We start from the raw sequence: 57,671 nt of genomic DNA on the forward strand, positions 1-57,671 counted from the left end.
GATTATGGAAGATAAAAAAGCTCAAGTTTTATATAAGCAAGTTATTAATTCCTTAGACCCTTCTCTTGTTTCAGAAAACATTTTAAATATTTTAAACAATGCCAAAGCATTTAATGTTTCAGATGGTATTTTAAAAGTTTTGTTAAATGATAAAATCAGCAAAATTGCTTTAAACAAAGCATTAGTTGAAACCAAACTTGTTACTAAAAAACTAATTGATTTATTTTCTAAAAACAACTATGAAATTTTAAATGTTGTTTTTATCACAGAAAACGAATCCCAAATTGAACAAGTTGGTTTTAAAGTTATTAATCAGTTCTCTGATAATCGAATCAACTTCTCTGATGAGAATAAACGAATGACGTTTGATAATTTTATTATTTCAAATTTCAATGAAAAAGCCCAAAGTATCATTCAAGCTTTATTAAAAAATGATGATCAATATAATGATTATAACCCAGTTTTTTTATTTGGAAGTGTAGGGATTGGTAAAACCCATTTAGTATTAGCAGCAGGTAATGCTTATGCACTATCTAACCCATCTAAAAAAGTTTATTATACAGAAGCTAATGATTTTTATAGTCGATATATTTCAGCATCTGGTTTAGGCAGTTCACAAGTTGAAAAAATCAAAAACGAAATGAAAGAAGCTGATTTACTAATTATTGATGATATTCAAAACTTAGCTTCAAGAGATAGTGCTTTAGATGTGATCTTTACTATTTTTAATAGTGTTAAAGGCAAAAAAGAAGCTAAGATCATTATTACAAGTGATAAACCAAGTAAAGATTTAAAAGGATTCCCTGAACGATTAATTTCTCGTTTTGGTGGAGGGATTCAATGTAAGATTACCATTCCTACTGTCTTAGATGTTAAAGAGATCATCAAACATTGATTTGCTCAAAACAATATTTTTAATTACGATAGTGAAGTAATTACATATATTGCTGAAAACTATTTAAATGATATTAGACAACTAATTGGCTTACTTAAACAAATTAAGTTTTGATCACATGAATTAGGAATTGAAGGCATCATTGATAAAGACTTTATTGATATCCATTTATCTGAATCAGGCGCTACTTTTGGAATCAAAGCTAAAAAACAATTTAGTTTAGAAGATGTTATTGATTTAGTTTGTAGAGAATATAACCTTAAAAAAGAAGTTATTAAATCAGATAGTAGAGTTGCTCAAATCATCTTAGTAAGAAAAATCATTTACTACTTAGCTGTTAGTGAACTGAAAATGAGTTTTAGTGATATAGGACGATATTTTGGTAAAGTCCATACTACAATATCTCATTCATATCATGAAATAAATACTAAACTAGAAACTGATGAACAATTAAGTGGACAAATAAAAATTTTATTAGATAAAATGAAATAAAAGCAAAAAAATGGAATTTTTAGCTTAATTTATTATATATTTATATATAGTGTGTTTTAGTATTAAAACCAAGAATAACGGTTACTAATTTTTGTTACGTTAGGATTTTATATATTATAAAGGAGTAGTTATGAAAAACATTCATCCATCAACATCGTCATGTACTTATAAGTGTGTGACATGCCAAAAAGAATTTGTTATTGAAACTGTAGGTAGCACTAAAGAAGTCCCAGTTGAAGTATGTTCAAATTGTCACTCATTCTACATTGGTAAACAATCAACTGGAACAACTTTACGTGGACGTGCTGAAAAACTAAGTAGCAAGTTTGAAACAGGTCTAAACAACATTAATAAAAAACCAGAGAAAAAAGAAGTTGTTCGTAAGTCTAAACCACGTCCAGGTTTAAGTGCTTTATAGTTAGTTAATCTTGCTATTTACTATTAATGATCTAATAGGAATTTGCCAGGATTAATACTGCTAACTAAACAGGAATTAGTATTCAAATAACAGGCAAATCCGTCTGTTATTTTTATCTTTTAAAGGATTATTAAACATGGAATATAATAAGAAATTATTTGATGCTGTTAAAAAGGTAACACTTAAAGACACTGAACTAAAACAAGAATTAGAAACTTGTGCTTCTGATTTTAAACGTGTAAAAGAAATTAATATCCAACTTAAAAAAACATCAAAGGTTGCTGAAGTTTTTAGTGTCTATGAAAAAACGATCCAAAGTGGATTAGATGCTGAACAAATGCTTGCTAATGAAAAGGATGATGAACTTTTAGAATTAGCTCAACTTGAATTAAATGATGCTAAAGAAAAAATTCCAACCCTTGAAAACGATCTTAAGATCTTATTATTACCAACTGATAGTAATGATGATAAGAATGTGATTGTTGAAATGCGACCAGCTGCAGGGGGAGATGAGTCTTCAATCTTTGTTGGAAACTTATTTGATACATATCGAGCATATGCAGAATCACGTAATTGAAAAATGAAAATTATTGAACTAGTTCCTTCATCTGTTGGTTATAGTTTTATAAGTTTTATGATTTCAGGAGAAGAAGTTTATTCGCGAATGAAATTTGAATCAGGAGTACACCGTGTGCAACGAGTTCCAGCTACTGAATCAAAAGGAAGAGTTCATACTTCAACAATTACAGTTGCTGTTTTACCTGAACAAGATGAAGTTGATATTGTGATCAACCCATCTGATTTAAGAATTGATACATATCGAGCTTCAGGAGCTGGGGGTCAGCACGTTAATCGAACTGAATCAGCTGTGCGAATTACGCATATACCAACTGGAGTTGTTGCTGCTTGTCAAGAAGGTAAATCACAAATTGAAAACCGAGAAACAGCTATGAAAATGCTTCGTTCTAAACTTTGAGAAGCTGAACAAGAACGTGCTAATAGTGAGTTTGCTAACATGCGTAAAAACCAAGTTGGAACAGGGGATCGTAGTGAGAAAATAAGAACTTACAACTATCCCCAAAACCGTGTAACAGATCACCGCATCGGTTTAACTTTAAACAAGCTTGATCAAATCATGTTAGGTGATATTGATGAAATCATTCAAGCCTTAATTACCGAAGAGCAAGCAAGTTTAATGACAAACTTAGGGATTTAATATGACTTATGAACAATTAATAGCATATGGTTACAAAAGGCTTAATGATTCTAATTTAGATCCTAATTTAGCATATAAAACATTATTTACTATGGATTTTCATATTAATGATTATGATCAATATATGAAATTAAGAAATAATGATGTTAGTGAACAAATAATTGCTAAATTTCAACAAACTATAGAAGCTTTTAGTATTAATAACCAACCATTTGCTAGAGTTTTTGGTTTTGATTATTTTCTAAAAACTAAATTCTTTGTTCTACCAAGTGTCTTTATTTTTCGATCTGAAACTGAACTACTTGTTCAAGAAGCACTAACTTATCTTACTAAATATAATAGTATTAAAAAGGTTGCTGATTTTTGTGCAGGGACAGGAGCTGTTGGTTTAAGCTTAAAAAAAGCACACCCAGATATTGATTTAACTTGTTTAGAGTATGATCATACAGCGACTGAAAACATCAAACTCAATGCTTTATATCACAATCTAAATATCAATTTAATCCATACTGATTTAAAACAATATTTAAAACAAAATAAAACAACTAAATATGATTTGATTGTATGTAATCCTCCATACATTACTCAATCATATCAACTTGAAGAATCACTAACTAAAAATGATCCAATCCAAGCCTTAGTTGATTTTGATAGTGAAAATGGTTTAAGCTTTTATGAGTTGATTATTGATCATATTGATCAAATAGTAAATCCTGATTTTGTAATCATCTTTGAAATTGGTTTTGATCAAAAACCACTTCTTATTCAACTACTTAAACAAAAAAATGTTTCTTATTATTACTACTTTATAAAGGATTATAATAACATTGATAGAATATTAGTATTAACAAACCTTAAATAATTATGAAAATATATAAATTATCTGATTTAAATGCCATCTATGATGCTTTAGTTAAAAACCATTGTGTACTTATCCCCACTGATACTGTTATCGGCTTATTAGCTAAAAACAAAGAAGTTATCTATAATATTAAAAAAAGAGATGCTAACAAAAAACTAGTAAGGTTTGTAGCTAATTATGATTTATTAGGAGATCTAACTGTTGAACAAGAACAATTCTTAGATTTAGTTTGACCAGGAACAGTTACGATCATTAAAGATAATGAAAGCTATCGAATGCCTAATGTTCCAACGATCATTAAACTTGTTGAAAAATTAGGTCCATTATATTGTAGTAGTGCTAATATCTCAGGCGAAGAACCAGTTAAAAACCATAAAGAAGCAATCTTTGTATTTGGAGCAAATAGTCGATTAATGTATGTTGAAGGGCAACAAACATTATCAAGTCCAAGTACAATCATTGATATTGATAAATGAGAATATGTACGCAAAGGTGCTAATATTGAACTTGTTGAATCATTCCTTAAAGAACTAAAAGAAAATAAAGAAGGAAATAATAATGGATAAGAAATATATTTATTTTGCTAATGATCATGCTGGATATGAATATAAAGATCAAATTATTAACCATCTTAAAAATAAAGGTTATGAAGTAGTTGATCTTGGAGCTAATCAAGAAGATGGATCTGTTAATTATCCAGATTATGCATTTGCAGTTTCTAAAAAAGTAGTTGAAAAAGAAACTAACCAAAATCAACCAGTTGGCATTTTAGTTTGTGGAACAGGTATTGGGATGAGTATGGCTGCAAGTAAAGTAGCTAATAGTCGGGTTGCTTTAGTTTATGATGATATTAGTGCAACTCTTGCTAAAGAACATAATAATGCTAATGTTATCTCACTAGGAGCTAGAACTAAGTCATTAGATCAAATTCTTTCTATGTTAGATCATTTCTTAGAAGCTAAGTTTGCTGGTGATCGTCACCAAAAACGAATTGATCTAATTAGTGAATACGAACAAAAACACAAAAAGTAAATAAAAACTTGTATAAATAGATTTTATTTATTCACAAATCTACCAAATATAAATAAATCAGATTATGAAACTAATGTGCCAATAAAATAAGCACATTTTTTTATTTTTTTGTTGGTTTTTTGCAAAATTTCTCTCTTTTTTGTTGTATCATTTAATTGCAATATATGTCTTATAATTAAATATCAATATGAAAAGAGATTAAACATTATGTCATCATTAGGTTACGTAGTGTCTGAATTGTTTAATGGGGCAGCTGCTTCTGACAAAGTCGCTTTAGAAGGTAAATGAGGCGAATTAACAGAAATCAGTCAATCAGATGTATCTGCAAGCGGAATTAGTATTGCCATTGCTGTTTTCTCAGTAATTGGTACTCTAGTTATTGGGTTTAGTACCTTACCACAAACAATCAAGACTTTAAAAGATAGAGATACAGTTACTGTTAACTTTGCTTTATTCTTCATTACAGGGGTTGCGACAGTATTCTTAACAATTTATGGTATTGGATTAGTTGCTGTTAATCCAAACTCTGCAGCATTCTTAATTCAAAACGGAGAAAGCTACTTAATGACTAAGAGTGGAGAATACGTTCTAAACAATTCTGAATGAGTAGCTGGATACTTAATTCCTGGTATCTTCTTAATCTTCTGTGAATTCTTATGTGCTACAACTTCATTCATTGTTGCATTCTTAAAATTATCAAACATGAAAAAAGCAAAACAAAATGGAATGAGCGAAGCTGATTACTACGAAAAAATCGTTAAGCCTTCATTAAACTTAAAAACAAAGGGGGCTAACTAGTTATGTTAAGTGAATTACAAGCTTTTACATTAGCTAAAGCAGCAGATGTAGATGGTTTAGATGGTGCTAAACTTGCTGAATCTGCTAGTCGTTATGGATGACCAACTTCTGAATGAGGGGTTGCTTTCCAAGTTATGGGTGCGGTATTAGTATTCGTTGCATTCATTCCAGTTGTAATCCAAATTCTTCGTTCAAAAAGAACTGAAAGTTTATCTGTATTAATGTGAATTATTACTGTTATCGGGCTAGGATTATTAGGTGTCTTCGCTTGATTAGGGGTATCTGTTAACGTTGGTGGTTTCATCCTTGTTGCGTTATCAGAAACATTATCATGTTTCTTAAGTACAATCGTACTTATCTTCAAACTTGTGAACCGTTCACGTGCAAGAAAAGCAAACATGAGTGAAGTTGAATACAACAACATCAACTACCCAATTAAGTAATCACAATACAAATTAAACACATATAAAATCAAGAATAAAATAACAGGCAATTAGTTGCTTGTTATTTTTATTTATCTTTGATAAAACAATATAAATAAGATATTTTTACTAAACTTTCTTATAATTTAAGTTAGTGAGTAAAAACACTTATATATTAAGGATTAGCATATTTATGATATTTCTAAAAAAGTTTGAAGGAGTTGGGTTTAAATCGTTTGGTGAGCCAATTAGTGTTGAGTTTAAACATCCAATGACTGGTATCATCGGACCCAATGGAACTGGTAAATCAAATGTTGTTGACGCACTAAAATGAGTGATTGGAGAACAATCATCTAAAACGTTGCGTGGACATAAAAACGATTTATTGTATGCAGGAAGTAGATACACACCTAAAGCAACTGTAGCTAAGGTTAGTTTATATTTTAATAATGTTAATCAGATTCTTAAATCTGAAGAACAAGAAATTAAAGTTACTAGAATTGTTAATACTAAAACTGATGAAAGTAGCTATTTTATTAATGATCAAGTTGTCCGTTTAAAAGATGTTATTGAAATGTTTTTAGATAGCGGACTATCTAAGGGTTCATTAGGAATTATTAACCAAGGAGCTGTTGCTTGATTTGCTGAAGCTAAACCAGCTGAACGTCGGAAAGTTTTTGAAGAAGCAGCAGGAATTGGGCGATATACAAAAAAGAAACATGAAGCAAACAACGCACTTGATAAAGCAAACGAAAACTTAAACCGAATTGCAGATACACTTGCAATTACACAAAAAGAATTAGCTAAACTAAAACACCAAGCACAACGATTTGAAGAATACAAACGAATTAAAAACGAATTAACTGAACTAGAGTTAACTATCTTAACAAGAAATATCACCCACTGACAAAAAGTGGTATCACAAATCAAAGACCAACTAGCTAATAATGATAAAGAATTAGAATTAATTAGACCACAAGTTGAAGTTGAAAAAAATTCAATTCAAGAAATTAGAGATCAATATGATCATTTCAATAATATGTGAAATGATTTATATAATCAAAAAAGTAATCTTGAAAATGAAAGCAAACATGCAGCTGATCAATTACATGCTCTTGTTAGTGATATTGAGAATGCAGCTGTTAATGCTAAAACTGCTCAAGAACGTTTAGATGCATATCAACAATTAATTGCTAAAAATGATTTTGATTTAAACGATTTAGATCAACAACAAACAAAACATAAACAAGAAGTAGCTAATCTACAAACTACTCACACTAAAAACTATGAACAAATTAGCTCATTAACAAAATCTGTTCAAAACTTAAGTAGTGAATTAAACAAACTAAAAACAGCTAAAGAATATTTAGAAGCTGAAATTAATAGTCGAAGTAGTTATGATCGTGGAGTTAAAGCAATAGTTGATACTAAAAATGCTTTACCTGGAGTTTATGGTACTGTACTTGATAACATTAAAACTCATAAAGATCACGAACTAGCAATTACAACTGCACTTGGTAAAGCAATTAATAATATTATTGTACGTAATAATAATGTAGCTATTAATTGCGTAGAATTCTTAAAGAAAAATAATGCTGGATCAGCTACTTTTTTACCTGTTGAAAACTTAGTAGCTAAAACAATTAAACCAGAATTTATTGATGCTCTTAAAACACTAAAAGGTTATGTTGGAGTTGCTAGTAGTTTAGTTAAAATCAAAAATGAATATAATATTTGTATTCAAAACCTATTAGGAAACATCATTATTGCAGAAGATATAAATGCTGCAGCAGTTTTAAGTGAATACACTTATAAAAACTATAAAGTAGTAACTTTAGAAGGTGAAATCGTTTTTGCTGGGGGAGCTATTCAGGGTGGTTCTTCTAATCATAAAAAAATTATTATTAACTTAGAAGAAGAATTAGCTAATATCTCTTCTAAATATGATCAAGTTAATAATAATTTAATCAGTCAACAAAGCCAACTTAATACTATTCAAACTAATAATATCTCTATTCAAAACCAAATCAATATTCACCAAACTCAACTTGCTTCAATTGAAGGTAAGATCATAAGTACTAAAGAATTAAGAAACAACAATATTGCTAACTATAACTCTTTATCAACTAAGGCTTTTGATCCAGATTCAGCAAAAGTTAAAATTGATGATTTAAACTTAGTTGTTGCTAATAAGAATCAACAAATTAAAGATTTAGAACAACAAATGTTAGTGGCAAGAAATAATGCTAATGACTTCTTAAAATTACAAAGAAGTAAAGAAGAAGCTTTTGAAACACTAAAAACAAAGTTTGATAAACTTAATAATGATTCAACAATTAATAAAATGAATTTAGAAAAACTAGATTTAAGCATTAATAATGCAGCTTCACGAATTGTTGAAAACTATGAAATGACTGTTGAATATGCAACAGAACTTTATGCTAATAAAGAATTAGAATTATCAGAAGCTCAAGCTAACTTTAGAATTGAAAATCTAAAAACAGACTTAGCTCAGTTCAAAAACATTAATTTAAATGCCTTAGCTGAATATGAAGAAAAACAAAAAGAGTTTGATCTAAAACAAGCTGAATTTGATCAAGCTACACAAGCTGTTGAAGCAATTAGATCAACAATTGCTGAACTTGATAAAAAAGCAAGAGCTGATTTTATGCATATTATCAATGAAACAAACAAACTATTACCTGAGATTTTCCAATATCTATTTAATGGTGGTTCATGTGCTGTTGCTTTAGAAGATAGTAATAATATTTTAGAATCAGGAATTGAAATCTTTGCTAATCCACCTTCTAAGAAAAATGTTAAATTAAATGCTTTATCAGGGGGAGAAAAAACACTTGTTGTTTTAGCAGTACTATTCTCAATCTTAAAAATTGCTAACTTCCCATTAGTAATCTTAGATGAAGCTGAAGCTGCACTTGATGTAAGCAATGTTGATAAGTTCTCAAAGATTATTGAAAAATATAGTGATAATACTCAATTCTTAATTATTACACACCGTGAAGGGACAATGAAAGCTTGTGGTCGTTTAGTTGGTACGACAATGATGAACAATGGTATTACATCATTGCTTGAAATTGATCTTAAGGATGCAAAAATTAAATACGAAAGCGAAATCAATTAGTTATGGGTTTTTTTAAAAAATTATGAAACAAAATTCGCGGTAAAAAAGATGTTGAAGAAAAAGTTGAACAGATTGCAACCAAGCTTGAAGAACAACGGATCTTAAAACTTGAAAGTGATTCTAGTCAAAAGTTTGATGCAGGATTACGTAAATCATCATCAACCCTTGCTAATGCTATTAATGAATTAGCTCATAATTTCATTGAAATTAATGATCAATGATATGAATCGCTTGAAGAATCATTAATTGGTTATGATGTTGGATATGTAGCTACAACTAAAATCATTGATGCAATTAAAAATGAAATGCTTTATCAAAAAGTTGATAATCCAGAATTAATCAAACAAATTATTATTGATAAAATCTTTTTATATTACATCCAAGATACAACTATTAGTACTGATATCAACTTAGAAACTAACCGTACTAATGTAGTTTTAGTAGTTGGGGTAAATGGTGTTGGTAAAACTACATCAATTGCTAAAATTACTAAGAAATTTGTTGATGAAAACAAAAAAGTTTTATTAGTAGCTGGGGATACTTTTAGAGCAGGTGCTGTTGAACAACTTACAGTTTGAGCTAACCGACTTAATGTTGATATTGAACTTCCATCAAAAGAAGGACAAGATCCAGCTTCAGTAATTTATGCTGGGGTTAAAAAGGGTTATGAACAAAAATATGATTTAGTAATTTGTGATACTTCTGGAAGATTACAAAATAAAACTAATCTAATGAATGAACTAAAGAAAATTCATGATGTAATTCATAAATTTGATCCAACTGCACCTCATGAAACTTTATTAGTATTAGATGCAACCCTTGGTCAATCTGGTATTAACCAAGCTAAAGCATTTAATGAAGCTGCTCAGATCTCAGGAATTGTTTTAACTAAAATGGATTCAACAAGCCGGGGTGGGATTGTATTAGCAATTAAAGATGCATTTAATATCCCTGTTAAATTAATTGGTTTAGGTGAATCAATTAATGATTTAAGTGTTTTTGACTTAGAGTTATTTGTTGATGGAATGATCAAAGGTATCAACACAGATGCAAACACTAGATAATCTACTATATTGAATCGAACTATTTGATTCATATTTCAACTTATTAACAAAAAGACAAGTAGAATACTTCCGTTTACACTTCTTTGATGATCTCTCTTTTACTGAAATAGCTGAACATCTTAATGTATCAAAAGCTGCAGCTTTTGATGGTGTTGAAAAAGTTAAAAAACTATTATTAAAGTATGAAGCTGCTTTAAATCTAACTATTAAAAGAATGAAACGAGAACAACTATATTTAACAATAGAAGATCAAGAACTAGTAGCTAAACTAAAAGAGCTTGATTAATAGAAATAATGGTTTTATAGATAAAGAAAAAATAACACATTGCTGTGTTATTTTTTAAATATCTTAATGGTGCACTCGAAGAGACTTGAACTCTTATGCGATTAAGCACTAGATCCTTAGTCTAGCGTGTCTACCATTCCACCACGAGTGCTTTTTATATTTAATAATTTTACTCTTTTTAGTAAACTAAATCAATACTAATTGATAAAATGTACTAATTATTTAAACATAACGTAATTAGATAGGATAAGTATTTTGTAAATTTATATGTTAAATGAGTTAAAATAATGAGTACATTGTAAATATTATAAATATTTTAATATTATTTATCGAACATAAACATTTAATGAAAACTATATCTTAATTTAACTATTAACTTTAAACATTATTACACTTCAAATTATAAGTGTTTATTTGTTTTTATATATTCATAAATGGTTTTATTAAAATATATGAAATTATCCGTTGGAGTTGTTAATACAACAAAAAGGAGATGTTAATATGAAAATAAATAAGAAAAAGAGTGTTATTATCAAAGCTACTACAAGTGCAGGATTAATTTCTTCAGTTGCTCTTGGAGTAGGACTTGGCATCGGACTTAATAACAGATCTCAAATTTATAATTCTAAACAACATAGCTTAGAACAATCAAACCAGTACTTAGCAACTGGGAGTAAATTGATATATGTTCAACTAGACAAAAAGCAATATGCAAACAAGCGTGTAATTGCTGTTTTTTTAGACAAGTCACAAAAAGAAGTTAAGAATTATCAAATCATCTCATTTACAAATGCTAACGGATTAGCTAGTATAAGTACAGCTGATTTACCAAACCCTGGTATATATCAATTAGATCATATTATTGATCCAATTACTAATCAAAAAATAATCACAGCTAAAGATTTAACTGATCAACAAAAACAAGAAATAGTTAAACCTATTTTTGTTCAACTAATACCAAATGAACTAAACAAAGGATTGGGAACACTTATAATTGGTAGTAATGATCACAATTTCATTAATCATCAAATAAGAGTTAGTTTAGTTAGTGCACTTGATGGAAAACAAGTAGATATTAAAGGAATTGTTGATCAAAAAGGTAATATTGTTGCTAATGCTTCAAGTTTAATTAAAACAATTGAATATCAAATTATTCGTGTTACTTTAGATGAAAAAATTCCAACTGCAATAGTTAACCCTTATGATTTAGTTAACGATGGAAGAATTAATGTTCAAGGTAATTCAAGATCTGAAGTAGAAAAGGATTCTGTTGATCGACCAATCCTTTTAAAATATGAACCTAAAAGTAGACAAAATCAACAAACTAGTGTTATTCAAGATAAATCTTCATCATTAGAATTAGATTCACCAGAAGTTGGTTCATCTAATTCTCAAGCAATTAATGATCATAGTGGTTCAAATGTAAATTCTGAGCTTTTAGTTGGTAAAACCAATATTACTCAGGATACTTTTTCAGCTGAGCTTCCATCAAAAGTTAAAGATCGGGATTTTGTTGAAACTGAAAAAGTTGAAACTGTTAAACCTGAAAAAGAATCAGACCAAGAAATAGCTGATCGAATTAAACTAGAAAAAGAACTAGAAGAAGCTAGAAAGAAACAACAAGAAAAACCAGAACCAAAATCATCAAAACCAGAAGAAAAAGAAAAAGCTCCTGAACCTAAAACTGCTGATAAAACGCAAGAACAAAGTGATGAAGCAATCAAGTTAAAAATCGAAGAAGATGGTAAGTCAATAATTGAAGCTGAAATTCGTCGACTTGAAGAAGAAAAACAACGATTGATTCAAGAAGTTATTGATCGCGAAAATGCAGAAAAAGAAGCTAAACGAAAAGCTGAAGAAGAAGCAAAACGTCTTGAAGAAAAACGTCTAAAAGCTGAAGAAGAGAAAAGATTAGCTGAGCAAGAACGGATCAAAAAAGAACAAGAAGAAAAAGAACGACTTGAAAAAATCAAGAAGTTGCAAGAAGAAGCTAAAAGACAAGAATTAGAACTTAAACAAAAAATTCAAGAACGAGAAGAATTACAAGCACTTGAAAAAGAAAAAGAACGACTTAGAAAAGAAGCTGAAGCCCTTGCTGAACTCTTAAGAAAAAAAGAAGCTGAAGAATTAGCTAAAAAGCGTGAACAAGAAGAGCTAAAGAAAAAAGAACAAGAAGCAATACTACAAGCTGAAGAGAGAAAACGACAAGAAGAATTAAGAAAAGCTGAAGAAGCTGCACGTCAAAAAGCTCAAGAAGAATTAATTGCTAAACAAGAACGAATCAGAATCGAAACTGAGCGTAAAAAAGTTGAAGAACAAAAACGTGCTGAAGAAGAGAGACAACGAAAAGAAACAGAAGCTGCTGCAGCTAGAGTTGCTTTAGAAAGAGCAGCTAAAGATAAAGAAGCACAAGAAGCTATCTTAAGACAACAACGTGCTGCCAAGGAAAAAGAAGCACTGCTTAAAAAACAACAATTAGAGCGTGAGCAAAAACTAAGAGAGCAAAAAGAACAAGAAGAAAAACGACGTCAGATAGCTTTACGTGAACAACAAGAAAAAGAAAAGAAAACTAACGAATTAAAAAAGAAGAAACAAGCAATTTCTGATGCTATATCTAAATTATCAGAACTGTCAAAAGAAGAACAAGATAAATTTAAAATATTAATTAATCAATATAAGGATATAAATAATCCTGAAAAATTAAATGAATTACTAGTTCAAGCAGAAGAACAAAATAATAAAAAACTGCAAGCAAGAAGAAGAAGAGAAGAATTAATTACTAGACAAAAAAGAGAAGAAGAGGATGAAAGAAAACGAAGAGAAGCTGAACTTGCTCGACAAAGACAAATTGCTGAAGAGAAAAAACGACAAGAAGAATTAAGACGTAAGTTAGCTGAAGAAAAACGAATCCTTGAAGAAAAAGAAAGAATTAAACGTTTAGAAGAAGAGCGAAGACAAAGAGAACGAGAAGAAGCTGATGAAAAAGCAAGAATACAAGCTATTATTCAAAGAATTAATCAAGCAAAAGAAGCTACTAAAAATTATTTAAAAACACAATTTCTTAGAAGTTATGAACAAGATCAATTAACTAGAGAAACTGAAGCTTTAAAAAGTGACCCTAATAAAGAAACTGAAATAAAAAAAGCTCTTGAAAAGATTAAAAATAAAGCTAATAAATTTGCTCAAGAAAACCAATATATTCTTAAAAATAAAAAATATCTTTCTAACTATAAATTAGAAAATAATAAAGTTCTTTTTACTCAACAAGAATATAGAGATTTCAAAAATAGAATAGATAAAATTATAGGTAAAACAGATGCTGATAAAGCATTTGATTCGATTGATAAGATAAATGAAGAAATAACTAATAAAAATGAACAAATAGCTAACTCAATAAGAGTTGTAGATGTTCAAACTTATGGTATTCATAAAGAAATCCCAGCCAATGATAAAAATACTGATAGTACAAAACCATTAGGTAACATAACTGGTAAAGTTGGTGGTGAACTAGAAATTGAATTATCAAGAGAAACGCAAATACCTATAATATGAGCTGATATCGAAACTCCAAAAGGTCTTCGTTTAGTCAAACTATATAGAGATAATAGAAATAGTAGAAAATTCAAAGTAAATTTATCTAAAAATATAACACCAATCGAATATATCGAACACGATAGACCAACAACATATAAGATTAAAAATATAACATTCTTTACTGATGGTAAAGATACAAAATACAAAAATGTTGATTATAACAAAAGCTTCGAAGTTCCTAGTTTATTAGCTAAATATGAAAATGTTAACGCTTATAGAATAAGCGGTGGTAAAGAAATTCAATTTAGTCTTAGATTTATTGACCCATCAAAATATATTCTTAATGAATTAGAAAATAAAAATGCTTTCTTTACTGTTTTCCTAACCGAAGATGGAAAATTAAAAACTCATATGCTAAGAAAAAATGATATTCGTAATATTGTAAATGTAATATACGAAGGGCATTATGCAAAAGTTACATTCAAAGTTAAATTAGACAACCCTAATACGAATGTTAAACTCAAAGGTTTAAATTTCCTTGCTAAATATGAAAAAGGCGTAGAAGAATATTTATCAAATTTAGTAGCTGTTCCAACTAATGCAAGAGATCGTAATATATTAGATTTCCTTATTGATAAATTATTTGACAAACGTGTTGTTTATACTGACGAAGATCATAAATATATCTATAACACTCTTCCATACCTACCAGTTTAACAAACAAAAACCACTCCGTTATCGAAGTGGTTTTTAATTATATAAATTTATTTGTTAATGAATTATTTCTTCATTACGCTGTTAACTAATTTAACAAATTCATCGTGGTTGTTGATTGCTAATTCAGATAACATTTTACGGTTTAAACCTTGACCGTCTTTAGTAACTACATTAGCTTTTACTAAAGCGTTCATAAATTGTGAGTAAGTATATCCTAATTCACGAACTGCTGCATTGATACGAGCAATTCATAATTTTCTGAAATCACGTTTTTTGTTACGACGGTCTCTGTAAGCATATTCAGCAGCACGAATTACTGTTTGACGAGCAATTCTAAAAGATGTATGTCGTGTTCCTCATGAACCTTCAGCTTTATCTAATCAACGTTTGTGTCGTCTACGTGTTACAGTTCCACCTTTTACTCTCATATAAATCTCCTCTTGTTTAAATTAAAAATTCTTAAATTAAAGGCATTGCTTGAATCTTTTTACATCAGATGCATGCACAAGTGTATCTTTACGAAGTTGACGTTTAGCCTTTGTACTTCTTCCTAAAGCTAGGTGTGAACGGTAGGCGTGTTTACGTTTTAATAAACCACTTTTCGTTACACTAAAACGTTTTGAAACAGCACGTTTAGTTTTTTGTTTAATTTTAGCCATAGTTCCTTATCCTTTCATTATTTATTTTTAATTGGTTCAATAATGGTTTCGTATCTATAAACACTTACACGCTTGTTAGCTTGTGTAACATGACCATAGTCTTTAATCAAATCAATGAATTTTTCATAAGCTTGAGCAATGAACTCATCCTTAGTGCTCATACGACCTCTAGCTTCAATTACAAACTTAACATTATCTTTATCAGCTAATCAACGTTTTGCGTTTTCAGCACGAACTTGTAAATCATGATCACCAATTGTTGGTTTGATCTTGATTTCTTTTACTTTGATAATAGTTTGGTTTTTCTTTGATTCTTTTTGTTTACGCTTTTGCTCATATTTAAATTTGCCATAGTCAAGGATCTTAGTAACAGGTACTTTACCTTTTTTGGCAATTAAAACAAGATCTAAGTTTTTTGAAGCTGCTAGCTCTAAAGCTTTTGCTCGGTCCATTTCACCTAAATTAGCACCCTTATCGTCGATTACCACAACCGTTCTAAACTTAATGTTTTCATTAATTAAAGGTTGTTGGTTTTTACGAGCGTCATTGGTTTGATTTTGGTTTTTTGGTGTGTACATTAAATGCTCCTATATTGAACTTATAATTGTATAAAGAAACATATTAACAAAATATAAACAACCGCTAAGGTTGTTTTTCAATCTTAAAGCTAAAACCCATTACTACATTCAAGAGCAATCGGGTGAGTTAAAAACTACTTTCTTTATACGGGTATTATTATACTAAATTTTATTATAAAAAGCTAGTGCTATTTACTTTCATAACACTAAGTAATAATTTCTTTTTCCTTTTTTGATTAATGTATATTGTTGTTCATATGCATCAATCTTTTTAACAACAAACTCATTATCAACAATCTTTTGATTATTAATCATAATTGATCCATTACTGATTAATTCTCGACTAATTCGATTACTTGTTGAAATATTAGCAGCTATTAATAATTCTAATAAACTAATAGATTCACCTTCAATTGGTGTTGTTTCTAAATTCTTAAGAGCTAAGATAAAATCATCATGGTTTAGTTCATCTAATTTACCACTAAATAATGCTTGAGAAATAAGAACTGCTTGATTGTATTTTTCTTGTCCATGAATATTAACTACAACAGTTTCAGCTAATCTTTTTTGAGCATAACGTAATCCTTTATTAGTTTCATGCTCAAGCATTATTTGTTCAATTTCTTCTAATGGTAATCTTGTTGTAAATAAAAGTAGTTTTTTAACATCAGCATCTGGTTGGTTTAATAAGAATTGATACATTTCATAAACTGATGTTAATTCTTCATCCAAGAAAACAGCTCCTTTTTCAGACTTACCAAACTTTTTCCCTTCTGAATTAGTTAATAAGTTGATGGTAATTCCACAAGCAGTGTTATCATCCCCATTACTTTTTCTTATCATTTCAATTCCAGTTGTAATGTTTCCCCATTGATCAGAGCCACCAACTTGAATACTTACATCATAGTTATTATATAATTGTAAAAAGTCATATCCTTGGATTAAGTTATAGCTAAATTCAGTAAATGAAATCCCGCTTTCAAGACGAGAAGCTATCACTTCTTTTTCAAGTAAATAATTAACATTAATTAATTTCCCAGCTACTCTTAAAAAGTGCATAAAATTCATATCTTTATAAAAGTCATAATTATTAATAATTGTTGACTGAGTTAAAGCAGTTAGTTGTTTACTAATACCTTCAACATTTTTTAAAAGAGTAGCTTCATCTAATAGGTTTCGTTCAGATGATCGACCACCAGGATCACCAATCATCCCTGTTGCTCCCCCTAAAATGACATAGGTTTTAATACCATAAGCCTTAAAGTATTGCAAAACATTAATTGCAACATAATTACCTAAGTGTAAACTAATTGCACTTGGATCAAAACCAATATAAATTGCTTTATCATTAGCTAGTGCTTGTTCTAGTTTTTGTTCATTTGTAATATTATTAATTAAGCCACGCTCTTTTAATTCTTTAATTAGTTTATGCATATTGTTTCCTTTAATCATTGTTAATTATTAATTATAAACATTTTTAAATGGTTAAGTTAAAGCAATAATGGTTATAATTTAATTTAACATTTAACATTAACCGGTTGAGGTGAAATTATGAAGGATAATAAACCACAAGATAACCAACCAGAAATTGTATCTAATCCTAAAAAACTCGAAAAGTCTAATTTCAAAAAACTTTCAAAAGAAGAACAAAAACAAATTAAACAACGGATCAAAGAAGTTGATAAACTTAACCAACAACACAAGGGTGAAATCAATATGCCTTTGCGTGATCCAAACAATATTATTGAGTTACGTGGGGTTAAGAAGATCTTTACAAACGGATATTTAATCAATGATATTTTAAAGGGTGTTGATCTAGATATTAAACGTGGTGAGTTTGTTATTATACTAGGACCATCAGGATCTGGAAAAACGACTTTAATGAATATTATGTCTGGTTTAGATCGAGCTACTGAAGGTGATGTTCGGGTTTGTGATCAACAATTAATTAATATGTCTCATACCAAACTAACTGAATTCAGAAAAAAGAACATTGGTTTTGTTTTCCAACAATATGGATTATTACCAACATTAACTGTTGAAGAAAATGTAGAAATTGGGGCAGACTTACAAGTTGATAAAAGTCGTCGAATTAACCCTGCAAAAGCACTTGATGCGGTTGGAATGTTAGATTATGCTAAAAAGTTCCCACATGAACTTTCTGGGGGACAACAACAACGTGTTTCAATTGCAAGAGCATTAGCTAAAAACCCGATTATTTTATTTGGGGATGAGCCAACTGGTGCTGTTGATGAAACAATGTCTAAAGTAATTTTAAAAGAGTTTGTTAAAGTTAATAAAGAACTAAAAACAACAGTTATCATTGTTACGCATAACCCTATCTTTGCTGAGTTAGGAACTTTAGTAATTAAGGTTCGTAATGGTGAGATTGCTGAACTGTATAAAAACGAACATCCAAAGGGTGTTGATGACTTAAAGTGAGATCAATAATAAAAGGATTTAAACATGAATATTTTTTCGCAAGTATCTCCTAAAAACAGAATCCTAATGCGTGCTAAAAACTTAGCTGATGAAGTAATTGCATTAGAAGAAGAATATGGTGCTTTATCTGATCAAGAATTAGTTAATCGTTCTGATGCTATTGTTGAATATGTCGCAAATAATAATCCTTTAGATGATAAATTAATTGAAGCTCTTGCTATCATTCGTGAAGTAGTTTATCGAGTCCACAACAAAAAAGCTTATCGTGTCCAATTAATTGGAGCGATCATTGTTTATTTTGGTGACTTCGCTGAAATGATGACAGGAGAAGGAAAAACTCTAACATTAGTTTTAGTTGCTTATTTAAACGCCCTTTATAAAAAGGGTGTTCATATGGTTACTGTTAATGAATACTTAGTTAAAGTAGGAGCAGATTTTGCTGAACCTGCTTTAAGCTTTTTAAATATGTCTGTTGGACAAATTAAAGCAAGTATGAGTGAGTATGAGAAACGAGCTAATTATAATTGTGATGTTACTTATACAACTAACTCTGAACTTGGTTTTGATTATTTACGTGATAACATGGTTACTAACTATGATAGTAAAGTCCAAAGGGGTTTATATTTTGCAATCGTTGATGAGGGTGATTCAGTTTTAATTGATGAAGCTAGAACACCATTAATTATTTCTGGTGAACCCCAAGAAGAAATTGGTAACTACATTAAAGCTGATCGGTTTGTTAAAACTTTAGATAGTGAAGACTATACATTAGATCCTGAATCACAAGCTGTAGCTTTAACTGAAAGTGGTGTAGCTAAAGCTCAAGAATACTTTAAAACAGATAATTACTATAACTTAGAAAACTCTGATTTAATTCATAAAACAACTAATGCTTTACGAGCTAATTTCACTTTTATGAATGGGCGTGAGTACATTGTTAAAGAAAATGATGAAGGTGAAGAAGTAATAGCATTAGTTGATCAGTCAACTGGTCGGATCATGGAAGGACGTAGCTATAGTGCTGGTCTTCAACAAGCGATTCAAGCTAAAGAATCAATTAAGATTGAACCTGAAAACTTAACAGTTGCTACTATTACATATCAATCATTATTTAGATTATATAAAAAACTAGCTGCAGTTTCAGGAACAGCGGTTACTGAATCTGAAGAATTCTTAAACATCTATAACATGGTTGTAGTTACAATTCCAACCAATAAACCAATTGCACGGATCGATCACCCTGATTATGTATTTGATAACAAAAGAACTAAATGAAAATATGTAATTGCTGAAGTGATAAGAAGAAATGAAGTTGGTCAACCAATTTTAATTGGTACATCATCAGTTGCAGACTCTGAAACCCTTCACCAACTATTAGATAAAGTTGGAATTAGACACGAAGTTCTAAATGCTAAAAACCACGCACGAGAAGCTGATATTATTGCTAAAGCTGGTGAATTTAAAGCTGTTACAATTGCTACTAATATGGCAGGGCGAGGAACTGATATTAAAGTATCTCCAGAAGCTTTAGCTGTTGGTGGGTTATGTGTTATTGGAACCGAACGTGCTGATTCAAGAAGAATTGATAACCAACTACGTGGTCGGGCTGGACGACAGGGGGATGTTGGTGAATCACGATTCTTCATTTCAATGGAAGATACTTTATTTACTAGATTTGCTACAGATAACTTAGCTAAAGCTGATGATAAACTAAGTGAAGATGTAATCTCAACTAACTTCTTTACTAGATTATTAAATAACACTCAAAAAAAAGTAGAATCACTTAACTACGATACTAGAAAAAACTTAATTGATTATGATTATGTACTAAGTAGTCAAAGAGAATTGATTTATATGCAACGAGATACAATCTTGTTAGCTCAAAACAATAAAGCTGTTTTTTATCGAATGTTAGATACAGTGATTGATGATATTTTATTTCAAGCACATAATCAACCAAACACTGATATTGTTGATAAATACAAATTAATTGAAATTGCTAATAGTACAATCTTCCATAGTGATTATTTATTAATAGATAACTATTTAAAAATTGATAATAAAGATTTAAAACAACAACTAAAAACTGATGCAACTACTTTCTTTGATGAAAAAGAGTCTTTAATGACAACTGAAATCTTTAATCAATTTTTAACAGAAATAATGATTAATAACATTGATAGTCAATGAACTAAACACTTAGATATTACTCAAAAGATCCGAGAAAGCGTTAGCTTAAGAGCTTATGAACAAAAAGCTCCATTAAATATTTATGTAGAAGATTCAGATAAATTATTTGAAGAACTAAAACATAATGTAGCTTGACTAACAACAAGTGCAGTTGGAAGAATTGCATACTCACCACAAAACCAAATCACTCAAAGCTTAGTTGATGAAGAACAAATGCTTGATGGATTTAATATCTTTGATTTAGCTAATGAAAGTGATCAAGTTAATGATCAAGTTGATCAAGTTGATCTTGATGATCCTTTAGCTTTATTTGATCAACAATTTGCTACTAATGAACAAGTTGATCAACTAGAAGATCAAGTTAATGAATATAATCAAGATAATGATCAAAAAATAGATGATGATCAAAATATTAATAAACAACTTGAACAATTAGTTAATGAACAACTAGCTTATGAACAATCTTTTGATCAAATGGCTAATAGTAATGAAACAGCTAATCCTTGAAAAGATAGTGATAGTTATATTGATCGAAATACTGGTCTGATCGTTAAAAAGAAACAACAAGAAGATTAGTTATGAGTCAAAAAGAAAGATATCCTTTTGAATTAGTTAGTAATCATCAACCTGCAGGTGATCAAATCAAAGCAATTGATCAAATGGTTACTAATATTAAAAACAATGTTAAACGCCAAGTGTTATTAGGAGCAACCGGAACTGGTAAAACTTTTAGTGTTGCTAATGTAATTGCAAAAACCCAGCTTAAAACGATTGTGCTTGTGCACAATAAAACCTTAGCTGGACAACTTTATGCTGAACTTAAAGAATTATTTCCTAACAACCGGGTTGAATATTTTATTTCTTTCTTTGATTACTATCAACCTGAAGCTTATAAACCAACAACAGATACTTATATTGAAAAAGATTCAGTAACTAACTCTGAAATTGAAATGATGCGTTTATCAACGATCAATTCACTTGCAACAAGATCTGATGTGATTGTTGTAGCTTCAGTTGCTTGTATTTATGCATCAGTTTCACCTTTTGAATTCATTGATAACAACCTTTATTTATGTGTTAATCAAACAATTAACTTTAGCGAACTTAAAGCTAGATTAGTAGCTTTAGGGTATGAACGTAAAGATAATGATTTAGTACCAGGAACTTTTAGGATTCGTGGTGAGTATTTTGAAATCATGTACGGATTTAGTCAAGAGTATAAGGTGCGAATTGTTTTCTTTGGTGATCTAATTGAATCAATTAGTAATGTTGATCCAGTTACTAATGAAGTAATTAGTCATGAATCAAGAATCATTTTAAGAAGTGCTAATGAATATGTGTTTGATAAAAGCAAATTAGAAATTGCTATTAATAACATTGAAATAGAACTAAAAGAGCGAGTTCATTTTTTTGAAAAAGAAAATAAACTAATTGAAGCTCAAAGAATTTATCAACGAACTAAACAAGATATTGAATCAATTGTTGAGTTTGGTTTTTGTAGTGGAATTGAAAACTATTATAGACATCTAGAACACAGACAACCACACCAAACTCCTTGAACAATCTTTGATTTTATGAGTTATGGTGATGAACCATGGTTGATGATTGTTGATGAATCACATATCTCCTTACCCCAAGTTAAAGGGATGCACAACACTGATAGAAGTCGAAAACAAACTTTAGTTGAATATGGTTTTAGACTTCCTAGTGCTTTAGATAACCGTCCTTTAAACTATGATGAATTTAATCATTTATTAGATAATGTGATTTATGTATCAGCTACACCAAACCAAGAAGAAATTGAATTATCTAATAATGTTGTAGTTGATCAAATTGTAAGACCAACAGGTCTACTTGATCCTGAAATTGAGATCCGTAAAACTGAATATCAATTTGATGATTTAGTTAATAGTTTAATTGAACTTAAAAACAAAAATGAACGAGCATTTGTTGTTGTAATGACCATTAGAATGGCTGAAGAATTATCAAAACATTTAAATGACACACCCATTAAATCAGCTTATTTACACAACGAACTAAAAACATTAGAACGAGCATCAATCATTAACAAATTAAGATTAGGTGTTTATGATTGTGTTGTTGGAATCAACTTATTAAGAGAAGGGTTAGATGTTCCTGAAGTAAGTACTGTCTTTATTTTTGATGCTGATAAAACCGGTTTCTTTAGAAGTGATAAAGCTTTAATTCAGATCATTGGTCGAGCTGCTCGAAACATTAATGGAAAAGTAATCATGTATGCAGATCAAATCTCACAAGCTATGGAAATTGCTATCAATGAAACCAAACGAAGACGTGATATCCAAATCGCTTATAATAAGAAACACAACATCACACCCAAAACCATCATCAAACCAATTAATGAACATCTAATTAACTCAGAAGCTAAACAACAAGCTAATATATTTACTAATAAATCAACTAAATCAGAAATTGATCAAAAAATCAAATCACTTAAAAAAGCAATGCTAGATGCTGCTAAAGAACGAAACTATGAACTAGCTATGGTTTTAAGAGATCAAGTATATGAACTTGAAGCTTTAAAAGCTCAAAAAGATAAATAGCTATACACAACAAAAGACCGCTTATGAAGCTAAGCTTCGAGCGGTCTTTTGTTGATATTTCTTAAATTCCAAACTTTTATTAACATAAAAAAGGCTGCACAGGTCATTTAGTGCAACCTTTTAAATATTAATGGCAGGGGTAGCAGGACTCGAACCCACAACACGCGGATTTGAAGTCCGCAGTTCTACCATTGAACTATACCCCTAGCTATTACTTTCAAGGCTTTTTATTGTTTAAAAATAATGCTTGAAAGATGGATATTTGTGTTGCATAGAGTAATTATAAAATAAAATTTTTAAAATTTACAAGAAAAAAACAAAATTAAGTTTTTTTAGCAACACTTTGTAAATATAGGAATATTTTAACAAAAAACAGCATACTTATAAAAGTTATTGACAAATAAATACTATATTTAATCATTTTATTAAGCTTAGCTAATTGGTCTTGATCTATTTTATTAGTATATACTCTTTCTTGTTCAAACCATTCTAATAAAATATCTTGAATTCTAGCTAGTATTACAAACATTCTTAGATATAAAATAATAAATGGAATTAAACTAATACTTAGTAATAAAGCAAATAAAGCTATTTTATAACTATGGCTTCAATCGTTAATTATTATATATTTAGCTGTTGCTATTAAACAGATACAACATATAATAATTGCAAACAAAACAAATAAAGCAATTAAAGATTTTAAATAAACTAACTTTTGTTTGTCAAATTTATCAAAAAGTGAATGATTAATTTGTTCATTACTATTTTCTGGTTTATTTTGTTCATTAACAAATTCAAATCCTGACATTTTTAAATCTTTCTATATGTGCTAATTTTTGTTTACTTAGTTTTGTTGTAATATTATTATTAAGGTTTATATAATTTTTTAAGTATCTAATATTAGATAATTAATAATTAAATTAAGTAGATTTTAACAAATATTTACTTTCTATAGCTAGTTAAATGATTTTTTAAATAAAGAATTAAGGTGACTTTTATTAATGAAACAAAGAAGATTTAAAAAGCTAGTGATAGCTTTAGGAGCAGTTGGAGTAATTACTACTACATCTGTTGGTTTTTTAATTGCTAGTTGTACAACTCAGAAAAAACAAGAACCTTATAAAGTGATGCCAACTTATACTTCACAAGCTGATACATTACTTGCATTAGGAATTACTCCTGATTACTATCCACGACTATTAAATAGTAAAGACAACCGTCCATTTGCTTTTTTAGACCCGAATAGTAATGAGTTTAAAAACAACCAAGTTTTTGATAAACCTGAATTTAAAGCTGGGTTGGGAAATAGATTATTAGATCTAGAAAGCAAAATTAAAACTTATAATACAACTTGATGAAGTTTTAGTGGTAATCAACTTGGAGAGAATGTTAACGAAGAACACTGAAGAAAACATAATGGAAACTTAGTTTATTATGACCGTTATTTATTTGATAACAGTCACTTTGAACCACAAGTTGTACGACGTTTAAGCCCTGATCTAAACAATGGACCATTTGCTAAAGAAACATATCCAGTCCCTGTTGATTTTAAAGCAAGTAGAGATTTATTCTTTTCTTTAAGTCCAGAAATGATTAAAACTTTTACAGATGAAAATAACAAAGATCCACTTGCAGTTGGTTTAAGAGCGGGATTGAAGTATAAAGATGAAAGTAAAGGATTATTAAATCCGCTTTTTAACTATTCATATTATGCTAAAAGAATCCAAGAAAATTACTTAAATGGTGAAACAATTGATGGTATTAATTTCAAGAATTCTAACTTCAGAAAAAGAGTGATAGAGGGTAATGATGTACCATTGTTTTATATTGAAAAAGATTGACAAACTAAGAATTCATTAAACACTATCATCTACAAACAAATTGAACAACTATTATTAATTAAAGACATCAAAAAAGCTGGTTTAACTAAATTAAATTATGATCCACTAAACCAAAAACAAAAAGTATCATCAGAACTTCAACACCACCCTATTTATGAACAAAACTTAAGAAAAGATGGCGGAACACAACTTTATTTAGGAACAATGCGTGATGGAATGTTCCATTTATATGATATCGCTTATGCTACTGCTAAATTTGCTCATACAAAAGAAGCAGAAGAATTGTTTAAAAACGAACCAGAACGTCTAGAAATGATGAAAAAAGCATTAACTCATGCTAATGAAATAGCTGGTAATTATAATGCTCGAATTAAAGCAATGCGTGAATTCTTACAAGCTGTTGGTGTAGTTGATAAAAACTACAACCCTGAACTTAAACAATTTGATAACACTAACTCAATCAATTTAGGTTTACTAACAATTTCATCAAAAAGTGGTGTAAGTACTTTACAATCTCAATCTAAATTTGGTTTCTTATACTATGATCTAGGATTTAAAGCTCCTAAACCAAAACTAAGTGATAATCTTGTTAACCCGTTACTTGAAAAAGTTGATGGAAAACAAGAAGGTTGTCATATCCATGAAGATGGAACAAGACACTGTCCATTTGGTGAATCAACTAATGGTCTTCCTGAAAACTATACTGGTTCAATCTTTAACATGGATGATAATGGTTGATGATGAAACTTAGGTGAAAATGGTTTAAGTGAAAAGAATACAGCTAGATTCAACAACCAATTCGATGTTGTAATCAACATTGAATTCAACCCAGAAGGTGCATCATTATCTAATAAAGACAGAACGCTTGTTAATAAATTATTTAAAGAAGAACATTTAAGTAACAACAACTTAAATTCTCCATCTAAAAAATTATTTAGGGATAATTATGAACTTTGAAACGAAGGGGTTAAATCACCAATCGGTTTAAACTTAATCTTAGATAATCTTCTTAAATATATTCTTAAATATGTTGGTGATGATAAGAAACAACAATTTGCAGAACTATATCAAAAAGCTAATAGCTGAGGTAGCTATTGAGAAAAATTTGCAAAAGTTAATAAATAATATTGATACAAAAAAAGAAAACTAAGAAGAGAAAATTAATAAATGAAAACAGAGTTGCATAAACAAAAACGTAAAGCTATTGTCAACTTTGCAATGATTAAATCACTAAACTATACAACAAAGATCACTCTTAAATTCAGTGCTCTTATTTTAATTGCTGCTTGTATTGCTTTTTTAGTGTTATCAATTTATCACGATGCTTCATATGGTACAGAACTTAGTACTACAAATTTAGACTTAAAGACTCGTGGTCCTAAACTACTAATGGCATTTTTCTCAGGTGGAGCAATTGCTGTTGCTGGTTTATTATTACAAAAAGTAACCCGGAACCATCTAGCAGATGTTTCTGTACTTGGAATTGGTTCATTAAACATCATCTTAATGACTTTTTATTTAATTAGTATTAAAGATAAAGTTGAATCTGCTGCTAATATTGAAATGAGAGTATTACCAATTGTTATGTTCTTATCAAGTGTAATTGGAACAGGAATTATTTATACTCTTTCTAGGTTTGGTAGTGCTAATACTGAAAAATTTGTAATTGTTGGAATTGCTTTGAATTTCTTATTTGAAGCAATTTCAGTTGTGATCATTAACCCCCAAACAATTTCACGAACAGATCAAAACTTAATGATAGCTTTAGGACATATTAAAAATTACACCCTTGGTATTATTCCTAACTCAAACTATATTGATCTACCAACCTTAGTAACTTGTTCAGTATTAATTGCACTTTGTTTAGTACCAATCTGATTTTTACGTAAAAAAATCGATTTATATGAAACTAATGAAGCACTTGCTTCTACAACTGGTATTAATACTGAACGTTTAAGAATAAGTATTTATGTATTAGTAGCTTTATTAGCTGGGCTTGAAATTGTCTTAGTAGGTTATGTTGCTTTATTAGGAGTAATTGGAGCTAGTGTGGCTCGGTTATTGTTTGGTAATCGAACCGCTGTTGCTTTATTTGGAGCTTTCTTAATTGGAGCAATCTTAGTTAGTTTTGCTTTATTTATATCATCTAATTTAAACACTAATGTTCCTGTTGGTTTTTTATCAACAACAATCATTGTTCCTTATTTCATGTATCTAATTATTAGAGGTAAATAATATGAATGTTTCAAATGTTAATGAACATATTAATGAGCAAGTAACTGAGAATGCAATCGAAGTTAGTAATTTAAGTTTTAGATACAACAAAAATAGTAATTTAGTATTAGATGATTTAAATTTCAATATCAAAAAACAAAGCTTTACTACCATTCTTGGACCAAATGGATGTGGTAAATCAACAACTGCTAAATCAATTGTTAAATTAATTAAAAACAATAAAGCAACAATTAATATTATGGGTCATGATATTAAACAATTATCAAATAAAAAACTTGCTCGTTTAATATCATATATTCCCCAAAACATTGATGTTCCTCAAGGAACTAGAGTGATTGATTTTATTACTTTTGGACGAAACCCTTATTTAGGGATATCAGGCATTTTATCAAGTGAAGATAAAGCTATTATTAATAAAGTTGTTGAACAAATGCAATTAACTGAACTTAAAGAAAAGTTTATGCACGATCTATCTGGGGGTCAACGTCAAAAAGTTGTTTTAGCTCTTTGTATGGTTCAAGATACACCTATTATTTTATTAGATGAACCAACAACTTATTTAGATATTAAAAACCAATATGAACTATTAGAATCATTAAAACAATTACAACTAAAAGCAAATAAAACAATTATTGCTATCTTACATGATTTAAACCAAGCAATTCAATATAGTGATTATTTATATTTTCTAAAAGATGGAGCAATCTTTGCTTCTGGAACTGCTGATCAATTAATTAGTAAACAATTATTAAAAGATGTTTATGGAATTGAAGCAGAAATAATGGAAGATATTGATCCTAAAATTGTTTATAAGATTGGGGTTAAAAGTTATCTATAATTCCCTTTTTTATTTATCGATTTTTGTTTATAATAATAGATAATATTTATAATAATAGACAATAGAAGATTAAGGTTACAAAGATAAAACTATGAATTTTAAAAGTACAATTAAAGCAAAAAAAGAAGTCGATTGAAAATACACAATCGAGCTTGAAGGATTATATGTAGATCCTAAAGCATTAGAAATGCACCGAAACCGTGTCGATACTATTTTTGCAAAACAAAGTGAAGCTGAACGAGCACAACAATTACACAACATCATTGTGCGTGAAAACTTATTTAACAAAGCAATGGATCATTTAGCTGACTTTTATGAAATTGATATCAACCAAGAAGATGTTGAAGATTTAATTCCAAGAATTATGCAAGCTTTTGGTGTTGATTCAAAAGAAAAAGCAACTGATATAGCTAACAAAATCATTGCTAAGGGATTAATTTTCTTAGATTTACAAAAAGAATTTAGTATTGAAGTAACAGATCAAGAACTAGAACAAATTCTTGAACAATACTACACTGAAACAAACCAATCAATTCATGATTTCAAAAAGAATAAAGATCAATGAGAAGCTGCACGAAGAACTTTATTAGATGAAAAAACAACAGCTTTCATTATTGAACGTTTTGATCGTGACTTAACTAAACTTGAAGAAAACATCCGTAAAAAAATGGCTGAACAAATGGAATTAGACAAAAAGATGCAAGAAGTTGAACTTCCAGATGAAAAAGCTAAAAAGGAAAGTTAATACTAACTTGTGACTAATAAATCGTACATTGTTCGTTATATCATCTTAAAAATAGCAATGGGTGTTTATCCACTTGATGCACTAATCCCAAGTGAAAACAAATTAGCTAATAACTTTGATTGTGGTAGAATCACTGTCCACAATGCTTATGAAACCCTTAAGGATTTAGATATTTTACATACCATTAAGGGTAGTGGTTTTTATGTCAAAACAATGATTGATTCATACATCAATCAAACTTTTGCTAACTTATATCCTATTAGTACTAATGCAACTGTAAACACTAAAGAAATAAACTATAGTTATTGTGATATCTTATTTAAACATGCTACTTCATTTAGTTTATTAATTAGAAACAAAACAATTGCTCGTTCTTGTTTTTTAAGTACGATTCCAATTGATGTATCTAATTTTGATCCCAAAAACATTAATATCAGTAAATTAATCATTATGTCTGGAAATGATGACTTTTTTAATGTCAAAACAACAATTAGTTATGATCTGTTTAAAACTTTTGAAGGTTTATTATCATTTGATAAATTTAAAATTAATTCACCATTAATTGTTAATTATTTATACAACTCTAATAATGAACTATGTTTAATTATTATTACCCAAATTAATGATCATTATTTTAAATACACTAGTGCTTCAAAATTAATCTAGGATTGTTTATGGCTAAATTCTTACGAACTAAAATCTATAATAACTATTACTTATCAATCAAAGAGATGAACCAGTTTTATCTCTACTATGATTTAATTAAAAACAACCATGAATCATTAGTTGGAAAAATAGCTAATATTAAAAATCTTGATCTTAGTAGTTTTAAAGAAACTAATCAATATTTCAACCCTGTGGTTGAAAGAACTAAACACTATGATAATGCAATGTTAGTAATAGAACAAGTTACAAGTAGTTATGATTTAGCTCAAATCAATGCTTTATTAACTAATTTTCAAAAACTAAACCATATACCAGATCTTTTAGTTGATCAATCAGATCAAGATTTAGTTGATTATTTAAATAAGATGGAATTAGTTACTAAAAATAAATTAGAACAATCAAAGCTTAATAATAAACAAACTTTAGAAACTAAAGAAGAATTAGTACCGATTCAACTTAATCAATTTCATCAATTAACATTTAAAACAACTACTAATAAAAAGCGTTTTAATTTTAATGTATGGTTTTTTATAGTTGCTATTAGTACTATTACTTTATTACTTCTTATTTTCATTATTTTAATAGCATCAGGGGTTTTATAATGGATTCTAAAACAATTAGTATTGCAGTTGATGGACCAAGTGGGTCTGGAAAAAGTAGTGCTTCAAAAGTATTAGCCCAAAGACTTGGGTTTTTGTATGTAAATACAGGAGCAATGTATCGAGCTTATGCTTACTTTTTATTTGTAATCAAACAAATCGATCAACAAAACATTGATTTTGCTTTTTGTGTTGATTTACTAAAAGCAACTAAGTTTACTTTTAATGGGGATGATGTGTTTGTTGAAGTGAATAATCAAACAATTGATTTATCACTTGAGATCCGTTTAGATAGTACTGCTCTTTTAGCTAGTAAAATTGCTCAGAATGTGTTGATTCGTGATTTTGCTACAGCTCAACAACGAAAAATTGCTGAACAATTTAGTGTTGTAATGGATGGAAGAGATATTGGAACTGTGGTTCTAGTCGATGCCTTTGTTAAATTTTATTTAGAAACAAGTGTAGAAATAAGAGCTAATAGAAGATTTAAACAAAACCAAGAACTGGGAATAGAATCTGATTATGAAAAAATTTATAATGAGATCTTAGAACGAGATAATGCTGATAAAACCAGAGCAATTGCCCCTCTTAAACCAGCGAACGATGCACTAATTATTTATAATGATGGAATGAATGTTGAACAGTGCGTTGATGTAATGCATAAATATTACCTTGATTTACTTTCTAATAAATAAAATATCTAAAAATTGGTATAATATAAACTTAGAAAATAAACGAAAGGTGAATCCTTAATGGAAAATTTGACTAAAAAAGTTGAATCAGAAGAAGTAGTTGCTAAAAAAGAAGAAACTACAGCTTCTGCAAGTGCTAAAGTAGAACCAACAAAACCTACTACACCGGCTGATGCTATTCAGTTAAAAGTCAATGCTAATTCAACTATTAAAAACTTAAAAGCGTTAGTTTCAATTGTGAAATTAACTGAATCAGGAGCTCACATTGGACTAAATCCTAAAAAATGAAGTCCTAAAATGGCTCCATACATCCACGCAAAACGTTCTAACAACCATGTTATTGACATTCTAAAAACAATTGTTTTCTTAGATCGTGCTTACAAATTTGTTCAAGAAGTAATCAAGAACGAAGGAACAATTATGTATGTTGGAACACGTGGAAAGATGATTAAAGATCTTGTTAAAAATGAAGCAACTAGATCAAATTCATTCTATGTAACTCAACGTTGATTAGGTGGAACTTTAACTAACTTCAATATCATTGCTAATTCTTTAAAGAAATTCAATGATAATTTAGCATTAATTAATTCTGAAGAAATTAATAAATATTCTAAAAAAGAACAATTAGAAATTCAAAAACAAACTGCTAAATTAGAAAAATTCTATGGTGGAATTAAAAATATGCGTCAACTTCCTGACTTAATCGTTGTTGTTGATCCGATTAATGATTTAAATGCCATCAAAGAAGCTCGTAAACTTAATATTCCTGTAATCTCATTAGCTAATACAAATGCTGATCCAGATTTAATCGATTACATTATTCCAGTTAATAACCACTCAATTAAGTCAGTAACTTTAATTCTTGGTGTATTAACAGATGCTGTTGCTGAATTACGTAATGAACCAACTAAGATTGTTGGTAAGTCTGATGAAGAAATTGTTTTACCAGAAACAAGAAGCTGAAGACAAAACCGTAACAACAATAACAATCAACGTTACAACAATTACCGTTCTCAAAAAAACGATAAAAAATAATTTATTTATTGACAAACTACTTTCAAAAATGTATAATTATATAGTGTTTTTTTAAGGGTTTGTCCTTAATATGGCTACATAGCTCAGCGGTAGAGCAACCGGCTGTTAACCGGTTGGTCGCAGGTTCAATCCCTGCTGTAGCCGCCATTTATGGCCCGTTGGTGAAGCGATCAACACACATGCCTTTCACGCATGCATTCACGGGTTTGATTCCCGTACGGGTCACCATTAATTATTCTTAACTCTATATCTTTTATAGAGTCCTTGGAGTGTTAGCTCAGTTGGGAGAGCAATTGCCTTACAAGCAATAGGTCGGGGGTTCGAGCCCCTCACACTCCACCATCGCCGACTTAGCTCAATAGGTAGAGCAACTGACTTGTAATCAGTAGGTTGTGGGTTCAATTCCTATAGTCGGCACCAGTTAAATTAATCAAGTCCTATCTATCTGATTGAAGGTAGGTGGGGCTTTCTGCTTTGTTAGCTCAGTCGGTAGAGCAACTGACTCTTAATCAGTGGGTCGTGGGTTCGAACCCCTCACAGAGCACCATTTGCACTCGTGGTGGAATGGTAGACACGCTAGACTTAGGATCTAGTGCTTAATCGCATAAGAGTTCAAGTCTCTTCGAGTGCACCATTTATATATTTCATTAAACTACTCAAGTAATTGGGTAGTTTTTATTTTGTTCTAAAAGGGTGTTGATTGAATAGATGTTAGGTTAGGTTAGGTTAGGTTAGGTTAGGTTAGGTTAGGTTAGGAAAAGTTGGTTGATGTTAAGTTATGAACAATATATTCTTATTAGCAAGTTAATGTAGCGTTGACATTATATAAATCTTTACAATAAAAAACCAGTTGGCTTTATTTTAGCTAACTGGTTGTTTTAATTTATAGATAGATAGATAGATAGATAGATAGATAGATTAAGTGATTTCTAGACTGTCACCCTCTTCAATACTATAACCATAACCTGTTAATTGATCTCTAAGTTGTGTTTGACCATTATCAATTCTAATTGGATTAGTACCAAAGTTATCTTTTCCAGCTTGTTTTAGAACATTCAAATTAAATGCTCCGTTGCCATCAATTTTCAAATTCTTTTTATTAGTAATACGGATGTGAGTTGTTGCTGTACCGTTTGAGAATTTGATCTTAGCTGGTTGAAGTGGATTCATATCTAATACATCAAATTGAGCATTGTTTAATTCTTCAACGTCAATACTAAAATCACTACCCTCATTTTTAAGTACTAAACGTAAAAGTTTACGTTTTCCGTTTTCTGGTTTTTTAGCATCAGCGAAATAGAAACCTCAAAGACTTTTTAAATTAGTTCTAGTTAAATCTAAACCAGTTGGGTAACTACTTCCACCTTCGTTATGATCTGGTTTAAGACCTGGACCGAATGAACCTTGGAAAATCTTTTCATTATTACGTGTTCAGTATGCCATTCTAAGACCACGGTTGATTTCAAGCATTTTATCTCTATATTTTTCTTGCTTTTCATCGATATCTTCTTGATCAAAAGAAATAGAATTAAATACTACACGTGATATTTTACGAGCATTTCTCGAGAAGTCAGCAGACACATTATAATCTACATCATTTACTCATCTAACACCCTTAAGTACTAATGGGTTTATTGATCATTCTTCTAGTAATGGATTAGTTGATGTATAAAGAGCTAATTCTTTAATTTTCTTATTTTTTAACCCGTTAAGTCCTGATGTATTTTGACTTTCAAAGAAAATATGAACTTGTGGCATTTCATCTGGTAATGCTTTTAAAATATCAAGCATTCGTTGATTAGCATTCTTTTTACCAACATTCATAAAACGGTATGAAGTAATTTTCTTACCATCTTTTTGAAGTTGTCTAATTAAGTCTGCAGCTTGTTTGTATGCTTCATCATTACTGAAATCAAATGTAACAGTATAACCAAAGTTAAGATGTTTAGGATCATCGCTCGGTTTATCACGTTTCATTTCTTTAATTGTGATACCACCTTTTGCTTTTTCTGTATACTTTTTAAACTCAGCAGAATTAGTAACATCTGTTGAAGTTCATCCTGGATACTCACCTTTTTGAATTTCATCCGGACTTAAAATTCTTCAACTTGGATATCCGTACGCTCTACGGTCTTTATTGTCTCGTTCCATTCTAGTAGTTACTTTGTTGTAACCAGGTAATGGAGAATAAGCATGTGAATCTACTGAACCATCTGCATTAATGTAAACATTGGTTTCATCAGGAATCAGACCTTTTTTAAGTTGTTCTTCTGCGTTGGCTGTATATTTTTTGAATTTAGAAGTATCTAAATAAGCAAATAATTTAGCATATCTTAAATTCTTAGCATGTTTGTCAACATTTCGAATTCATTCTTTTTTTCTTTCTTCATAAGAAGAATCGCTATCATAAACACGTCGATTAGGTTGTGTTTTTAATAGTTTTTCTTTGAACGCTTCAATAGTCCATGCAGGATAAAGTTTTTGACCTTCTTCTGTTAAAAAAGGTTTAACAGCATCACCATTATCGAACAAACGAGAGAATTTATAAAAACGATCTCTTCAGATGCTTTCATATTGCTGGTTTAATAATTCAGTTAATTCTTTTTCATCATGAGTTTTGAAATCTTTTGAAAAACCAGTATGGTCCTGACCAGTAATGTATTTAAGTGCACTAGTTGTATGAGTAAAACTTTTTTGTCTGAATTCTTCAGTCACTTCAACTGATAAAACATCTGGAACAAGTTCAGAGATGTATGGATCATCATTTAATAAACGATGATCAACATCTGATTGGAATATTTGTCTTTTTGGTTGTGGTTGAACTTTTACTCTTACTTTAATACCATTAACTTCTACTTCTCTATATTCTTGATCAGGCAGTTTAAATGGTTCGATAGGAGGTTCTGGTTCATCTGGTCGATCAGTTGGCTTAAGTTCTTTAGGTTCAGGTTCTGGTTGAGGAACAGGTTCGGGAGCGGCTTCAGGAGCTTCTTGAACATCTGGCTTTGGTTCTGGTTCTTTTTTAATCTCTTCTTGCTTGTCTGGTTCTATAACTTCAGGTTGTGCAGGAGTAGGTGTTTTTTTAGGTTCAATTTTTTCAGGAATTGCTTCTTTTTTCTCAATAGGCTTTCCTTCTGCATTTTCTGTTTTGTAAATAACAGTTTTAGCAGTAATATTGTCATCTAGTCCTTTTGAACCAAACGCAACACCTAAAGCAATAGATGTAGCAGCAATACTAGTTGCTACAGATATACCGATTACAATTTTAGTCGCTAGTTTCATAAGTCTCCTTAATTATTAGCTCGTATAATATTTATTGTGGTTCTATATTTTATTATAAATATTTAAAAATAGACATATTTTTATATCAATAAGTATTATATACTTATGCATAATTAATAAATATATCATTTTTATATGAAAATATGAAGTAAATATTAATTTAATTAACAAACATCTTATTTAAATATCCATTTTTGATATCTTTTAGTTTTTGAACTTTTTTAGATTGAAGTGAGATTAAGTTGTCTAGTTGAATGAAGAAGTTGGCGATTTTTTGTTGTTCTTCTTTTGTTGGTATATAGATCTGAAATCTAAGTATATCATTAAGTAATATGGCAGGGATAGCAGAATTATTGATGAGTTCTTGTATTTCTGTATATTTACTTTTCAAATAAAAATATACAAAAGATGTGATGTGTCCACTATTTACATTCATTGAAAAGGCAGAATTTCCTGCTCAAAATTTGTTATTCTCTAAAATTACAAATCCAGCATTTATACCTCTAGAACTCATAACGATTTTACAACCATTTTGATTAAAATACTTATAAAATCCTGTATAAGTACAAGCTCCATTATAAACAGGAAAATCATAAATGTCGTTTTGATATTTAGAATGAACAAATTCTCCTGAGAAAATGTTTAAAATATCATTTAATTTTTTTAAATTTCAATTCTTTGAATAACCACTAAACCTTAATTCAGGAATATCATTTCCTAATCTAGGAAGCATCCTGTCTAATAAACCATTCTTAATATCTTTAAGCTTATCTAGTTTGTTTTGATTAGATTTAATTAATTGATCAAGGTTCTTGAAAAATTCTCCAATTTTTTGTTGTTCTTTAATAGAACTAGGTAACATCATTTCCATATCTGAAATCATTTCTAATCGTACAGAATCGACTGTAGCCTTTGCGGTCATTGTCATCGCTCTTTCATAGAAATTTTTTGAGAAAACATAATAAAAGTATATTGCTGATACATTATTAAAATTGCTCATTTTGTAGCATCGTTGGTGTAAATCAAATTTCCCTTTAATGTAATGAAAAACCTTACCTATGTTTCCATCACCTATAGTAATAACTGCTTCTTCATCAAATAAATATCGGTTGCTTCTAACAGGAGTATCTGATCTTATAAAGAATGGATATTCTCCATCATCGACTTGATCTTGTGTATTACTTTTTCCAGTGGTTATAGAACAAGCGTCTTTTATTAAAGATTTTTCATATTTTTTCTCAAACCCCTTAAACCTTAACTCCGGTCTCTCTCTATCTCTCTCTCTTAAAATAACTTTCTTATTCATAACCCCACCCTAAAAAACCAACAATCATATTGTTATATTTTACCAATTAATAATTAGTGATAGTTAATCTACTATATTAATAAATTTATTAATAGATTAGATAATTTACTACCATACCATTTACACAAACCCAAAAATTATTATCAAATAATCCACACACAAACAATATTCACTTAACAATCTTTTAGTATCAATTAATTTTTATTATTTATAAATTAATCAATTATGACAAAATTCTTATATTAATGATTGTTAATTTATTAAAAATTAACTATCTTTATATCCTGTTAACTATTCAAATTTCAATAATTGTTATAATTGAAAAGTTGAATAATAACTAATTATTAATAATTCAAAATTTGATTCATTACCTAAGGATTAAAAATGATCGATAACAATAAAGAAAAGTTATTAAGAGCTAATATCAATAATTGAAAAAGCATGCTACTTGATTTAACTCTAAAAAACAAAGCCTTAAACATTAAAACCCATTTAACTAAATCATTACCTTCAAAACTTAAAATTATTCATCCAAGTTTTGATGATCTTTGTAATACTATTGAGAATTCACAAAAAGAAACATTTCAATTTGGTAATTATGAAACTGTTCATAAATATACATTAAATCAATATGGAAATGATGTTTTATATTCACACAATATTGATGATATTTTAAAACAAGGTAGTTTAAAATCTAATACTATTTACTCTGAATTTGGTGATTCTGTATTTTTAGATGTTATTAAGAAAATAGAGAAAAATGCAAGAACATTTAAAGAAGAGTACTCAATTGATATAGCTTATTTAACTTTTGGTATTTTAAAGTGATATGAATCAATAGATTCAAATCTTCCTATATATGCTCCTTTATTGTTTTATCCTGTTGAAATCAAAAAAGATAATTCAAATAATTGAAAAATTATTCGTAAACTTGAAAATGGATTTATCTTTAATGAATCATTAGCTCGTAGAATGAAAAATGATTTTAAGGCTGATTTTGAATATATTGATATAATGATTTATCAGATAATAAATTTCAAGAATATTGCAACAAAATCTTAAGTCAAATAAGTGATAAAAGATGAACAGTTATTAAAGATATTTATTTATCAACATTTGACTTTAGTAATATTCATATTTATAAAGATATTGAACAAAATATAGACAAAATCATCAACAGTCCATTCTTTACTAGAATGGTAAGTGATACTTTTGATCCTAAAAATGATATTAGTGCTATTAATGAACAAAATATAAATGAGAAAATCACCATTAAAGATCAATTTAAAATCTTAGATGCTGATTCATCACAAGAAATAGCAATTCAGAATGCAATTGATAATAAAAGCTTTATTTTACAAGGACCACCAGGAACTGGTAAATCACAAACAATTACTAATATTATCTCTGAACTTATTTCAAGAAACAAAAAAGTACTTTTTGTAGCTGAGAAAAATGCTGCTCTTCAAGTTGTTTTTAATAACTTGCGTAAAATCGGTATTGATAAATATGCCATTCCAATTCATGATTCTAAAGTTAATAAAAAACAAATTCTAAATGAAATTCTTGAAACAATTGATGAATCAAAACTTTATGAATTAAACAATGAACTTTATTTTGATTTTATTAATAGTTATGAAAAAAGTAAATCAATTTTAGAAAAATATAAGAAATCATTATTAACTAAAAGAGATCCTGAGAATTTAAGTTTATATCAATATTTAGGTAAATACTATAAGCTATCAAACTTTCAAGATCTTTATTTTGATATCAATAATATTCTAGAAATTGATTCTGAACAATTTGATCAAATCAAAAGTTATATAAACGCTTTTGAAAATGCTCTTAAAAACATTAATTTTAATGTTAAAAATCATCCTTGATATGGATTGATTAAAGATTCATTATCTTTTGAAGAAAAAGATAGATTATTTACTTATCTTTCATTCTTAAGATCTAATTCAGCTGAATTAGTATCAAGACTTAAAAAATTTAAATATTATTGATAATGATAGTGAATTTAATTCACAATTTGTTTCAAATACATTAAGCTTACATTACATAACAGAGTTTATAACATTAAACAAGTTTAAAGATATAACGCTTTATAATGATAATGATGTTAAAAATGATTTAGAGATATTACAAAATATTCTTCAATTAATAGAACAAAAAAATCAAATAATAGCTGATCAAAAGAATATTTGAAATAATGTTGATTCAATCTTAGAACAAGATTGTATACAAGCTTATGAGATCTTAAACAAGTATAAAAATAATCCTTTTAAATTCTTTTCTAAAAAATGATGAAGTTCTAAAAAGTTATTTAATAAAAAGAATTTAATTGATTCAAAAGATAAAAAGATAAACATTGTTGATAGTGCAAAAGTATTTGCTCAAATCCAGTCAATTGATGCATCGATCAAACAACTAAATTCAGAGTTAAACATCAATCTTAATGATGTTGATCTTAATCTTGAAAATGTACAAAAATACATCCAAAAATTTATAGTTCTAGTTGAAAATATTGAAAACATTAAACCTTTATTCATTAGATTAATTAACTATTTATCTAATAGTAATGATAATCAAAACAATCTAATACAATTTGTTTCAAAGATTACTAATGCAATCACTTATCTAATAGATATTTTTGATCTTAGTATAATTAACCTTACAAAAATGCCATTTGATAAATTTGCTTCTAAATTAGTAAATTTAATTAATGAAAAAGAAGAAATAAATTCATATATAAGTTATTTAAATACTAAAAATAGATTAACTAAACTTAACCAAGGTTCTTTTGTTCAAGCAATCGTAAATAATCTAGTTGAAGATAACTTTGAAAAGATTTATTTAAAAAAGTTTTATAGAAAGCTTTGTGAAGTAATCATTGAATCAGAAATGGCTAATGAAGATTCAATATTCTTAAACCAAAATGTAAATAACTTCAAAATCAAAGACTTAAATGGTTCAGACTTAGCTAAAGAAAATATTATTTTACTAAATGATAAAAGAATAAAAGAATCATTGATTTTTCCAAATGCAAATTCGCAATATGCTTTACTTAAAAAAGAAGGGGCTAAAACTAGAGCAATTATTCCGTTCAAAAAATTCTTTGAAAAAGCACACCAGTTAGTTTTAAATGTTAAACCTTGCTTAATGTTATCTCCACTAACTGTAAGTAACTTTTTTAAAGATGTTGATTTTACTTTTGATACTGTTATTTTTGATGAGGCTTCACAAATTAGACCTGAAAGTGCTATTAGTTCACTAGCTCGTGCTCATCAAGTTATTGTAGTTGGTGATAAAGAACAAATGCCACCATCAAACTTCTTCCAATCAATAACTAGTGAAGAAACATTTTTAGAATTAGATGAACCAGAAGAGAATATTTCAGAAACTTATGAATCATTATTAAACTTAGCTGAAGCTAGTTTAAGTTCAATTAAATTAAAGTGACATTACCGTTCAAAATTCGAAGAACTAATTTATACATCTAATAAAGAAATTTATAAAGACTTAGTAACATTCCCTAATTCAAAACAACCTAAAGAGTTTGAGGGATTGAAATTCATCCATGCTAATTCTTCTGAAAGAATTTCTGAAGAAGAAAAAGTGATTAAAGAATCTAAACGAGTTTTAAAAGAAATTATTGAAAAATATCAAGATCAATATTCAATTGGTTTTGTTGTATTCAATCAAGAAATGTTAACAAAAGTTGAAAAAGAGGTGATAACTTTATCTCGACTAATCCACATTTAAAATTCTTCTTTACAGATGAGAAAAACGAACCATTCTTTGTTAAAAACATTGAACAGGTTCAAGGGGATGAACGAGACATAATAATCTTTTTAATGGAAAATAGACGAATTAATGATGGGTCAATCAGTATTAATTTTGGAGCAATTAATAGAAGTGATTCTGGATATAAAAGATTAAATGTAGCGATTTCACGTGCTAAAAAAGGTTTAATATTAATTTCTTCATTTAGAAGTAATGAAGTAGATTGATTTAGAAGTGACAAGCGTGGTATTAAAATGCTTGAAAAATTCATAAAAAATGCTGAATATGGAGTAAACGTACTAGAAGATACTAAACAATTACAAAAGCAAATGGATTCAACATTTGAACATGAAGTTTACAAAAAACTAGTTGCAGCTGGACTTGAAGTTAAATTCCAAGTGGGAACTTCAGGATTTAGAATTGATTTAGCAATTGTACATAAAAATAACCCTAATAAATATGTTTTAGGTATTGAGTGCGATGGTGCTACATTCCATTCATCTAAATCAGCAAGAGATCGTGACCGGCTTAGACAACAAGTATTAGAATCAAGGGGATGAAATATCCATAGAATCTGATCAACTGATTGATTTAAAAATCCTAATCAACAAATTGATTTGATTTTACGCAAATTAGATGATATTTATAGTAATAATAAAATTCTTGAACCAATTGATGAACAAATAGTTTCATTTGCAGATGAGATTTCACTAGATAATGATTACTTAGATCTATTTGAAGATTATTTAAACATTGAACAATTTATAGAAGAAAATAAATTATTATTTCGCTCATCACGTGAAGGTGATAAAGTTAACATAATAAAGAATTTATTACTTCAAACTGGTCCTATTAAAGAAGATAAGTTCAATGAAATTATTAAAAAGTTATTATCTGAACCTAGAATAAATAATGAAATAAAACAATTTGCAAAAAGATTAATTAGACCACTTGCAAGTTTTGATATGCACGGTTTTTATGTACCGATAAATAATGACTTCGAATTTAAGTTCAAGAAGAGTAATTCTAAAGAAACTAAACGTCTATTAAATGAAATACACCCTAATGAGCTTGAACACTTGTTTTTAAAAATGTTGAAAACATCAAAAATCTCAATTAGTTTAGATGATTTTTGTAGGGAATTATCATATTTAACACAATCACAAGTTAGTCAACTTAAAAATAAAGAATACATATTAGAGATCTTAAATAATATGGCTCAAAACAATTTAATAAATAAAATTAGCCATGATGTATTTGAAATGAAAAAAGATTCTTAGATAGTAAATCTATTTGATTAAAAGAGAAGTACAAGCGTGTTGCTTGTGCTTTTTTCTTTTTTGTGAATAACTAATTGATATGGTTTGTTTTGTACAAAATCCAGGAAATGGTATTAAATGATTGCTTAATACAAAACAAATACTAAACAAATGTAATTATAATTCCTGGATTTAATTCAAACCGGAACATCCAAGTCAAAAGTCCTTTTTTTTTTTTTTTTTTGCAAAAGAAGAAATAGTTTCTAAAATCACTTCATATTTCAAATAAATCCAAGCTTTGATAAAAGGAATTTTAGACATAATTTACTATCAAAGGATTTATAAATATGAGTAAATTCAAATACAAAAAAGCATTAACTCTAGCAGTTGGTGCTATTATGGCAGGGGTTAGTGTTATTGGAGTAGTTGCAGCTTGTGCACCAACAAAGGCAAAACCAAATAAACCTTCTCAAGGTACTCAAAATCAACCACAAACTGGTGGTTCTCAATCTACAAACCCAGGAAGTGGTTCTACAACAACTCCAAGTGGTCAAGGTTCAGGAAATAATACAACTAATCCATCAGCTGGTTCAACTAATACAAGTCCAGGAGGCACTAATCCTGGTTCACAAGCTAAACCAGAAGATAAAAAGATGCAAGACGATAATCCAAATGTAGATAAAGGTGAACAATCAGGAAAAAGTGAAACACCCGGTGCTAATGGAAAAGATGACAAGGGAAGCGGTGATCAAGAAACTAAACCAGTGGTTAGTGTAACTGATGATGCTAAATTAGCTAAAAATGATTCTAAATATTCATTAACATTAAATGTCACAAATGCAGATAATAAATATTTAGAAGTTGAATTAACTGAAGTTGTAAATAACCAACAAGAAGCAACTAAAGTTAAAGCGAAAGCTAAAGTAGAATCTAATAATGTAACTGTTAGTTTTGATGGTTTAAAAGCAGGAACTAAATATAAGGTATCAGCTCTTAAACTTTATGAGAACGAAACTACTAGTGATGGAATTAGTGTTGATTTAAGTACAACTTTAAGTGCAAAAGAATTTTCAACAGAACAAGCACAAGCTCCAAAAGTTAATACGCCTGCACCAACTCCACAAAACCCTGTATCTATTACTTTAGACGACAATGCAATGTTAACTAAAAAAGATAACAAATACGAACTATCATTAAATGTAGCAAATGCCGAAGGAAAATACTTAGAAATTGAATTAACTAAAGTAAAAGAAAACAACCAGAATGATGCAGATACTATAATTTCTGATAAAGTAAAAGTTGAAGGTGGCAAAGCTACTGTTAGCTTTAAAACACTAGAAGATGGTGCTAAATATAAAATAACTGATGCACAACTTTATCGTGATGAAAAAATTGAATCAGGAGACACTGTTCAATTAAGTGATGATTTAACTAAAAAAGAAATAACTATTAAAACATCAGACTCTAGTGATCAAAGCGTTGAAGGTAAAATGTCAGAAAATGGCAAAGTAGATGCTCCACAACCAGCTCCACAAGCTGATCAAAATGTTAAACCAACAACAGCTAGCTTAGAAGCTACTTCTAAACTTACTGAAAATAAAGGTGACTTTGCTTTAACATTTAAATTTGAAAACGCTGATAAAAAGTTTGTTGAAGTAGAGCTTGTTGATAGTAGCAATGATAAAATGGTTATTAAATCTAAAAAAGTTGAAGTAACTAACAATCAAGCTGTTGTTATGTTTGATGGTGTTAAATTGATAAGCAAATACAAAGTTAAATCTATTAATTTATTCGATGAATCAGATGCAACTAATGGTAAACAAATTAAGTTAACTGAAGAACTAACAAATAGAGTTATTGATGTTGACGCAAAAGTTATTCAATTTGTTAGTTTTAAAAGAGGAGATAAAAAACTTCCTGAAATAACTCTTAAAATGCCAAGTAAACTTTATTCACAAATTGATAATCAAGTATTCGAATTCTTATTAGAAAATAGATCTAATTATGTAGATGGTTTTACTTACTTTGTAACAATTCAAGGTGATAATAAACAAATTTATACTAAGAAATTGAATGATAATGATGGAATGGTAACATTTCAAATATTCCCAGCTTTTGAATATGCTAACGATCCAAAACAAGGAAACAACTACATTGATAACCTTTGACTAAAGAATGATGCTAAAAAGAATAACTTATTAAAAACACGAATCACATTCACATCATAACCCTACCTTCTACTACCCCTTTTTCTCTTACTTAAACACAAAAATTAAACAATATAAAAACCGATCAGATAATTGAATCTAATTCAACTATTATGATCAGTTTTTTTATTTTATCTATTTATTAATTTAAACCAGTGTAATCTTTTAAGAAATCAATGATATCAGCTACTTTAGAACTAAAGTATGGTTTATAGTCAAAATCAGTTTCTGATGTTGCTTTATAAAGTTCAATATAAACTTTAAATTTAGGTTCAGTTCCTGATAATCTAAATTTAATACTACCTAATCCATCAAGTTTTCATTCTAAGTAATTACCTACTTCATGATAGATCATGTCATGAATTTGATAATCACTAATTGCTTTGAATTCGAAGTCTTTTAGATTATTCATAATACTAATAGCTTTTTGTTTTCAATTATCCCCATCAATGATAAATTGAATAGTTCGATTATATCAATATCCATATTTAGGGAAGATTTCTTTTTCTAAGATATCAATTAAATCCATATTATGATTTGATTGATAATAGTTTACTATTTCTAATAATAAAGCAGCATATTGGTATGAGTCTTTATCATTATTAAAATCATTTCAAAGAGCACCAATTGCTTCTTCAAAACCAATTACTAAACTATTAGTTTTCTTAAGTTGAGCAATTAAATTACCATGGTTTTTAAAACCAACATCAACATATTTAACTTCACAATTAAATTCATTAGCAAATAGTTCGATATATCTTGTTGAAATATATGTTGAAATCACATATTTAGCTTTATCGTATGATTTATGTTTAAGTAAATAATAAGCAGCAATAATAGCTGTTTCATTACCAGTTAAATAAACTCATTCACCGTTTTTAAAAACAGCTGCTCCAAGGCGATCACCATCAGGGTCACTACTTAACATTAAATTAGCATTATGTTTTTGTGCATACTCTAAACTAAGTTTGAATGAGATTGGAACTTCTGGGTTTGATGTTGTATCATAACTAAAGTTAGGATCTTCTTGATTCTGTTCACTAACAGAGATCACATTCTTATAACCTAAGCTGTTTAAGAATGGAATCATATCATATGATGAAGATCCGTGATGAGCGGAGAAAACAACTTTTAGTTCTTTAGTTTGATTAGGATCAGTATTAACTAAAGCTTTTTCTATTACTTTAAAATAACTGCTAATAGTTTCATCATCAATGAATTTAATTAATTCTTGATTAGCTTCTCAACTATAATCTAGCATACTTTCAAAACTAGGAATATAGTCACTAATAATATCTGTCTCTTCTTTAAGTGGTTGTGCACCATTTGATCCATAAACTTTAAATCCACAATACTCTTTAGGGTTATGACTAGCTGTAAACATAATCCCCCCACAAGCATTTGTGTGATGAATTAAATAAGAGATGATTGGTGTTGATAACATCTTATAATCAGCTGGAACTAATACTTCATAACCAGCAGCAGAAAATAATTCTGCAGCCATTTGCATCGCTTCTTTTGATAAGAACCGATTATCCCTTCCAAAGACAACTATTTTATTTGTTTTGTTTTGATTGTTTAAATATTCAATAAAACCAACAATTAGTTGCATATAAGTAATTTTATTAAAATATTTAGTTCCAATATTACGTTGTAATCTTACCCCAGAAGTTCCAAAAGTAAATTTGAACTCAGGGTTAAATAACTCATCAATTTGTTCTTCAGATAAATTGTTAACTAATTGTTTTTGTTCATCTGATAAGTTTTTTGATTGTGATCATAGCTTTGCTAATTGATTCATAAAAATATCTTCTCTTTGATTAAAGTGATTTCTTTGCACTTCACTTATAAGGTATTAATTGGTCAATATGATAGCTTTTATAACTACCATCATAATTGAAGATATAAACTTGTGCTTGTTCATTTGCAAACTCAGAGATAACTTGTCTACAAGCGCCACATGGTGTTCCTGTATCATTTAGATCTTTAGTTAATACATAAACTGTTTTAACTTCTTTAGCTCCATTACTAATAGCTGCTCCAATTGCATTTCGTTCAGCACAAATAGTTAAACCAAATGAGCCATTTTCAACATTTACACCATTGAAATACCCTTTATCAGTTTCTATAATTGCACCTACTGGATAATTAGAATAAACACAGTAACTATTATTTAATAACTCTTTTAATTTAGCAAAAATTTCTTTAATTTCCATATCCTTAAATTACTATAATTTTTATTATAATTCTTAATAATTATAACATTTAGCACAATGATAGAATATAGCAAAAAATACCACTCGCGTGGTATTTAATAATAGAATGGCAAGGGTAAAGGGACTCGAACCCCTAACACACAGATTTGGAGTCTGTAGTTCTGCCAAATTGAACTATACCCTTAGAAATAGGGTAGTCCCTATTTTGGAGCTAATCTAGTTAATACAATTGCTTGCCCATTCTTAACAACAATTGTATCTTCGATTCTTACTCCACCAACATTTGGAATATAAATTCCTGGTTCAACAGTAACAACAGCATTTTCTGGTAATTTTTCTTTATTACCACCGCTTGTGTTAGGAAGTTCATGAACTTCAATTCCTACACCATGACCAGTTCCGTGTGTGAAATAACCTTTATATTCTGAACTATCAATAATTTGACGACAAATTTGATCTACTTCATATCCAGTAACTGCAGTTGATGTTAAATTAATCCCTGCAGTTTGAGATTCAAGCACTTTGTCATAAATCTTTTGCATTTGTGGATTTGGTTTTGTTCCAGCAATAAATGATCGTGTCATATCTGAACAATAACCTTTATATAAAGCTCCAATATCAATCGTTACCATATCTCCATCTTCAATCTTACGATCTGAAGCATGGTGGTGTGGATTTCCCCCGTTTGGACCTGAAGCAATAATTGGATCGAATGAATTCTTTTCAGCCCCTAAATCAAGCATCTTTTTAGAAATCATGTTTGAAATTTCAATTTCAGTTAAACCGATGATGTTTTGTTCACGAACTCAATTATATGCTTTTGCAGCAATATCAGCTGCTATTTGTAAATATTCAAGTTCTTGTTCAGTTTTGATTTCACGTAACTTAGCTGATTTAAATGGCACAATTTCATTTACAAATCGTTTTAAGAAAGAAGCTGTTTCAAGGGTTACATAATCAGCTTCAACTAAAGCTTTGTTAATCTTTAATTCATCCGCTGCTTCTTTTAGTAAATCAAGTGTAGTTTTATTTTGTGATGCTGCTAATAAAACTACTTTTGCATTTTTAACTTGTTCACAAGCTGCAGTGTAGTAACGTGCATCAACAAGATAGATTGCTTCTCCATCTTTGTTAATTAACACAAATCCATCACTACTTGCAAATTCTAAGAATCAATATCTATTGTGTGTTGAAAATAAAATTACTCCATCAACATTTTGATCTGAATGATCATTGATAGCTTTTAGTACTTGTTGTAGTTTGAAATTGTTTTTCATAAATAAGTCCTATCTTATTTTCTTTTGATTTCGTTATGAACAGTTACTTTACGACAAGTTGAACAAAACTTGTTTAAAGATAAACGGTCTGGGTTGTTTTTAGCATTTTTAGTTGTAATGTAGTTAATGTTTTTACTTTCACTACATTGTAAACGGATTCCTCTTTTAATTGCCATTATATTCACCTCGCTCTAATTGTTTATTGATCTGCTAGATTAGTAATACTAATATAATCTATAAATTATATAAAATTTTAATATGTTTTGTCTATGTCTAATGCTTATCTTTAATTTGATTAGTTAATAAAGCAATGAATTCTTCATATTTAACTGTAGTTGTGTTTTCTTGTCCATATTTTCGATAAGTAACCATTTTATTGTTTTTGATCTCTTCATCCCCAACTACAATTTGATATGGAACTTTTTGGATTTGAGCTTCTCTAATCTTTTTACTTAATCGTTCATTTCTTAAATCTAAATTAGCACGAATTAAATTCGCTCGTAATAAGCTATGAAGTTCAGAAGCATAAGATCCATGTGCATTTTCATTAACTGGAATAATTACAACTTGAACAGGAGCTAATCAAAGTGGTAAGATCCCCTTCGTTTGTTCTAATAAGATTGATAAGAATCGTTCATAAGTACCAATAATCCCAATATGAATCATCACTGGTGTGATTTGGTTGTTTTGTTCATCAATATATTTAAGATCAAATCTTCTTGGTAATAAGAAGTCTAATTGAATAGTTGAAATTGTGATGATTCGATTAAGTACTGTTTTAGCTTGGAAGTCAATCTTTGGACCATAGAAAGCAGCTTCACCCTTAATTTCTTTATATTCAATGTTATTTTTATTTAACATTTCACGAAGTTGAGCTTGTGATTGTTCTCACATTTGTGGATCATTAAAGTACTTTTCTTTATCATCTGGATCATTAAGTGATAAATGAACTTCAAAAGTTTTAATCCCTAATCCTTCTTGAGCAGCCTTAATCATTGCATAAGCATTTAATACTTCTTGTTCAATTTGATCGATTCGACAGAAAACATGGCAGTCTTCTAAGATCATTGATCGAACTCGTTCAAAACCAGTTAAACCACCTGAAGATTCATATCGGTGTAAGATTGAGTGTTCACTTAATCGAACAGGTAAACTTCGATATGATCGTAATTCATTAGCATACACAAGTGTATGGTGTGGACAGGTCATTGGTCGAAGTACTAATTCTTCATTATCAATCTTAATTGGTTTGAACATATTTTCATGATAATGATCTCAGTGTCCACTTGTTTTATATAAATCAATACTTCCTAAGATTGGAGTAATAACAGTATCAAAGTTATATTTAAACTCTAATTGGTTAATGAAACGTTGAACTTCTTGTTTAATAATTGTTCCATTAGCTAATCAGATTGGTAACCCTTGTCCAGCTAATTGATTAAATGTAAATAGATTTAGATCTTTACCGATTTTTCGATGATCTCGCTCTTTTCGTTCAGCTAATTCAGCTAAATAAGCATCAAGATGACTTTTTTCATAAAAAGCACATCCATAGATCCGAATTAGTTGATCATTTTTAGCATCTCCATGTCAGTAAGCTCCTGCTACATTTAATAGTTTAAAAGCTTTCACTAATTTAGTATTAGCTACATGAGGACCACCACATAAATCAAACCAATTAGCACATCGTGAAATCGTTAACCCTTGTTCTTTATATTTTTCAATGATCTCTAGTTTGTATTTGTTATTAGCAAATGCTTTTTTAGCATCTTCATAACTAATATCTTCATGAATAAAATCATAAGCTCCATCTACGATTTTTTTCATTTCTTTTTCAATTCTAGCTAAGTCTTTGGTTGTAATTGAGGTGTTTGGATCATTTAGATTAAAATCATAATAAAACCCTTCATCAATTGCTGGACCAATTGCTAAGCTAATGTTGGGATAAAGTTTAACTAATGCCATTGCTAAAACATGAGCAGCACTATGGCTTAGTGTACTGTCGAATTTATACATAAAATAATTTTTTCCTCAATTCAATACTATCTTTAAATTATAAGCTTTTTCATTAATAAATAAGGTTAAAAGTTTTTAGATTCTTCTTTATTAATTAATCTTGATTAAACTTAAACATTAAGCAATCAAGGAGCTTTAGTTAATTGATCATTATATGGGTTTTTAGTTTTATATTTTTTAAATGCAATACAACTAAAAACAATAGCTAAAGTGATCATTACTGAACTTAGTACACTAAATGGTAAACTTCAAGCAACAAGTCCATGATATTGATCAGATCCTTGATAACTAACTCCAAATCCAACAATAAATAAACCAGTTAATAATTGAATTACTGTACTTATAATTGGTTTTGTTGTTTGTTTTTTAATAATATCTAAATATCTTAATAAAACAACAGCTGTATAGTTGCCAATTCCAAAATAAGCTAAGTAGTAGATCGTATCACTTCCAGTAATATAATCTCTTACTTCATTACTGTTAAGCATCATATAAGGTGCTGTTGTTTTATTAGCTGTTTTTGTAATATAACTATCGTGTCATTGGTGATCTAAATATGGTTTAGTATATTTTAATCAAAGATCACTAGTTAATGAATTATCAGCTTCTAAGTTAGCTTTAAATTGATCAACAGATAATTGACTTTGGTTAGCTAATAATAAAACTGTTTGTTGATCTTTTAATAAAGCAGTTTTAAAGCTAGGGTATAGATATACTGGAATATTAGCTTCTAGTTGAATTGGTGTAGCTATATTAGTTGTAATGATCTTACTCATTGGATCAACACTAAATCCATAAATAATGGTTGTAATAAAACTACCAACAAAAGCTAAGATCACTAAAATTAATCATAATTGACGAGAATGATAACTATTATTTGTGATCTTACTTTTTTGTAAAATGTAGATTGTATAATCTGAAATAGCATTAGCTACCATTGGCATCATAATTAAGCCATGATATCAAATGATCCGAGCACTACTAAAAACAAGTGCAGTTGAAGCCGTTATTTTATCATTGATGATTAAATAAATGGCAAACACCATAATCATTTTAATTACAGACATTAATAATCCATTAAATAAATAAACTCATGAGTGTTTAATCATTACTTTAAACTGATTAGATAGTTTAACAACAGGACCTATATAATGATCTTTTAAATCAGTTTTTAAATAAGCTAAAAGAATACTAACTATCATCATAATGATAAAGCTAATACTAAAGCCAAGTCCATATGCAGCATACCCTAGTTGGTTTGATGTATATAAATAACTATTTTTAACATAAAAGCTAAAGATATATCCTAACCCTAAAGCTAAACTATAAGTAATTAGATCAAATAAAATTAAGACTCAAGCATTGGTATGGTTGTAGTACTGATTATAGTAGCTCATATAATAAGTACTAATTGGTTTGATAAGGATTATGCAACAAATTGCTCAATCAAAATGTTGAACTTCAATATTAGTAAACCCTAGATTATGATGACTATTAGCTCCAAGGTTATAAAGTTGTGAACAAGCTAAATATAAACCAACTAAAATAAGTCCATAAATAAAAGCAATTAAACTGTTGTAATGATGATCAATTGGTTGAATTAATTGATTAGTTGTTTGCTTTTTGTAATGATAGCTTCAAGTAGCTAAGATTAAACCAACAGTTGTAGCTGTTAACATAAAGGCATTAACAAATACTAATGCATATGTAATCCCCATTGATACAAATCCACCCCCATCAGGGTTTAAAGCCACTAAAGCACTTAAAATAACACAAGCAATACCACACATAATCGTACTACTTAGCATTGGTAGGATTTGAACAAAGACCGTTTTAATTGTGATCTTAAAACTAAAATTAGTTTTGATTTGATTTTGTTTTGTTTTTAACATAGTTATAGTCTCATTTATGATTTCATCAATTTATTAGTTAATTTGATGAATTGGTTAACTCAGTTAGCAAACACATCAACTGCTTGGTTTCAAACTGATTTATCTAATAAATCAAAACCTAATAGTTTAATTGTCTCTAAACTATTTAAAGAGCCACCAGAAGCAAAGAATTTAAACATATTATCTAGTGCATTTGGTTGTTTATTAAAGATATTAGAAGCAGCAATTAATCCACCAATTTGTCCAATTGCATATTTATAAACATAAAAAGAACTTGTATAAAAGTGGGGAACACTAATAATAGTTAATGCTACATCTTCATCAGTTTTAGTGATTTTGTTTGGATTATATTTATAACCACTATATTGATTTAACATTTCTAAATAAGTGTTACGCACTTTTTCTCAACTAAATTCTTCACCCTTATTAACTCAATCATTAGCGATTCATTCAAAATTAGAGAATGCAACTTGTCTTGTTGATGTGTTAATAAAACCTGAAATCATCTCATCTAAAATCATTAAACGTTTCTGATCATCTTTTTGATATTTATCTAAAAGGTGATAGTTCACTAAAACCTCATTAGCCATTGAAGCAATTTCAGCATAAAAAATTGAGTACTCATTATAAATTGGTTGGTTTAAGTTAGCATAATAAGTATGAACAGAGTGACCAAGTTCATGAGCTATTGTTAATACACCATTATAAGTATAATCATAGTTCATAAAGATGTAGATTTTATCAAAACCCTTAGTTCCACTAATTGAATAAGCTCCAGTTTGTTTATTATTAGTTGGTAATCAAGAAACTCAATGTTCATTTAATGCTTTATTAATAACTGATAAATATTGTTCACCCATACAAGCTAGTGCATCTTTAACAATGCTTTGAGCTTGTTCAATACTAAAGTGAACTTTTTTAGCAACTAAATCAAGTGATCGATCATAGTTATAAACTTTATCTAAATTAAATTTATATTTAAGATATTTATCTCGTTGTTTAGCAAACTTAATAATATAAGGTTTAAATAATTTAGTTTGTTCATAAATAAATTGAATCAAACTAACTTCAACTTCATCAGCAAATGCAGCTGAACTTATATAATCTTTAAAGTTCCGTGCAACTGCAACACTATTGTTCATTGTATATTGATAAAAAAGGGTTCTTGTAAATGTATTTCTTAGGTTATATAAAGCTTTATGACTTGATGTATATACATTCTTTCTAAGAACTCGATCTTTTGAACGCATATGTTTATAAATATCAGTATCATTATTTAATTTGATAACTTTATTATTAGCATCTAAAACATCATCATATTTCATATCTGATGAAAGTAATACATCAAAGATATCTTCAAAACCAGCGTTATGACGTTCTGCTTTATGTAATAATGCTTCTTGTTCTTGGTTTAAAGTATAAGGAGCATATCTTCATAATGCATCAAAGCTTAGTTGATAAGGTTTAATTTCAGGATCTTTATCTAAGTATGATTGGATTAAATCCCTATTAGCTAATATTTTTACATCATAACCATTAAAATGTTGTTCAATTTGATGTTGTTCAAAAGCAAGTTTTTGAGCATATTTATTGTATTCTGGATTAATCAAATCAATATTTTGTTTATTGTTAACATAATTAACTAATCGATTAGAAATTAAGATACATTGATCTTGCTGAACTAAAAAGGCTTTAAAACTATTAACATCATCTAAAAAGTTAGCATACAAACTAATTAATTTATCATAAGCTTGTTTATATTCTTCAAATAAATCATCAACACTTTTATTATTTAATAAGTGTTCTAAATCTCATTCGTACTTATTATCCATAATTAATCCTTTTAGTGTTTTAAATTAGAAAAATAAATCGCACTAAGGCGATTTATTCTATCTTGTGCTATTTAACTACAATAATTAAAGAGTCTTAATAACTGTACCGTGTCCTACAGTCTTTCCACCTTCACGGATTGAGAACTTAGAACCGTCTTCAATCGCAACAGGAGCGATTAATTCAACAGTCATTTCAACGTCATCACCAGGCATTACTAATTCTACACCTTCAGGTAATTTAATTGCCCCAGTAACATCAGTTGTTCTAAAGTAGAATTGAGGACGGTATCCACCAACGATTGGAGTATGACGACCACCTTCTTCTTTCTTTAAGATATAAACCTTAGCAGTGAATGTGCTGTGTGGTTTAATTGAACCTGGTTTAACTAATACTTGACCACGTTCAACTTCTTCTTTCTTAATACCACGTAATAAGATACCAGCATTATCTCCAGCTTGTGCTTGGTCTAATTGTTTTCTGAACATTTCAATACCAGTTACAACTGTTTTTTGAGTTTCACGTAAACCTACGATTTCAACTTCATCGTTGATCTTTAATGTACCACGTTCAACACGTCCAGTAACAACTGTACCACGACCTGAAATTGTAAATACGTCTTCAATTGCAAGTAAGAATGGTTTATCAGTATCACGTTCTGGTAATGGAATTCAAGTATCAACTGCGTCCATTAATTCATCAATCTTAGCTTCTCAAACTGGATCTCCTTCAAGAGCACGAAGACCTGAACCACGAATTACAGGAGTGTTGTCTCCATCAAATCCATATTTAGATAATAATTCACGAACTTCCATTTCTACAAGGTCTTGCATTTCAACGTCGTCCATGTAGTCACATTTGTTTAAGAATACAACGATCTTAGGAACACCAACTTGACGAGCAAGAAGAATGTGTTCTTTAGTTTGAGCCATAACCCCATCAGAAGCAGCAATAACTAAGATTGCTCCATCCATTTGAGCTGCCCCTGTAATCATGTTTTTAACATAGTCAGCGTGTCCTGGACAGTCTACGTGAGCATAGTGACGAAGAGTTGATTCATATTCAACGTGTGAAGCGTTAATTGTAATACCACGTTCACGTTCTTCAGGTGTCTTATCAACGTCTGCGTATGATTGAGCAATCGCTTGTCCTTTTTTCGCTAATACTGTAGAAATCGCAGCAGTTAATGTAGTTTTACCATGGTCAACGTGTCCAATAGTACCAATGTTAACGTGCGGTTTAGTACGTTCGAATTTAACTTTAGCCATTTAATGGTTTCTCCTTAGAATAGTAATTTATATAGAAAAATATAATGCTATTTTAAATATCTTTGATAATTATAACATTTTAAACCTAATACTTATTAGGCTTTTAATAAAATAGTTTAATGAATTTAACTATTTCTTAGCACGTGCAGCCATTACTTCTTCAGTAACAGATTTTGGTGCTTGAGCGTAATGACTAAATTGCATTACATATTGTCCACGACCTTGTGTGTTACTACGAAGGTCAGTTGCATAACCAAACATTTCTGATAATGGAACTTTTGCTTTAATTGATTGAGCGTTTCCACGAGATTCTTGCCCTTCAATTACTCCACGACGCTTAGAAATATCTCCCATTACAGTCCCAAAGTAATCATCAGGTGTTGTAACATCAACAGCCATAATTGGTTCTAATAAAACTGGTTTACATACTTTTGCAGCTTCTTTAAAAGCAAGAGATGCAGCAATCTTATAAGCCATACCAGATGAGTCAACATCGTGGTAAGAACCATCATAAATTGTTGCTTTAACATCAATTGTTTGATATCCAGCAATTGGTCCTGAAGTAAGAGCTTCAATTAAACCATTTTCAACTTCTTTGATGTATTCCTTAGGAACTTTACCACCAACAATTTGGTCAATGAATTCAAACCCTTTGTCGTGATTTGGTTCAAACTTAATTCATACGTGTCCATATTGACCACGTCCACCAGATTGTTTGATGTATTTACCTTCAGCTTCACCTTCAAGAGTGAATGTTTCACGGTAACTTACTTGTGGTGCACCAACATTAACTTGAACATTGAATTCACGACGCATACGGTCAACTAATACATCAAGGTGTAACTCACCCATTCCTGCAATAATTGTTTGTCCTGTTTCTTCATCAGTGAATGTTCTAAAAGTTGGGTCTTCTTCAGCTAACTTAGATAAAGCAATTGACATCTTTTCTTGGTCAGCTTTTGTTTTTGGTTCAACAGATAATGAAATAACTGGTTCAGCAAATTGCATTTTTTCAAGAATTACTGGACGTTTTTCTTCACAGATTGTATCTCCTGTTGTTGTGTCCTTAAGACCAATCACAGCACAGATATCTCCTGCTCCTACACGATCAACTTCATTACGGTTGTTAGAGTGCATCTTAACAAGTCTTGAAATACGTTCTTTTTTACCTTTAGTTGCGTTTAATACATAAGTTCCTTTTTCAAGAACCCCACTATAAACACGAACATAAGTTAAACGTCCAACGAATGGGTCAGTAGCAACTTTGAATGCTAAACCTGAGAATGGTAAGCTTTCATCGTTTGGAATTTCAATATCTTCACCATTTTCTAAATGTCCACGCATTGCAGGAACATCAACTGGTGATGGTAAGAAGTCAACAACTGCATCAAGTAATTTCTTAACACCTTTGTTTTTGAAAGCTGATCCACAAAGTACTGGATAAAGTTCAGTAGCAATTACCCCTTTACGAATACATTTCTTAATGTCTTCTTGAGATAATGTTTCACCATTTAAGTATTTTTCCATTACTTCATCATCAAAGACAGCAACATCATCAATCATTTGGTGGTGCATTTTTTCAGCTTTTTCTTTATATTCAGCTGGAATGTCTTCAACACGGTAGTTTTCATCAGCTTGACCATCATAGAAGTAAGCTTTCATTTCGATTAAGTCGATACTACCAACAAAATCAACTTCAGCTCCCATAGGGATTTGGATAGCTGTTGCTTTAACTCCTAAACGGTTTTTCATTGTTTCGATTGAATAGTAGAAATCAGCACCGATTTTATCCATCTTATTAACAAAAACAATACGAGGAACATTATAACGAGTAGCTTGACGTCATACTGTTTCAGTTTGTGGTTCTACCCCATTTTGTCCATCAAGTACAGCAACTGCACCATCAAGTACACGTAATGAACGTTCAACTTCAACTGTAAAGTCAACGTGTCCTGGAGTATCGATTAAGTTAAGTTGGAAGTTTTTTCAAGTTGCATAAGTAGCAGCTGATGTAATTGTAATACCACGTTCTTTTTCTTGTTCCATTCAGTCCATAGTTGATGCCCCATCGTGGGTTTCACCAATCTTGTGGTTTTTTCCTGTATGGTAAAGAATACGTTCTGAAGTAGTTGTTTTTCCAGCATCAATGTGAGCCATGATACCGAAATTTCTAAACATACTTAAATCAATAGCCATATTAATTTATTTGTCCTTTATTTAAATATAAAAAAGTAATTATCAACGTAAGTGTGCAAAGGCTTTGTTTGCTTCTGCCATCTTGTGAGTATCTTCTTTTTTCTTAATTGAAGCCCCTGTGTTGTTTGATGCATCGATAATTTCGTTTGCTAATTTTTCAATCATTGTGTGTTCATGACGTAAACGTGCATACATTGTTAATCAACGTAGACCAAGAGTTTGTTTACGTTCAGCTGTTACTTCAGTAGGAACTTGGAAGTTAGAACCACCAACACGACGAACCTTAAGTTCAATTACAGGCATTACATTTTCAACAGCTTTTGTAAATACTTCAAGAGCTGGTTTACCAGTTTTCTTTTCAACAATTTCAAAAGCTTGGTAAATAATTTTTTGTGCTAAACCTTTTTTTCCATCATACATAATAGTATTGATTAATTTAGTCACTAGACGTGAGTTATAAACAGGATCTGCTAAAACTTGTCTTTTTTCTGGTTTTAATTTTCTCATTTAAGTCTTCTCCTTAATTATATAACTACTTTATTTAGCAGCTGGTTTTGGACGTTTAGCACCATATAGTGAACGTTGTTGACGACGTTTATCAACCCCAGCAGTATCTCCAGTACCACGAACGATGTGGTAACGAACCCCAGGTAAGTCCTTAACACGACCACCACGAATAATAACCACACTGTGTTCTTGTAAGTTATGACCTTCCCCTGGAATATAAGCTAATACTTCAAATCCGTTACTTAAACGAACCTTAGCATATTTACGTAACGCAGAGTTAGGTTTCTTAGGTGTCATAGTACCAATACGAGTACATACACCAGATTTAAGAGGTGATGGGTTTTTCTTAGTTTTTTTATGTAATGAGTTATATGTATATAAAAGAGCAGGTGACTTACTTTTTTTAGTCTTTGTTACTCGTTTATTACGAATCAATTGCGCAATTGTAGGCATTTATAATCTCCCTATTTTAATTTTTGACATGTATCTTTTAGTTAAATGATTTTATAGCAACTGTTCCGTGCGTATCATTTTCTAAAATTAACAATTTGACAAAACACCTTGAAATTATAAACGATTCATAAAATAAAAGCAACCAAAAAGACAAAATTATTTGCTTTTTAGTCGCATTTAATTAATTATTTAATTA

At 29.3% G+C, this 57,671-nt stretch carries 46 protein-coding genes, 9 tRNA genes and 2 pseudogenes (1 of these 57 running past the window's edge); 34 read left to right on the forward strand and 23 right to left on the reverse strand.

Going from position 1 to position 57,671, the window contains the following annotated elements; all coding sequences use genetic code 4:
* The first annotated feature begins 4 nt into the window (after positions 1–4).
* The 11 genes from JM47_RS00005 (at position 5) to JM47_RS00055 (ending at position 10,627) form a co-directional block, all read left to right on the forward strand.
* Positions 5–1,387: a DnaA ATPase domain-containing protein gene (locus JM47_RS00005; protein ID WP_208895013.1), complete on the forward strand. Its 1,383-nt coding sequence runs from the start codon at positions 5–7 to the stop codon at positions 1,385–1,387.
* Positions 1,388–1,517: 130 nt separating this feature from the next.
* Positions 1,518–1,805: a 50S ribosomal protein L31 gene (gene rpmE / locus JM47_RS00010; RefSeq protein ID WP_208895014.1), complete on the forward strand. Its 288-nt coding sequence runs from the start codon at positions 1,518–1,520 to the stop codon at positions 1,803–1,805.
* A gap of 136 nt (positions 1,806–1,941) precedes the next feature.
* Positions 1,942–3,021, forward strand: a complete 1,080-nt coding sequence (gene prfA / locus JM47_RS00015) for a peptide chain release factor 1 (RefSeq protein WP_208895015.1) — start codon at positions 1,942–1,944, stop codon at positions 3,019–3,021.
* A 1-nt stretch (position 3,022) separates the two neighbouring features.
* A complete protein-coding gene (locus tag JM47_RS00020) occupies positions 3,023–3,883 on the forward strand; it encodes a HemK/PrmC family methyltransferase (protein WP_208895016.1) in 861 nt (286 codons plus the stop codon).
* Between the two features lie 2 nt (positions 3,884–3,885).
* On the forward strand, positions 3,886–4,449 hold the full coding sequence (locus JM47_RS00025) for an L-threonylcarbamoyladenylate synthase (RefSeq protein ID WP_038101977.1): 564 nt from the start codon (positions 3,886–3,888) through the stop codon (positions 4,447–4,449).
* Complete coding sequence (locus JM47_RS00030) at positions 4,442–4,915, forward strand: RpiB/LacA/LacB family sugar-phosphate isomerase (RefSeq protein ID WP_208895017.1); 474 nt, start codon at positions 4,442–4,444, stop codon at positions 4,913–4,915. The genes JM47_RS00025 and JM47_RS00030 overlap by 8 nt, the downstream gene beginning before the upstream one ends.
* A 207-nt stretch (positions 4,916–5,122) precedes the next feature.
* Positions 5,123–5,713 carry a PQ-loop domain-containing transporter gene (locus JM47_RS00035; RefSeq protein WP_208895018.1) on the forward strand — a complete coding sequence of 197 codons (591 nt, stop codon included), beginning with the start codon at positions 5,123–5,125 and terminating at the stop codon, positions 5,711–5,713.
* A 2-nt stretch (positions 5,714–5,715) separates the two neighbouring features.
* Entirely contained in the window at positions 5,716–6,156 is a 441-nt protein-coding gene (locus JM47_RS00040; RefSeq protein WP_208895019.1) for a hypothetical protein, read from the forward strand.
* Between the two features lie 172 nt (positions 6,157–6,328).
* Positions 6,329–9,277, forward strand: a complete 2,949-nt coding sequence (locus JM47_RS00045) for an AAA family ATPase (RefSeq protein WP_208895020.1) — start codon at positions 6,329–6,331, stop codon at positions 9,275–9,277.
* A gap of 2 nt (positions 9,278–9,279) precedes the next feature.
* Positions 9,280–10,341, forward strand: coding sequence for a signal recognition particle-docking protein FtsY (gene ftsY / locus JM47_RS00050; protein WP_038101987.1), 1,062 nt, complete (start codon positions 9,280–9,282; stop codon positions 10,339–10,341).
* Entirely contained in the window at positions 10,325–10,627 is a 303-nt protein-coding gene (locus JM47_RS00055; protein ID WP_208895021.1) for a sigma factor-like helix-turn-helix DNA-binding protein, read from the forward strand. Before ftsY ends, JM47_RS00055 begins: the two co-directional genes overlap by 17 nt.
* Positions 10,628–10,694: 67 nt before the next feature.
* Here JM47_RS00055 and JM47_RS00060 read toward each other — a convergent pair.
* A tRNA-Leu gene (locus JM47_RS00060) sits at positions 10,695–10,778 on the reverse strand.
* 350 nt (positions 10,779–11,128) lie between these two features.
* Between JM47_RS00060 and JM47_RS00065 the strand changes: the two genes are divergently transcribed.
* The gene (locus JM47_RS00065) at positions 11,129–14,878 is read left to right on the forward strand and encodes a hypothetical protein (protein ID WP_208895022.1); all 3,750 of its coding nucleotides are present in this window, start codon (positions 11,129–11,131) and stop codon (positions 14,876–14,878) included.
* Positions 14,879–14,940: 62 nt separating this feature from the next.
* On the opposite strand, the gene rplT is transcribed toward JM47_RS00065, so the two are convergent.
* From rplT to tyrS, 4 genes are all read right to left on the reverse strand, one after another.
* Positions 14,941–15,306, reverse strand: a complete 366-nt coding sequence (gene rplT / locus JM47_RS00070) for a 50S ribosomal protein L20 (RefSeq protein ID WP_038101994.1) — start codon at positions 15,304–15,306, stop codon at positions 14,941–14,943.
* Positions 15,307–15,342: 36 nt separating this feature from the next.
* Positions 15,343–15,537, reverse strand: a complete 195-nt coding sequence (gene rpmI, locus JM47_RS00075) for a 50S ribosomal protein L35 (protein WP_038101996.1) — start codon at positions 15,535–15,537, stop codon at positions 15,343–15,345.
* A 17-nt stretch (positions 15,538–15,554) separates the two neighbouring features.
* Complete coding sequence (gene infC / locus JM47_RS00080; RefSeq protein ID WP_038101999.1) at positions 15,555–16,115, reverse strand: translation initiation factor IF-3; 561 nt, start codon at positions 16,113–16,115, stop codon at positions 15,555–15,557.
* Positions 16,116–16,307: 192 nt separating this feature from the next.
* The gene (gene tyrS, locus JM47_RS00085; protein WP_208895023.1) at positions 16,308–17,549 is read right to left on the reverse strand and encodes a tyrosine--tRNA ligase; all 1,242 of its coding nucleotides are present in this window, start codon (positions 17,547–17,549) and stop codon (positions 16,308–16,310) included.
* Between the two features lie 117 nt (positions 17,550–17,666).
* On the opposite strand from tyrS, the gene JM47_RS00090 reads away from it, so the two are divergent.
* The 3 genes and pseudogenes from JM47_RS00090 (at position 17,667) to uvrB (ending at position 23,329) form a co-directional block, all read left to right on the forward strand.
* Positions 17,667–18,566, forward strand: a complete 900-nt coding sequence (locus tag JM47_RS00090) for an ABC transporter ATP-binding protein (protein ID WP_208895024.1) — start codon at positions 17,667–17,669, stop codon at positions 18,564–18,566.
* A gap of 15 nt (positions 18,567–18,581) precedes the next feature.
* Positions 18,582–20,889: pseudogene (secA, locus tag JM47_RS00095) on the forward strand (preprotein translocase subunit SecA); the annotation flags it as partial.
* Positions 20,890–21,325: 436 nt separating this feature from the next.
* Positions 21,326–23,329, forward strand: coding sequence for an excinuclease ABC subunit UvrB (uvrB, locus tag JM47_RS00100; RefSeq protein WP_208895026.1), 2,004 nt, complete (start codon positions 21,326–21,328; stop codon positions 23,327–23,329).
* 131 nt (positions 23,330–23,460) lie between these two features.
* Here the strand turns inward: uvrB and JM47_RS00105 are convergent.
* Both JM47_RS00105 and JM47_RS00110 read right to left on the reverse strand, forming a co-directional pair.
* A tRNA-Trp gene (locus tag JM47_RS00105) sits at positions 23,461–23,535 on the reverse strand.
* Between the two features lie 116 nt (positions 23,536–23,651).
* Positions 23,652–24,137, reverse strand: a complete 486-nt coding sequence (locus JM47_RS00110; RefSeq protein WP_208895027.1) for a hypothetical protein — start codon at positions 24,135–24,137, stop codon at positions 23,652–23,654.
* 193 nt (positions 24,138–24,330) lie between these two features.
* Between JM47_RS00110 and JM47_RS00115 the strand changes: the two genes are divergently transcribed.
* The 14 genes and pseudogenes from JM47_RS00115 to JM47_RS00180 all read left to right on the forward strand — a co-directional run bounded on the left by JM47_RS00115 (position 24,331) and on the right by JM47_RS00180 (position 32,614).
* Complete coding sequence (locus JM47_RS00115; RefSeq protein WP_208895028.1) at positions 24,331–26,295, forward strand: iron ABC transporter substrate-binding protein; 1,965 nt, start codon at positions 24,331–24,333, stop codon at positions 26,293–26,295.
* Between the two features lie 42 nt (positions 26,296–26,337).
* The gene (locus JM47_RS00120; protein ID WP_208895029.1) at positions 26,338–27,405 is read left to right on the forward strand and encodes an iron ABC transporter permease; all 1,068 of its coding nucleotides are present in this window, start codon (positions 26,338–26,340) and stop codon (positions 27,403–27,405) included.
* 1 nt (position 27,406) lies between these two features.
* A complete protein-coding gene (locus JM47_RS00125) occupies positions 27,407–28,243 on the forward strand; it encodes an ABC transporter ATP-binding protein (RefSeq protein ID WP_208895030.1) in 837 nt (278 codons plus the stop codon).
* A 91-nt stretch (positions 28,244–28,334) separates the two neighbouring features.
* A complete protein-coding gene (locus JM47_RS00130; protein WP_038102608.1) occupies positions 28,335–28,988 on the forward strand; it encodes an MPN555 family protein chaperone in 654 nt (217 codons plus the stop codon).
* 9 nt (positions 28,989–28,997) lie between these two features.
* Positions 28,998–29,654: a winged helix-turn-helix domain-containing protein gene (locus tag JM47_RS00135; RefSeq protein WP_208895031.1), complete on the forward strand. Its 657-nt coding sequence runs from the start codon at positions 28,998–29,000 to the stop codon at positions 29,652–29,654.
* A gap of 8 nt (positions 29,655–29,662) precedes the next feature.
* Positions 29,663–30,256, forward strand: a complete 594-nt coding sequence (locus JM47_RS00140) for a hypothetical protein (protein ID WP_208895032.1) — start codon at positions 29,663–29,665, stop codon at positions 30,254–30,256.
* On the forward strand, positions 30,256–30,948 hold the full coding sequence (gene cmk / locus JM47_RS00145; protein WP_208895033.1) for a (d)CMP kinase: 693 nt from the start codon (positions 30,256–30,258) through the stop codon (positions 30,946–30,948). Before JM47_RS00140 ends, cmk begins: the two co-directional genes overlap by 1 nt.
* 57 nt (positions 30,949–31,005) lie before the next feature.
* Positions 31,006–31,968: pseudogene (rpsB, locus tag JM47_RS00150) on the forward strand (30S ribosomal protein S2); the annotation flags it as partial.
* 84 nt (positions 31,969–32,052) lie between these two features.
* Positions 32,053–32,127, forward strand: a tRNA-Asn gene (locus JM47_RS00155).
* Positions 32,128–32,132: 5 nt separating this feature from the next.
* Positions 32,133–32,208: transfer RNA gene (locus JM47_RS00160), tRNA-Glu, on the forward strand.
* Positions 32,209–32,246: 38 nt separating this feature from the next.
* A tRNA-Val gene (locus JM47_RS00165) sits at positions 32,247–32,322 on the forward strand.
* A 2-nt stretch (positions 32,323–32,324) separates the two neighbouring features.
* Positions 32,325–32,400, forward strand: a tRNA-Thr gene (locus JM47_RS00170).
* Between the two features lie 51 nt (positions 32,401–32,451).
* Positions 32,452–32,527: transfer RNA gene (locus JM47_RS00175), tRNA-Lys, on the forward strand.
* A gap of 3 nt (positions 32,528–32,530) precedes the next feature.
* Positions 32,531–32,614 (forward strand) — tRNA-Leu (locus JM47_RS00180).
* A gap of 284 nt (positions 32,615–32,898) precedes the next feature.
* Here the strand turns inward: JM47_RS00180 and JM47_RS00185 are convergent.
* Together JM47_RS00185 and JM47_RS00190 are read right to left on the reverse strand one after the other, a co-directional pair.
* Complete coding sequence (locus tag JM47_RS00185; RefSeq protein WP_208895034.1) at positions 32,899–35,262, reverse strand: putative immunoglobulin-blocking virulence protein; 2,364 nt, start codon at positions 35,260–35,262, stop codon at positions 32,899–32,901.
* Between the two features lie 160 nt (positions 35,263–35,422).
* Complete coding sequence (locus JM47_RS00190; RefSeq protein ID WP_208895035.1) at positions 35,423–36,568, reverse strand: restriction endonuclease subunit S; 1,146 nt, start codon at positions 36,566–36,568, stop codon at positions 35,423–35,425.
* A gap of 384 nt (positions 36,569–36,952) precedes the next feature.
* Here JM47_RS00190 and JM47_RS03915 point away from each other — a divergent pair, with 384 nt between their 5' ends.
* Positions 36,953–37,630 carry a DUF4011 domain-containing protein gene (locus JM47_RS03915; protein ID WP_244870382.1) on the forward strand — a complete coding sequence of 226 codons (678 nt, stop codon included), beginning with the start codon at positions 36,953–36,955 and terminating at the stop codon, positions 37,628–37,630.
* 134 nt (positions 37,631–37,764) lie between these two features.
* Positions 37,765–38,577, forward strand: coding sequence for an AAA domain-containing protein (locus JM47_RS03920; protein ID WP_244870383.1), 813 nt, complete (start codon positions 37,765–37,767; stop codon positions 38,575–38,577).
* Between the two features lie 240 nt (positions 38,578–38,817).
* Here JM47_RS03920 and JM47_RS03925 read toward each other — a convergent pair whose 3' ends face one another.
* The gene (locus JM47_RS03925) at positions 38,818–39,018 is read right to left on the reverse strand and encodes a hypothetical protein (protein ID WP_244870384.1); all 201 of its coding nucleotides are present in this window, start codon (positions 39,016–39,018) and stop codon (positions 38,818–38,820) included.
* A 232-nt stretch (positions 39,019–39,250) separates the two neighbouring features.
* On the opposite strand from JM47_RS03925, the gene JM47_RS03930 reads away from it, so the two are divergent.
* The 3 genes from JM47_RS03930 to JM47_RS00200 all read left to right on the forward strand — a co-directional run bounded on the left by JM47_RS03930 (position 39,251) and on the right by JM47_RS00200 (position 43,841).
* The gene (locus JM47_RS03930) at positions 39,251–40,333 is read left to right on the forward strand and encodes a DEAD/DEAH box helicase (protein WP_244870385.1); all 1,083 of its coding nucleotides are present in this window, start codon (positions 39,251–39,253) and stop codon (positions 40,331–40,333) included.
* Positions 40,334–40,416: 83 nt separating this feature from the next.
* Positions 40,417–41,634, forward strand: coding sequence for a DUF559 domain-containing protein (locus tag JM47_RS03935; protein WP_323754874.1), 1,218 nt, complete (start codon positions 40,417–40,419; stop codon positions 41,632–41,634).
* Between the two features lie 326 nt (positions 41,635–41,960).
* Positions 41,961–43,841: a hypothetical protein gene (locus tag JM47_RS00200; RefSeq protein WP_208895036.1), complete on the forward strand. Its 1,881-nt coding sequence runs from the start codon at positions 41,961–41,963 to the stop codon at positions 43,839–43,841.
* 121 nt (positions 43,842–43,962) lie between these two features.
* Here JM47_RS00200 and JM47_RS00205 read toward each other — a convergent pair whose 3' ends face one another.
* The 13 genes from JM47_RS00205 to JM47_RS00265 form a co-directional block, all read right to left on the reverse strand.
* Complete coding sequence (locus tag JM47_RS00205; RefSeq protein ID WP_208895037.1) at positions 43,963–45,621, reverse strand: phospho-sugar mutase; 1,659 nt, start codon at positions 45,619–45,621, stop codon at positions 43,963–43,965.
* Positions 45,622–45,640: 19 nt separating this feature from the next.
* Complete coding sequence (cdd, locus tag JM47_RS00210; RefSeq protein ID WP_208895038.1) at positions 45,641–46,036, reverse strand: cytidine deaminase; 396 nt, start codon at positions 46,034–46,036, stop codon at positions 45,641–45,643.
* A gap of 107 nt (positions 46,037–46,143) precedes the next feature.
* A tRNA-Trp gene (locus JM47_RS00215) sits at positions 46,144–46,220 on the reverse strand.
* Positions 46,221–46,236: 16 nt separating this feature from the next.
* Positions 46,237–47,313, reverse strand: a complete 1,077-nt coding sequence (locus JM47_RS00220) for an aminopeptidase P family protein (protein WP_208895039.1) — start codon at positions 47,311–47,313, stop codon at positions 46,237–46,239.
* A 14-nt stretch (positions 47,314–47,327) separates the two neighbouring features.
* Positions 47,328–47,489: a 50S ribosomal protein L33 gene (gene rpmG, locus JM47_RS00225; RefSeq protein ID WP_038102588.1), complete on the reverse strand. Its 162-nt coding sequence runs from the start codon at positions 47,487–47,489 to the stop codon at positions 47,328–47,330.
* Between the two features lie 97 nt (positions 47,490–47,586).
* Complete coding sequence (gene thrS, locus JM47_RS00230; protein ID WP_038102585.1) at positions 47,587–49,329, reverse strand: threonine--tRNA ligase; 1,743 nt, start codon at positions 49,327–49,329, stop codon at positions 47,587–47,589.
* Positions 49,330–49,439: 110 nt separating this feature from the next.
* Positions 49,440–51,221: a hypothetical protein gene (locus JM47_RS00235; protein WP_208895040.1), complete on the reverse strand. Its 1,782-nt coding sequence runs from the start codon at positions 51,219–51,221 to the stop codon at positions 49,440–49,442.
* 14 nt (positions 51,222–51,235) lie between these two features.
* On the reverse strand, positions 51,236–53,053 hold the full coding sequence (gene pepF, locus JM47_RS00240) for an oligoendopeptidase F (RefSeq protein ID WP_208895041.1): 1,818 nt from the start codon (positions 53,051–53,053) through the stop codon (positions 51,236–51,238).
* 84 nt (positions 53,054–53,137) lie between these two features.
* A complete protein-coding gene (gene tuf, locus JM47_RS00245; RefSeq protein WP_208895042.1) occupies positions 53,138–54,319 on the reverse strand; it encodes an elongation factor Tu in 1,182 nt (393 codons plus the stop codon).
* A 129-nt stretch (positions 54,320–54,448) separates the two neighbouring features.
* On the reverse strand, positions 54,449–56,515 hold the full coding sequence (gene fusA, locus JM47_RS00250) for an elongation factor G (protein ID WP_208895043.1): 2,067 nt from the start codon (positions 56,513–56,515) through the stop codon (positions 54,449–54,451).
* A 39-nt stretch (positions 56,516–56,554) separates the two neighbouring features.
* Positions 56,555–57,022 carry a 30S ribosomal protein S7 gene (gene rpsG / locus JM47_RS00255; protein WP_038102565.1) on the reverse strand — a complete coding sequence of 156 codons (468 nt, stop codon included), beginning with the start codon at positions 57,020–57,022 and terminating at the stop codon, positions 56,555–56,557.
* Positions 57,023–57,052: 30 nt separating this feature from the next.
* Positions 57,053–57,475 (reverse strand): 30S ribosomal protein S12, encoded by a 423-nt coding sequence (rpsL, locus tag JM47_RS00260; protein ID WP_208895044.1) that lies wholly within the window; start codon positions 57,473–57,475, stop codon positions 57,053–57,055.
* 193 nt (positions 57,476–57,668) lie between these two features.
* Positions 57,669–57,671, reverse strand: the end of a protein-coding gene (locus JM47_RS00265) for an HAD family acid phosphatase (protein WP_208895045.1). Its footprint extends 1,212 nt past the window's final position; the window shows 3 of its 1,215 coding nt (coding positions 1,213–1,215); the start codon falls outside the window, past its right edge; it ends in the stop codon at positions 57,669–57,671.

It is taken from the genome of Ureaplasma diversum, from assembly GCF_000941095.1.
Classification (GTDB): Bacteria; Bacillota_I; Bacilli_A; order Mycoplasmatales; family Mycoplasmoidaceae; genus Ureaplasma; species Ureaplasma diversum.